General features: G+C 67.9%; 60 protein-coding genes (1 of these 60 running past the window's edge). 41 read left to right on the top strand and 19 right to left on the bottom strand.

What is annotated here, in order from left to right:
- The 15 genes from ACFV15_RS20940 to ACFV15_RS20870 all read left to right on the top strand — a co-directional run.
- Positions 1 to 498: the 3' portion of a CPBP family intramembrane glutamic endopeptidase gene (locus ACFV15_RS20940; RefSeq protein WP_378352156.1), read on the top strand. Its footprint begins 237 nt before the window's first position; only the last 498 of its 735 coding nucleotides appear in the window; the start codon falls outside the window, past its left edge; its stop codon occupies positions 496 to 498.
- A gap of 86 nt (positions 499 to 584) precedes the next feature.
- Positions 585 to 1,316, top strand: coding sequence for a CPBP family intramembrane glutamic endopeptidase (locus tag ACFV15_RS20935; protein WP_378352166.1), 732 nt, complete (start codon positions 585 to 587; stop codon positions 1,314 to 1,316).
- Between the two features lie 170 nt (positions 1,317 to 1,486).
- The gene (rpsP, locus tag ACFV15_RS20930) at positions 1,487 to 1,921 is read left to right on the top strand and encodes a 30S ribosomal protein S16 (RefSeq protein WP_378352155.1); all 435 of its coding nucleotides are present in this window, start codon (positions 1,487 to 1,489) and stop codon (positions 1,919 to 1,921) included.
- A complete protein-coding gene (locus tag ACFV15_RS20925; RefSeq protein ID WP_003103110.1) occupies positions 1,918 to 2,157 on the top strand; it encodes an RNA-binding protein in 240 nt (79 codons plus the stop codon). The genes rpsP and ACFV15_RS20925 overlap by 4 nt, the downstream gene beginning before the upstream one ends.
- 20 nt (positions 2,158 to 2,177) lie before the next feature.
- Positions 2,178 to 2,687, top strand: coding sequence for a ribosome maturation factor RimM (gene rimM / locus ACFV15_RS20920; RefSeq protein ID WP_378352154.1), 510 nt, complete (start codon positions 2,178 to 2,180; stop codon positions 2,685 to 2,687).
- Positions 2,688 to 3,434 carry a tRNA (guanosine(37)-N1)-methyltransferase TrmD gene (gene trmD / locus ACFV15_RS20915; RefSeq protein ID WP_378352153.1) on the top strand — a complete coding sequence of 249 codons (747 nt, stop codon included), beginning with the start codon at positions 2,688 to 2,690 and terminating at the stop codon, positions 3,432 to 3,434.
- Positions 3,435 to 3,588: 154 nt separating this feature from the next.
- Positions 3,589 to 3,957, top strand: a complete 369-nt coding sequence (rplS, locus tag ACFV15_RS20910) for a 50S ribosomal protein L19 (protein WP_091297399.1) — start codon at positions 3,589 to 3,591, stop codon at positions 3,955 to 3,957.
- 31 nt (positions 3,958 to 3,988) lie between these two features.
- Positions 3,989 to 4,912 carry a signal peptidase I gene (gene lepB, locus ACFV15_RS20905; RefSeq protein ID WP_378352152.1) on the top strand — a complete coding sequence of 308 codons (924 nt, stop codon included), beginning with the start codon at positions 3,989 to 3,991 and terminating at the stop codon, positions 4,910 to 4,912.
- 58 nt (positions 4,913 to 4,970) lie between these two features.
- On the top strand, positions 4,971 to 5,738 hold the full coding sequence (locus ACFV15_RS20900) for a ribonuclease HII (RefSeq protein WP_378352151.1): 768 nt from the start codon (positions 4,971 to 4,973) through the stop codon (positions 5,736 to 5,738).
- Positions 5,735 to 6,058, top strand: coding sequence for a DUF2469 domain-containing protein (locus ACFV15_RS20895; protein ID WP_091297407.1), 324 nt, complete (start codon positions 5,735 to 5,737; stop codon positions 6,056 to 6,058). Before ACFV15_RS20900 ends, ACFV15_RS20895 begins: the two co-directional genes overlap by 4 nt.
- 165 nt (positions 6,059 to 6,223) lie before the next feature.
- Positions 6,224 to 6,592: a YraN family protein gene (locus ACFV15_RS20890; protein WP_378352150.1), complete on the top strand. Its 369-nt coding sequence runs from the start codon at positions 6,224 to 6,226 to the stop codon at positions 6,590 to 6,592.
- Between the two features lies 1 nt (position 6,593).
- Complete coding sequence (locus ACFV15_RS20885; protein ID WP_378352149.1) at positions 6,594 to 8,105, top strand: YifB family Mg chelatase-like AAA ATPase; 1,512 nt, start codon at positions 6,594 to 6,596, stop codon at positions 8,103 to 8,105.
- The gene (dprA, locus tag ACFV15_RS20880) at positions 8,102 to 9,235 is read left to right on the top strand and encodes a DNA-processing protein DprA (protein WP_378352148.1); all 1,134 of its coding nucleotides are present in this window, start codon (positions 8,102 to 8,104) and stop codon (positions 9,233 to 9,235) included. Before ACFV15_RS20885 ends, dprA begins: the two co-directional genes overlap by 4 nt.
- 172 nt (positions 9,236 to 9,407) lie before the next feature.
- Positions 9,408 to 10,370 carry a tyrosine recombinase XerC gene (locus ACFV15_RS20875; RefSeq protein WP_378352147.1) on the top strand — a complete coding sequence of 321 codons (963 nt, stop codon included), beginning with the start codon at positions 9,408 to 9,410 and terminating at the stop codon, positions 10,368 to 10,370.
- Positions 10,342 to 11,355: a FliA/WhiG family RNA polymerase sigma factor gene (locus tag ACFV15_RS20870; protein ID WP_378352146.1), complete on the top strand. Its 1,014-nt coding sequence runs from the start codon at positions 10,342 to 10,344 to the stop codon at positions 11,353 to 11,355. The genes ACFV15_RS20875 and ACFV15_RS20870 overlap by 29 nt, the downstream gene beginning before the upstream one ends.
- A 122-nt stretch (positions 11,356 to 11,477) precedes the next feature.
- On the opposite strand, the gene ACFV15_RS20865 is transcribed toward ACFV15_RS20870, so the two are convergent.
- Positions 11,478 to 11,954, bottom strand: a complete 477-nt coding sequence (locus ACFV15_RS20865) for a M23 family metallopeptidase (RefSeq protein ID WP_378352145.1) — start codon at positions 11,952 to 11,954, stop codon at positions 11,478 to 11,480.
- 388 nt (positions 11,955 to 12,342) lie between these two features.
- Here ACFV15_RS20865 and rpsB point away from each other — a divergent pair, with 388 nt between their 5' ends.
- The 5 genes from rpsB (at position 12,343) to ACFV15_RS20840 (ending at position 16,444) form a co-directional block, all read left to right on the top strand.
- On the top strand, positions 12,343 to 13,203 hold the full coding sequence (gene rpsB, locus ACFV15_RS20860; RefSeq protein ID WP_378352144.1) for a 30S ribosomal protein S2: 861 nt from the start codon (positions 12,343 to 12,345) through the stop codon (positions 13,201 to 13,203).
- A gap of 96 nt (positions 13,204 to 13,299) precedes the next feature.
- Positions 13,300 to 14,115, top strand: coding sequence for a translation elongation factor Ts (gene tsf, locus ACFV15_RS20855; RefSeq protein ID WP_378352143.1), 816 nt, complete (start codon positions 13,300 to 13,302; stop codon positions 14,113 to 14,115).
- A 102-nt stretch (positions 14,116 to 14,217) separates the two neighbouring features.
- A complete protein-coding gene (pyrH, locus tag ACFV15_RS20850; RefSeq protein ID WP_378352142.1) occupies positions 14,218 to 14,949 on the top strand; it encodes a UMP kinase in 732 nt (243 codons plus the stop codon).
- Between the two features lie 56 nt (positions 14,950 to 15,005).
- Positions 15,006 to 15,563, top strand: a complete 558-nt coding sequence (gene frr / locus ACFV15_RS20845; RefSeq protein WP_378352141.1) for a ribosome recycling factor — start codon at positions 15,006 to 15,008, stop codon at positions 15,561 to 15,563.
- Positions 15,563 to 16,444, top strand: coding sequence for a phosphatidate cytidylyltransferase (locus tag ACFV15_RS20840; protein ID WP_378352140.1), 882 nt, complete (start codon positions 15,563 to 15,565; stop codon positions 16,442 to 16,444). The genes frr and ACFV15_RS20840 overlap by 1 nt, the downstream gene beginning before the upstream one ends.
- Here the strand turns inward: ACFV15_RS20840 and ACFV15_RS20835 are convergent.
- A complete protein-coding gene (locus ACFV15_RS20835; protein WP_378352139.1) occupies positions 16,441 to 17,286 on the bottom strand; it encodes a VOC family protein in 846 nt (281 codons plus the stop codon). The two genes, ACFV15_RS20840 and ACFV15_RS20835, sit on opposite strands and share 4 nt — an antisense overlap.
- Positions 17,287 to 17,409: 123 nt before the next feature.
- Here ACFV15_RS20835 and ACFV15_RS20830 point away from each other — a divergent pair, with 123 nt between their 5' ends.
- Entirely contained in the window at positions 17,410 to 18,231 is an 822-nt protein-coding gene (locus tag ACFV15_RS20830; RefSeq protein WP_378352138.1) for a class I SAM-dependent methyltransferase, read from the top strand.
- Here ACFV15_RS20830 and ACFV15_RS20825 read toward each other — a convergent pair.
- Positions 18,183 to 18,785: a PadR family transcriptional regulator gene (locus ACFV15_RS20825; RefSeq protein WP_378352137.1), complete on the bottom strand. Its 603-nt coding sequence runs from the start codon at positions 18,783 to 18,785 to the stop codon at positions 18,183 to 18,185. The two genes, ACFV15_RS20830 and ACFV15_RS20825, sit on opposite strands and share 49 nt — an antisense overlap.
- A 124-nt stretch (positions 18,786 to 18,909) precedes the next feature.
- Here ACFV15_RS20825 and ACFV15_RS20820 point away from each other — a divergent pair, with 124 nt between their 5' ends.
- The gene (locus ACFV15_RS20820) at positions 18,910 to 19,938 is read left to right on the top strand and encodes a helix-turn-helix domain-containing protein (RefSeq protein WP_378352136.1); all 1,029 of its coding nucleotides are present in this window, start codon (positions 18,910 to 18,912) and stop codon (positions 19,936 to 19,938) included.
- Here the strand turns inward: ACFV15_RS20820 and ACFV15_RS20815 are convergent.
- The 4 genes from ACFV15_RS20815 to ACFV15_RS20800 all read right to left on the bottom strand — a co-directional run bounded on the left by ACFV15_RS20815 (position 19,901) and on the right by ACFV15_RS20800 (position 25,622).
- Positions 19,901 to 23,830: a S8 family serine peptidase gene (locus ACFV15_RS20815; protein WP_378352135.1), complete on the bottom strand. Its 3,930-nt coding sequence runs from the start codon at positions 23,828 to 23,830 to the stop codon at positions 19,901 to 19,903. The genes ACFV15_RS20820 and ACFV15_RS20815 overlap by 38 nt on opposite strands.
- A 166-nt stretch (positions 23,831 to 23,996) precedes the next feature.
- Positions 23,997 to 24,632, bottom strand: a complete 636-nt coding sequence (locus ACFV15_RS20810) for a lamin tail domain-containing protein (RefSeq protein ID WP_378352134.1) — start codon at positions 24,630 to 24,632, stop codon at positions 23,997 to 23,999.
- A gap of 124 nt (positions 24,633 to 24,756) precedes the next feature.
- A complete protein-coding gene (locus tag ACFV15_RS20805; protein WP_378352133.1) occupies positions 24,757 to 25,035 on the bottom strand; it encodes a helix-turn-helix transcriptional regulator in 279 nt (92 codons plus the stop codon).
- 89 nt (positions 25,036 to 25,124) lie between these two features.
- Complete coding sequence (locus ACFV15_RS20800) at positions 25,125 to 25,622, bottom strand: lamin tail domain-containing protein (RefSeq protein WP_378352132.1); 498 nt, start codon at positions 25,620 to 25,622, stop codon at positions 25,125 to 25,127.
- Positions 25,623 to 25,932: 310 nt separating this feature from the next.
- Here ACFV15_RS20800 and ACFV15_RS20795 point away from each other — a divergent pair, with 310 nt between their 5' ends.
- From ACFV15_RS20795 to ACFV15_RS20765, 7 genes are all read left to right on the top strand, one after another.
- On the top strand, positions 25,933 to 26,523 hold the full coding sequence (locus tag ACFV15_RS20795; RefSeq protein WP_378352131.1) for a response regulator: 591 nt from the start codon (positions 25,933 to 25,935) through the stop codon (positions 26,521 to 26,523).
- A 400-nt stretch (positions 26,524 to 26,923) separates the two neighbouring features.
- The gene (locus ACFV15_RS20790) at positions 26,924 to 27,571 is read left to right on the top strand and encodes a response regulator (RefSeq protein WP_378352130.1); all 648 of its coding nucleotides are present in this window, start codon (positions 26,924 to 26,926) and stop codon (positions 27,569 to 27,571) included.
- A 74-nt stretch (positions 27,572 to 27,645) separates the two neighbouring features.
- Positions 27,646 to 28,755: a 23S rRNA (adenine(2503)-C(2))-methyltransferase RlmN gene (rlmN, locus tag ACFV15_RS20785; protein WP_378352129.1), complete on the top strand. Its 1,110-nt coding sequence runs from the start codon at positions 27,646 to 27,648 to the stop codon at positions 28,753 to 28,755.
- Between the two features lie 252 nt (positions 28,756 to 29,007).
- The gene (locus ACFV15_RS20780; protein WP_378352128.1) at positions 29,008 to 29,496 is read left to right on the top strand and encodes a hypothetical protein; all 489 of its coding nucleotides are present in this window, start codon (positions 29,008 to 29,010) and stop codon (positions 29,494 to 29,496) included.
- Between the two features lie 302 nt (positions 29,497 to 29,798).
- On the top strand, positions 29,799 to 30,602 hold the full coding sequence (locus tag ACFV15_RS20775) for a hypothetical protein (protein ID WP_378352127.1): 804 nt from the start codon (positions 29,799 to 29,801) through the stop codon (positions 30,600 to 30,602).
- A 242-nt stretch (positions 30,603 to 30,844) separates the two neighbouring features.
- Positions 30,845 to 31,972: an FAD-dependent oxidoreductase gene (locus ACFV15_RS20770; RefSeq protein ID WP_378352126.1), complete on the top strand. Its 1,128-nt coding sequence runs from the start codon at positions 30,845 to 30,847 to the stop codon at positions 31,970 to 31,972.
- A gap of 26 nt (positions 31,973 to 31,998) precedes the next feature.
- The gene (locus ACFV15_RS20765) at positions 31,999 to 32,460 is read left to right on the top strand and encodes a hypothetical protein (RefSeq protein ID WP_378352125.1); all 462 of its coding nucleotides are present in this window, start codon (positions 31,999 to 32,001) and stop codon (positions 32,458 to 32,460) included.
- Here ACFV15_RS20765 and ACFV15_RS20760 read toward each other — a convergent pair.
- On the bottom strand, positions 32,457 to 33,539 hold the full coding sequence (locus ACFV15_RS20760; protein ID WP_378352124.1) for an aldo/keto reductase: 1,083 nt from the start codon (positions 33,537 to 33,539) through the stop codon (positions 32,457 to 32,459). The two genes, ACFV15_RS20765 and ACFV15_RS20760, sit on opposite strands and share 4 nt — an antisense overlap.
- Before the next feature lie 127 nt (positions 33,540 to 33,666).
- On the opposite strand from ACFV15_RS20760, the gene ACFV15_RS20755 reads away from it, so the two are divergent.
- Positions 33,667 to 34,527 carry an AraC family transcriptional regulator N-terminal domain-containing protein gene (locus tag ACFV15_RS20755; protein WP_378352165.1) on the top strand — a complete coding sequence of 287 codons (861 nt, stop codon included), beginning with the start codon at positions 33,667 to 33,669 and terminating at the stop codon, positions 34,525 to 34,527.
- On the opposite strand, the gene ACFV15_RS20750 is transcribed toward ACFV15_RS20755, so the two are convergent.
- Entirely contained in the window at positions 34,520 to 35,716 is a 1,197-nt protein-coding gene (locus ACFV15_RS20750; protein ID WP_378352123.1) for a branched-chain amino acid ABC transporter substrate-binding protein, read from the bottom strand. The two genes, ACFV15_RS20755 and ACFV15_RS20750, sit on opposite strands and share 8 nt — an antisense overlap.
- A gap of 761 nt (positions 35,717 to 36,477) precedes the next feature.
- Between ACFV15_RS20750 and ACFV15_RS20745 the strand changes: the two genes are divergently transcribed.
- Complete coding sequence (locus tag ACFV15_RS20745; protein WP_378352122.1) at positions 36,478 to 36,870, top strand: hypothetical protein; 393 nt, start codon at positions 36,478 to 36,480, stop codon at positions 36,868 to 36,870.
- On the top strand, positions 36,870 to 37,916 hold the full coding sequence (locus ACFV15_RS20740) for a hypothetical protein (RefSeq protein WP_378352121.1): 1,047 nt from the start codon (positions 36,870 to 36,872) through the stop codon (positions 37,914 to 37,916). The genes ACFV15_RS20745 and ACFV15_RS20740 overlap by 1 nt, the downstream gene beginning before the upstream one ends.
- On the opposite strand, the gene ACFV15_RS20735 is transcribed toward ACFV15_RS20740, so the two are convergent.
- Positions 37,846 to 38,565, bottom strand: coding sequence for a hypothetical protein (locus tag ACFV15_RS20735; RefSeq protein WP_378352120.1), 720 nt, complete (start codon positions 38,563 to 38,565; stop codon positions 37,846 to 37,848). The two genes, ACFV15_RS20740 and ACFV15_RS20735, sit on opposite strands and share 71 nt — an antisense overlap.
- Before the next feature lie 56 nt (positions 38,566 to 38,621).
- Here ACFV15_RS20735 and ACFV15_RS20730 point away from each other — a divergent pair, with 56 nt between their 5' ends.
- Positions 38,622 to 38,852 carry a hypothetical protein gene (locus ACFV15_RS20730; RefSeq protein ID WP_378352119.1) on the top strand — a complete coding sequence of 77 codons (231 nt, stop codon included), beginning with the start codon at positions 38,622 to 38,624 and terminating at the stop codon, positions 38,850 to 38,852.
- Here ACFV15_RS20730 and ACFV15_RS20725 read toward each other — a convergent pair.
- The 3 genes from ACFV15_RS20725 to ACFV15_RS20715 all read right to left on the bottom strand — a co-directional run bounded on the left by ACFV15_RS20725 (position 38,849) and on the right by ACFV15_RS20715 (position 41,308).
- On the bottom strand, positions 38,849 to 39,688 hold the full coding sequence (locus tag ACFV15_RS20725) for an ion transporter (RefSeq protein ID WP_378352118.1): 840 nt from the start codon (positions 39,686 to 39,688) through the stop codon (positions 38,849 to 38,851). The genes ACFV15_RS20730 and ACFV15_RS20725 overlap by 4 nt on opposite strands.
- A 59-nt stretch (positions 39,689 to 39,747) precedes the next feature.
- Positions 39,748 to 40,668 (bottom strand): class A beta-lactamase, encoded by a 921-nt coding sequence (bla, locus tag ACFV15_RS20720; RefSeq protein ID WP_378352117.1) that lies wholly within the window; start codon positions 40,666 to 40,668, stop codon positions 39,748 to 39,750.
- A 241-nt stretch (positions 40,669 to 40,909) separates the two neighbouring features.
- Positions 40,910 to 41,308: a VOC family protein gene (locus tag ACFV15_RS20715; RefSeq protein WP_378352116.1), complete on the bottom strand. Its 399-nt coding sequence runs from the start codon at positions 41,306 to 41,308 to the stop codon at positions 40,910 to 40,912.
- Positions 41,309 to 41,385: 77 nt separating this feature from the next.
- On the opposite strand from ACFV15_RS20715, the gene ACFV15_RS20710 reads away from it, so the two are divergent.
- Both ACFV15_RS20710 and ACFV15_RS20705 read left to right on the top strand, forming a co-directional pair.
- Positions 41,386 to 42,408, top strand: coding sequence for an alpha/beta fold hydrolase (locus tag ACFV15_RS20710; RefSeq protein ID WP_378352115.1), 1,023 nt, complete (start codon positions 41,386 to 41,388; stop codon positions 42,406 to 42,408).
- 41 nt (positions 42,409 to 42,449) lie between these two features.
- Positions 42,450 to 42,962: an O-acetyl-ADP-ribose deacetylase gene (locus ACFV15_RS20705; RefSeq protein WP_378352114.1), complete on the top strand. Its 513-nt coding sequence runs from the start codon at positions 42,450 to 42,452 to the stop codon at positions 42,960 to 42,962.
- Here the strand turns inward: ACFV15_RS20705 and ACFV15_RS20700 are convergent.
- Together ACFV15_RS20700 and ACFV15_RS20695 are read right to left on the bottom strand one after the other, a co-directional pair.
- On the bottom strand, positions 42,959 to 44,215 hold the full coding sequence (locus tag ACFV15_RS20700; RefSeq protein ID WP_378352113.1) for a trypsin-like peptidase domain-containing protein: 1,257 nt from the start codon (positions 44,213 to 44,215) through the stop codon (positions 42,959 to 42,961). The two genes, ACFV15_RS20705 and ACFV15_RS20700, sit on opposite strands and share 4 nt — an antisense overlap.
- Before the next feature lie 97 nt (positions 44,216 to 44,312).
- The gene (locus ACFV15_RS20695; protein ID WP_378352112.1) at positions 44,313 to 45,215 is read right to left on the bottom strand and encodes a LysR family transcriptional regulator ArgP; all 903 of its coding nucleotides are present in this window, start codon (positions 45,213 to 45,215) and stop codon (positions 44,313 to 44,315) included.
- Between the two features lie 66 nt (positions 45,216 to 45,281).
- Between ACFV15_RS20695 and ACFV15_RS20690 the strand changes: the two genes are divergently transcribed.
- Both ACFV15_RS20690 and ACFV15_RS20685 read left to right on the top strand, forming a co-directional pair.
- Positions 45,282 to 45,896 carry a LysE/ArgO family amino acid transporter gene (locus tag ACFV15_RS20690; protein ID WP_378352111.1) on the top strand — a complete coding sequence of 205 codons (615 nt, stop codon included), beginning with the start codon at positions 45,282 to 45,284 and terminating at the stop codon, positions 45,894 to 45,896.
- Between the two features lie 24 nt (positions 45,897 to 45,920).
- Positions 45,921 to 46,706 (top strand): alpha/beta hydrolase, encoded by a 786-nt coding sequence (locus ACFV15_RS20685; RefSeq protein ID WP_378352110.1) that lies wholly within the window; start codon positions 45,921 to 45,923, stop codon positions 46,704 to 46,706.
- On the opposite strand, the gene ACFV15_RS20680 is transcribed toward ACFV15_RS20685, so the two are convergent.
- From ACFV15_RS20680 to ACFV15_RS20670, 3 genes are all read right to left on the bottom strand, one after another.
- Positions 46,662 to 47,477 (bottom strand): hypothetical protein, encoded by an 816-nt coding sequence (locus ACFV15_RS20680; protein ID WP_378352109.1) that lies wholly within the window; start codon positions 47,475 to 47,477, stop codon positions 46,662 to 46,664. The genes ACFV15_RS20685 and ACFV15_RS20680 overlap by 45 nt on opposite strands.
- The gene (locus tag ACFV15_RS20675; RefSeq protein WP_378352108.1) at positions 47,465 to 47,809 is read right to left on the bottom strand and encodes a hypothetical protein; all 345 of its coding nucleotides are present in this window, start codon (positions 47,807 to 47,809) and stop codon (positions 47,465 to 47,467) included. Before ACFV15_RS20675 ends, ACFV15_RS20680 begins: the two co-directional genes overlap by 13 nt.
- A gap of 75 nt (positions 47,810 to 47,884) precedes the next feature.
- A complete protein-coding gene (locus tag ACFV15_RS20670) occupies positions 47,885 to 48,541 on the bottom strand; it encodes a peptidylprolyl isomerase (protein WP_378352107.1) in 657 nt (218 codons plus the stop codon).
- A gap of 132 nt (positions 48,542 to 48,673) precedes the next feature.
- Between ACFV15_RS20670 and ACFV15_RS20665 the strand changes: the two genes are divergently transcribed.
- Entirely contained in the window at positions 48,674 to 50,383 is a 1,710-nt protein-coding gene (locus tag ACFV15_RS20665; protein ID WP_378352106.1) for an MFS transporter, read from the top strand.
- A 60-nt stretch (positions 50,384 to 50,443) separates the two neighbouring features.
- On the opposite strand, the gene ACFV15_RS20660 is transcribed toward ACFV15_RS20665, so the two are convergent.
- Positions 50,444 to 50,704: a DUF2631 domain-containing protein gene (locus ACFV15_RS20660; protein WP_378352105.1), complete on the bottom strand. Its 261-nt coding sequence runs from the start codon at positions 50,702 to 50,704 to the stop codon at positions 50,444 to 50,446.
- A 94-nt stretch (positions 50,705 to 50,798) separates the two neighbouring features.
- On the opposite strand from ACFV15_RS20660, the gene dxr reads away from it, so the two are divergent.
- Genes dxr through ispG form a run of 3 tightly spaced genes read left to right on the top strand, consistent with a single transcriptional unit; the run spans position 50,799 to position 54,411 of the window.
- Positions 50,799 to 52,004 carry a 1-deoxy-D-xylulose-5-phosphate reductoisomerase gene (dxr, locus tag ACFV15_RS20655; protein ID WP_378352104.1) on the top strand — a complete coding sequence of 402 codons (1,206 nt, stop codon included), beginning with the start codon at positions 50,799 to 50,801 and terminating at the stop codon, positions 52,002 to 52,004.
- Between the two features lie 3 nt (positions 52,005 to 52,007).
- On the top strand, positions 52,008 to 53,255 hold the full coding sequence (locus tag ACFV15_RS20650; RefSeq protein WP_378352103.1) for a M50 family metallopeptidase: 1,248 nt from the start codon (positions 52,008 to 52,010) through the stop codon (positions 53,253 to 53,255).
- A 4-nt stretch (positions 53,256 to 53,259) separates the two neighbouring features.
- Entirely contained in the window at positions 53,260 to 54,411 is a 1,152-nt protein-coding gene (ispG, locus tag ACFV15_RS20645; protein WP_370943370.1) for a flavodoxin-dependent (E)-4-hydroxy-3-methylbut-2-enyl-diphosphate synthase, read from the top strand.
- Positions 54,412 to 54,513: the final 102 nt, after the last annotated feature.

Below are 54,513 nucleotides of genomic sequence, written 5' to 3'. Positions count from 1 at the left end.
AAGCTCTGGGGACTCGGCCTGCGTGTCGAGTTCGGGACGATGAGCCTGCGCGACATCAAGGTCGGCTTGGCCTGCGGCGGTTTCGCGTTGCTGGCCGGGTACCTGTCCAACCTGGTGCTGATCGCGGTCTACGGCACCGAGCGTGCTTCGGAGAATCCGCTTACCGACTTCTCAAGCGAGCTGGGCGGCTCAAGGCTTTGGCTGGTGCTGGCCGCGCTGATCGTCGTGCTGGCCGCGCCGCTCACCGAAGAGCTGCTGGTGCGCGGCGCGCTCTGGTCGGCGCTCGACCGCTACAAGATCCCGCAATGGGTGACACTGGTGCTGACCGCGATCGTCTTCGCGCATCTGCACGGCGAGCCGACGCGCACGATCGCCCTGTTCGCGCAGGGCATCATGATCGGACTCGCCCGCTACTTCACCGGCAACGTCAGCGCGAGCGTCGTCGCGCATGCCGCCAACAACCTCCCACCGGCGCTGTTGCTGCTCGGTGGTAACTGACCGGGCACGCACAGCGGCGCTAGGCTCACTTCAACCCACACCACGGAGGATCGGCTGTGACAGCTCAAGAGCCGGCTCCGCTGGTCATGGACGAGGAGCCGCCGAGACCGCCTCGCTGGGGATTCGGTGCCTTCCTGCTCGTCGAAGCCGTACTGCTGGCGTCGGCCGCCTTCGTCGGCGTGCTGCTCGGTGACAGGCCGTCCGGCCAGCCGATCCCGGTGCGCGACGTGCTCATCGGCACGGCGGCCCCGACCATGACGGCCGCGGCGGTGGCGCTGCTGGTCACCAGGCTCAGGGGCAACGGCCCGGTCGCCGACCTGCGCCTGGCCTGGCGCTGGGCCGACGTGCGCACCGGGCTGAAGTTCGGGGTGCTCGGCCTGGTACTGACGTCGATCGGCGCCTACGTGTGGACCCAGCTCGTCGGCGACCGGAACGCGACCTCCGCCATCAGCGCGCTGGTCGGGGACCAGAAGATGTCCGTTTCGGCCGCGGTCGCGATGTTCCTCTACCTCTGGCTGCTCGGCCCGATCTGCGAGGAGATCATCTACCGCGGCCTGCTCTGGGGCGCGGTCGAACGCCTGCACTGGAGCAACGAGCGCGTCGGCAGGACGGCCGCGTTCGTGCTCTCGACGGCGGTGTTCGCGGCCAGCCATCTCGAACCGCTGCGCACCACACTGCTGATCGTGATCTCCATCCCGATCGGCCTCGCCAGGCTGGTCACCGGGCGCCTGCTCGGCAGCGTCGTCGCGCACCAGATGAACAACTTCCTGCCGGCGCTCGCGATCTTGCTGACCTCGCTCGGCATGGCCACCATCTAGCCTGGTGCGCAGGTCGCTGAGGCCATCTGGCAGAATGTTCCCTTGCTTGCCTCGGCCGGACCCTCTCACCGCGCCGGAGCTCCTGACCTCAGGGTGCCCAGATCCGTATCCCCACACGGACCGCCGGGCGTCCCACCTTGCAGCGAGAGAACTGAGGAGTACCCACACCCGTGGCCGTCAAGATCAAGCTTCAGCGCCTTGGCAAGATCCGTGCGCCGTACTACCGGATCATCGTCGCCGACGCGCGTACCCGTCGTGATGGCAAGGCCATCGAGACGATCGGCAAGTACCACCCGAAGGAGGAGCCCTCCTTCATCGAGGTCGACACCGAGCGGGCGCAGCACTGGCTGAAGGTCGGCGCGCAGCCCACCGAGCCGGTCCAGCGCATCCTCGAGATCACCGGTGACTGGCAGAAGTTCAAGGGCCTCCCGGGCACCGAGGGCACGCTGAAGGTCGCGGAGCCGAAGCCGTCCAAGCAGGACCTCTTCAACGCCGCGCTCGCCGCCGCCGGTGACACCGCTTCGAACGAGGCCACCACGCCGAAGGCGAAGAAGGCCCCGAAGAAGACCGAAGACAAGGCTGAGGGCGAGAAGGCCGAAGCGTGAGCTTCCTCGCCGACTCCCTCGAACACCTTGTTCGCGGCATCGTCGACAACCCGGACGAGGTGAGGGTGGAGCTGTTGACCACCCGCCGCGGCCGGACCCTCGAGGTGCACGTGCACCCCGACGACCTCGGCAAGGTGATCGGTCGCGGCGGTCGTACCGCGACCGCTCTGCGCACGGTCATGGGCGGCATCGGTGGCCGGGGCGTCCGCGTGGACGTCGTCGACACCGACCGCTGATCAGAACAGGGCAGAACACAGTGCAGGTCGTAGTGGGCAGGGTCGCGAAGGCGCACGGCATCAACGGTGAACTCGCCGTCGACGTGCACACCGACTCTCCCGATCAGCGCTTCGCCGTCGGCAAGACCATGACGTCGAAGCTGCGTGACGGCTCACACCGTGAACTCACCGTGGCAGCCGCCCGCTCACACAGCGGGCGGCTGCTCGTGCGTTTCACGGAGGTCGTGACCAGGGACGTGGCGGAGACCCTCCGGGGCGCGCTGCTGCTCGGGGACACGGCGGACCTCGCGCCGACCGGGGACCCGGACGAGTTCTACGACCACGAACTCGAAGGGCTCCGCGCCGAACTGCTCGACGGCACCGTCGTCGGCAAGGTGATCGAGGTCCTGCATTCGGCTGCGGGCGAGCTGCTCTCGCTCGATCGCGACGGCGAGACGGTGCTCGTGCCGTTCGTGCGCGCGATCGTGCCGACCGTCGACATCGCCGGCGGCCGGGTAGTGCTCGACCCGCCTGAAGGATTGCTGGACTAAGTGCGTATCGACGTCGTCACGATCTTCCCCGAGTACCTCGACCCGCTGCGGGCCGCGCTGCTCGGCAGGGCGATCGAACGCGGGCTCATCGAGATCGGCGTGCGCGATCTGCGTGATTGGACGCAGGACGTGCACCGCGCCGTCGACGACGCGCCCTATGGCGGTGGCCCGGGCATGGTCATGAAGCCGCAGATCTGGGGCCCCGCGCTCGACGAGGTCTGCGGTGAGAAGACCAGGCTCGTCGTGCCGACGCCTGCCGGCCGCCCGTTCACCCAGGCCATGGCGCACGAGTTCGCCGCGGAAGAGCACCTGGTGTTCGCCTGCGGCCGCTACGAGGGCATCGACCAGCGGGTGATCGACGACGCCGCGCGCCGGATGCCGGTCGACGAGGTGTCGATCGGCGACTACGTGCTGGTCGGCGGCGAGGCAGCGGTGCTGGTGATGGTCGAGGCCATCGTCCGGCTGCTGCCCGGCGTGCTCGGCAACAAGCTCTCGGCCGAGCAGGACTCGTTCTCGGACGGCTTGCTCGAAGGCCCCAGCTACACCCGGCCCGAGGTGTGGCGTGAGCTGGCCGTTCCGGACGTCCTGCGTTCGGGAAACCACGCGCTGGTGAACCGCTGGCGCCGTGATCGGTCACTGGAACGGACCGTCGAGCGCCGCCCCGAGCTCATCGGCCAGTTGCCCGAGGGTAGTCTCGACAAACACGATCTCCAGCTTCTCGAGCGTCTTCGCGAGGCATCGGAGTAGGCCCCATGCAGGGGTCGGGTAGCTATCTGTAATACTTGACCGGTTGGCGTGAGCAGGCCTTCCGCCGACCACAGCCCCCGGGTTCGAGCGCAGTTCAATCCGCGCGCGCCCGGAAGTACGCAAGCCACACTGAAATGACGAGGACGGACCACCGATGAACACCCTGGACGCACTGGACGCGCACTCGCTGCGTTCCGACATCCCGGACTTTCGCCCCGGCGACACGCTGAAGGTTCACGTCCGCGTCATCGAGGGCAACCGTGAGCGGAACCAGATCTTCCAGGGCGTCGTGATCCGCCGCCAGAACGGTGGCATCCGCGAGACCTTCACCGTGCGTAAGGTCTCGTTCGGTGTCGGCGTGGAGCGCACCTTCCCGGTGCACTCGCCGAACATCGCCCAGATCGAGGTGCACAAGCGCGGCGACGTGCGTCGCGCCAAGCTGTACTACCTCCGCGACCTGCGCGGCAAGGCGGCCAAGATCAAGGAACGCCGCGAAAACCGCGAGACGACCTCCGCTTCCTAAGCCTTTACGCGGAGAACGGTAGCCTGGCGACGTGGTCGAACCCGTGCCCCAGAACGCCGCTGAAGACGATGCAGAGCGTCCGGAAGAGGAGCCTTCCTCTTCCGGACGCCGCTCTTCTCACCGGCGTGGCAAAACCAGCAAGAAGCGCTCGTTCTGGAAAGAGCTGCCGATCCTGATCGTCGTCGCACTCGTGCTGACGATCCTGATCCAGCAGTTCCTCGCCAAGGTCTTCATGATCCCCTCGGGGTCGATGGAGTCCACGTTGCACGGGTGCACCGGCTGCTTCGGCGACCGGGTGCTGGTGGACCGGGTGGTGTACGACTTCACCGACCCGAGCCCCGGCGATGTGATCGTCTTCAAGGGCCCGGAATCGTGGAACCACGCGGAGATCACCTCCGAGGAGTCCAGCAACATCATCGTCAAGGGCCTGCGCGGGCTCGGTTCGCTGATCGGTTTCGCGCCCCCGGACGAGCGTGACTTCGTCAAGCGCGTGATCGCCGTCGGCGGCCAGACCGTCCAGTGCTGCGATGCCCGCAACCGGGTGATCGTGGACGGCAAAGCACTCGACGAGCCGTACATCCACTGGGAAAGCCCGGAGAAGCAGACGCAGGATCCCTTCGAGCCCGTCAAGGTTCCCGAAGGCAGGCTCTGGGTGATGGGCGACAACCGCAACGCCTCCGGTGACTCGCGTTACCAGGGTGGCGGCGGTCCGAACGCGACCATCCCGCTCGACAACGTGATCGGCAAGGCCCGGATCATCGTGCTCCCGCCGTCCCGCTGGGGTGGCGTGACCGACCACAACCCGCAGGAATCCGCGCAGCCCGCGGCCCTGTCCGCGCCGGCGTGGCAGCAGGGCATCCCGCTGGGTGTCGGCACCGCGGCCGCGTTCCCGGTGGTGTTCTTCGGCCGCCGACTGTCCGCCGGCCTGCGAAAGTCGGTCAAGCGAAAGCGTTAGAGCGTTGACACTGTGTGTTTCCCGGGAGCCGTCAGCCCCTCTGCGACCGCCGCGCGCGGTGGTCAGGGGCGACGGCTTCTGGGGTCTTCAGGCCGCACTCGACCGGCGTGACCTCGGCCCCGTCGCCGGTGTCGACGAGGCAGGCCGTGGCGCCTGCGCCGGGCCGCTCGTGGTCGCCGCCTGCGTGCTCCGTGCCGGTGACGCCGCGCGGCTCCCGGAACTCACCGATTCCAAGCTGCTCACCGCGCTCGCGCGCGACCGGGTCTACGACCGGGTGCTGGCCAGGGCCTTGGACTACTCGATCGTCGTCATCGGCGCCGATGAGGTCGACGCGCTGGGCATCCACGTGACGAACATCGAGGGCATGCGCCGCGCGGTCCAAGGCCTCCGCCAGACGCCCGGGTACGTCCTCACCGACGGTTTCCGTGTGCCTGGTCTGCCGGCGCCGAGTGTCCCGGTGACCAAGGGCGACCGGGCGGTGGCCTGCATCGCGGCCGCGTCGGTGCTCGCGAAGGTGACCAGGGACCGGATCATGGCCGGGCTGCACGAAGAGCACCCGGATTACGGCTTCGACGTGCACAAGGGCTACAGCACCGCCGAGCACACGGCCGCGCTCGCGAAGCACGGCCCGAGCAAGGTGCACCGGTGGTCGTACACCAACGTGGCCACGGTGGCGGCCGCTTTGGGTCATACTCCTCCGCATCAGGTGATGCTGACCGTTGCGGCATTGGAGTCGATGGGTGCGGCGGTGAGTGCCACCGATACCTCGGTAGGCAAGAATGAACGCTTCGCCGTTGAATCCCGAGGAGGGGCGCAGACTTCATGAGCGCAGAGGATCTCGAGAAGTACGAGACCGAGATGGAGCTGTCGCTGTACCGCGAGTACCGCGACATCGTCAGCCAGTTCTCGTACGTGGTGGAGACCGAAAGGCGCTTCTACCTGGCCAATGCCGTGGACGTGCAGGTGCGCGACGGCGGCGGCGAGGTCTATTTCGAGGTGCGGATGTCGGACGCCTGGGTATGGGACATGTATCGCCCCGCCCGGTTCGTGAAGCATGTCCGGGTCATCACGTTCAAGGACGTGAACGTCGAGGAGCTCGATAAGCCTGACCTGCGGCTTCCTGAGGACGGGCCGTTCTCGGGCTGACCTAGCACAGACCTCTGACACTTTTCGGCTCGCCGCGGCCCCCGGCGGCCGAGTTATCCACATCGCCCCACTTATCCACAGGTCCGGGAACTGGATCTGGTGTGACGGCTTGTCACCCTGGCAGCGTTGATCGCGTACCCACCGTGATGGCCGAAGGGGATGACGATGACGAACACACTGACGCGGCGCCAGCAACTGGGCAGGTTCGGCGAAGACCTGGCCGCGAGGCATCTGGAGAACTCCGGATTCATCGTGCTCGAACGGAACTGGCGCAGCCGGTCCGGCGAGCTGGACATCGTGGCGACCGATCGCACGATGCTGCTGGTCTGTGAGGTCAAGACCAGAGCGGGCGCGGGTACCGGGCCGCCAGAGGCGGCGGTGACCGACGAGAAGGCGTACCGCATCAGGCGGCTCGCCTACGAGTGGCTCGCCGAGCACCGGATGGACTGGACACCGATCCGGTTCGACGTGATCGCCGTGTTCGCGCCGCCTGGGGAGCAGCCGCGCCTCAAGCACATCGCGGGGGCGTTTTGAGATGCCCATCGCGAAGGCGTGGTCCGTCGCCCTGCTCGGTATCGAGGGCCGGATCGTCGAAATCGAAGCCGATATCGGTGGCGGGCTGCCGGGCATCAAGCTCGTCGGCCTGCCGGACGCCGGGTTGCGTGAGGCCAAGGACCGGGTCCGCTCGGCCGTCCGCAACTCCAAGCAATCGTGGCCGGATGGCAAGGTCACGCTCGGGTTGTCGCCCGCGAACCTGCCGAAGGTCGGGTCCGGCTACGACCTCGGGATAGCCGCCGCGGTGCTCGCCGCGTCCGGCGTGGTCCCGTCGACGAGGCTGGTCCGCAGCGTCCTGCTCGGCGAGCTGGCGCTGGACGGCCGGGTCCGGCCGGTACGCGGCGTGCTGCCGGGACTGCTGGCGGCGCGTGCCGCCGGGATGAGACGCGCGGTGGTTCCCGTGGAGTCGCTGATCGAGGCCGCGCTCGTGGACGGGCTCGAAATCCGGGGCGCGGCGCGGTTGCGTGATCTCGTGGCGTGGCTCAGGAACGAGGCCGACCTGGTGGAGCCTCCGCCGCCTGCTCCGCCCGAGCCTGCCGAGGTCCCTGATCTGGCGGACGTGATCGGCCAGCCCGAAGCACGCTGGGCGCTCGAGGTCGCGGCCGCGGGCGGTCACCACCTGCTGATGACCGGGCCGCCGGGCGTCGGCAAGACCATGCTGGCCAAACGCCTGCCAGGATTGCTGCCGCCGCTGACGCACGAGGAATCGCTGGAAGTCACGGCGGTGCATTCGATCGACGGCTCGCTGGCCACCGGATCGCCTTTGGTGACGGTGCCGCCGTTCGTCGCGCCGCATCACTCGATCTCGGTCGCCGCCCTCATCGGCGGCGGTAGCGGATTGGCGGTGCCGGGCGCCATCAGCAAGGCGCATCGCGGAATCCTGCTCTTGGACGAAGTCTGCGAATTCCCGTCCGATCGGCTCGAATCATTGCGCACCATTCTGGAAGACGGCGAGGTGCGTATCGGCCGGATTCGCGGTGTGGTCCGGTATCCGGCACGGTTTCAATTGGTACTGGCGACCAACCCTTGTCCTTGCGCGCCACCGAAAGAATCGGACTGTTCGTGTTCGGCGACGGCCAGGCGCAGGTATCTGGGCCGGTTGTCGGGGCCACTGCTCGATCGGGTCGATCTCCGCACCAAGCTGCGGCCGATGACGGCGATGAGCGCCCATGACGTGGGTGATACGGAGTCGACGGCCGTGGTCCGGACCAGGGTCATCGAGGCGCGGCAGCGGGCCGCGGCGCGCTGGGCCGAGCATGGCTGGCAGTCCAATGCCGAGGTTCCTGGACCGGCGCTCCGGCGTGAATTCTCCTTGCCTGCCAAAGCGACGGCGTTGCTCGACCGTGGTCTGGACCGGGGTCTGCTCACCGCCCGAGGCGCGGATCGCTGCCTGCGGATCGCGTGGACGCTCGCCGACCTGGCGGGTGCGGCGCGGCCCGACGAGGACGAGGTGGCCGCCGCGCTGGACTTCCGCGAGAGGCAGGCGGCATGAGCGTCTTGGAAGATCAGCGGCTGGCCAGGGCGTACTTGGTGCGTGTCGCGGAGCCGCCGGCCACCGGACTCGTCTCGTTCGTCGGTGAACTCGGTCCGGTCGACGCGGCCGATCGGGTCCGCGCCAGGGACTGCCCTGAGCGGGTCTGGCAGGAGACCTCGGCTCGCGCGGGCTATGACCTGGCCGAGCAGGATCTGACCGAGGCCGAACGGCTCGGTGCCAGGCTCGTGATCCCGGAGGACGATGAGTGGCCGTCGTGGCCACTGCACTCGCTGACGCTGGCGCAAGGCAACGGCGTCCGTGAGGCGGTGCCGCCACTCGCGTTGTGGGTGCGCGGCGAGCGCCCGCTCGACGAGGCCGCGGACAACGCGGTCGCCATCGTCGGCGCGCGGGCGGCCACCGGATACGGCGAACACGTCGCATCGGAACTCGGCTACGGGCTGGCCTCGGCCGGCTTTCCGATCTTCTCGGGTGCCGCGTACGGCATCGACGGTGCCGCGCACCGAGGCGCGCTGGCGTCGGAGGGGTTCACCGTGGCCGTGCTGGGCTGCGCCTTGGACGCGGGCTATCCGGCAGGCCATGAGGGCTTGCTGAACCGCATCGCCGAAAGCGGCGCGGTCGTCAGCGAGTACCCCATGGGCACTTCGCCCGCGAAGCACCGGTTCCTCGTCCGCAACCGTCTCATCGCGGCCTTGACCGAGGGCACCATCGTTGTCGAAGCCGGCCAGCGCAGCGGTGCCCGGAACACCGCTGCCACGGCGGGCGCACTGGGCAAGGTGGTGATGGCGGTGCCGGGACCGGTCACGTCGGCCATGTCGGTCGGCTGCCATGACCTGATCCGGGAAGCCCACGCCACCTTGGTCACGTCGGTCCAAGACGTGGCGGGCACCGTCGGCAAGCTCACCGCCGACCGTCAGCCGAGGGCGAGCCCCCGGCGCCGGACGGACAGGCTGGGCCCCGAAGCCCTGCGTGTCCATGAGGCGCTGGCCCCGCGCCGGGCCAAATCCGTCCAGCATGTCGCGGCCGAATCGGGCGTGCCCGTGTCCCGCGTCCGCGCATTGCTGCCCGCGCTCGAAATCGATGGCTTCGCCGAGCATTCCGAAGCAGGCTGGAGGCGGCTTGATTCCTGAGTGAGCCTTGCTGCCAGGCATTTCCGGGTTTTCGACGGCGCTGGCGAAGAAGCGTGGGCTCGGAAGCGAGTCGCTCGCCGCCGGGTAAGCGGTCGGAGAGCGATCGATTTCGCCGCGGTGGCCTGGGCGCGCCCCCTTGACCGCACGCGGCCGATCGCGCAGCGTCAACGTCATGCCCACTTCGAGTACGCAGCGCGTCGATCTTCGGCGGGTCCGCGCGGAGTTGCCCGAGGCGGCCGGCGATCTCGTCGGCGAGTACGAACGGCACCTCCGGCTGGAACGCGGGCTGTCCGAGCACACCGTGCGCGCCTACATCGGGGATGTCGTGTCGCTGCTGGGTTTCGTGTACCGCGACGAGTCGGCCGACCTCAGCGCGCTCGATGTCGGCGTGCTGCGTGCTTGGCTGGCCGGGCAGCGGTCCGGCGGCGCGAGCCGGACCACGCTCGCGCGGCGGGCGGCCGCGGTGCGCACGTTCACCACGTGGGCCCAGCGCCGCGGTGCGCTGGCGGCCGACCCCGGCGCCCGGCTGGTCGCGCCGAGGGCGCACCGGAAGCTGCCGGGGGTGCTCCGGCCCGAGCAGGCCGAGGAGCTGATGCGTGCGTCCGCGTCAGGGGCCGCTGAGCGGGATCCGGTCGCGCTGCGTGACCACGCCGTCCTCGAGCTGCTCTACGCGACGGGCGTGCGGGTTTCGGAGCTGTGCGGGCTCGATGTCGAGGACGTCGACTTCGCGCGGCGGATGATCCGCGTGCTCGGCAAGGGTGACAAGGAGCGGATGGTGCCGTTCGGGGCACCCGCTGACGCCGCGGTCCGGGAATGGCTCGACGCGGGACGCGCCGGGCTCGCCGCGCCGGGCAGCACTGCTCTGTTCGTGGGAATCCGTGGCAGGCGGATGGATCAGCGTTCGGTGCGCCGCCTGGTCCACGAGGCCGTGGGATCGGTGCCTGGTGCTGCGGATATGGGGCCACATGGGCTACGCCATTCGGCGGCAACGCACTTGCTGGAGGGCGGAGCCGACCTTCGCAGCGTTCAGGAACTGCTTGGTCACGCTACGCTTGCCTCGACGCAGCTCTACACTCACGTGACCGTCGAGCGGCTGAAGGCGATCCATGACCGAGCACACCCCCGGGCCCGCTGATGCCGGGGACCGTCCGGCTGGTCACGGGGGCCGAGAACAGGCAGAGGCACGCGAGAACTCGTACGAGCCCGGAGAAAGAACTGAGCCAGATGCCAGTGAGAGCGGTCCGGTGACCGCCGACCCGCAGCTGAGCGAAACCGTCGAACACGGCCAGCCGTGTTCGGACGGTGATGGCGTGGTACCCGGCCAACCCGGCCAAGCGCGCGAGAAGACCGCGGGCTATGACGTCGACTCCGGCATCCAGGCGCTGTGGAAGCAGTTCTCCGACGCCCCGGAACAGGTGCTGCGGGACAGGCTCGTCCTGCACTACGCGCCGCTGGTCAAGTACGTCGCAGGCCGGGTCGGCACCGGCCTGCCCACCCACGTCGACGTCGGTGACCTGGTCCAATCGGGCATCTTCGGCCTGGTCGACGCGATCGAGAAGTTCGAGCCGGCCCGCGGCCTGCGCTTCGAGACCTACGCGATGCAGCGCATCCGCGGCGCCATCCTCGACGACCTGCGTTCCCAGGACTGGGTACCCCGCGTCGTGCGCAGCCGGGCCCGCGAGGCCGAGCGCGCGCTCGAACGCCTCGGCGCCCGCCTCCACCGCACCCCGACCGACGCCGAGCTCGCCGCGGAGCTCGAAATCACCGTCGACGAGCTCCGCGACCTCTACGGCCAGCTCCAGCTCACCAGCGTCGTCGCGCTCGAAGACCTGGTCGCGGCTGGCAAGGAAAGCGGCTCGCTCGTCGACACCCTCCCCGACGACGACGCCGTCGACCCGGTCGCCGTCCTCGTCGACCAGGACAACCGCCGCCAGCTCGCCGACGCCATCTCCCAGCTCACCGAGCGTGACCGCATCGTCGTCAGCCTCTACTACTTCGAAAGCCTCACCCTCGCCGAAATCGGCAAGGTCCTCGGTGTCACCGAATCACGGGTGAGCCAGCTCCACACCCGTGCGGTCATGCGCCTCCGCGCCAAGCTCGTCGAGCAAACCGGCGTCTGACGCCACCCGCCGACTCCCCAGGCACGCGTGTCGTCCATCCAGGTACGCGTGTCGTCCGTTTGTGAATGTGTGGCGGCCAGCTGTGCACGCGCCGGATCCTCCGGCCAGCCGCGGCGGCGGGGCTACGGGGATCCGGGGTCCCAAGGCTTGAGGCGGAGCCGGGTTCTCGGGGCGGGGACCAGCGTCAGCGGATCCAGGTACTCCTCGCCTCGGCGGACGCCCCAGTGCAGGCAAGCGCCGGCCGGGCAGCCGGGGTGACCGGCGACCACCGTCCCGATCACCTGGCCGCCGTAGACCTGGTCGCCCTCGGCTACGACAGGGAGCACCGGCTCGTACGTCGTGCGCAGCCCGCCGTCGTGGTCGACCGAAACCACCCCGCGCCCGGCCAGCGAACCCGAGAACACGACCACACCCGGACCGGCCGCCAGTACTTCCTGGCCGGGTGAAGCCGCGAGGTCGACGCCACGGTGACCCGCGCTGTAGGCGTCGGCGGGCGCCTCGAAAGGCCTGGTCACCGTCGGGACGGGGGAGAGCGGCCAGTCGAAGCGTGGCTGGAAGAGCGCCGCGAACGCCGCCAGCGCGAGCAGGAATCGGTCCATCTCCCCAGGCTCGCCGCCACCCGCGCGCCGTGGGGGTGACCAGGCGTAATCTGTGGATGGACAGACCGGATGTGGACAACTCACCGCTGCTTGCGCTGCCGGTGGGAACAGTGTCCGCATGACGGAGTAGACTGTTTCCCGCAGTCCATGTGAGTGGACTGACTTCGCGTGCTCGTGCACATTCTGGACGCTTTTGTCTCATCTCCTTGAGATGAGCGGCGGCCGGAAGATACGAGGCCCGGCGGTTCCGGTGGTGCTCTGACCAGCGGATTCGGGTTCTCGCTCAAGCACCAGGGCTGTCGGCCACCCGGCCGGCGGCGGCAAACCGAACCAGCTTGCCGGAGCGGACGCCCGGCGGGCTCTACACAGAAGAGGTGCGATTCCGGCTATGGCCGTCGTCACCATGAAGCAGCTGCTCGACAGCGGCGTGCACTTCGGGCACCAGACCCGTCGGTGGAACCCGAAGATGAAGCGCTACATCTTCACCGAGCGCAATGGCATCTACATCATCGACCTGCAGCAGACGCTGACGTACATCGACCGCGCGTACGAGTTCATCAAGGAAACCGTCGCGCACGGTGGCACGATCATGTTCGTCGGCACCAAGAAGCAGGCCCAGGAGGCCATCGCGGCCGAGGCTTCCCGCGTGGGCATGCCCTACGTGAACCAGCGCTGGCTCGGCGGCATGCTGACCAACTTCCAGACGGTGCACAAGCGTCTTCTCCGCCTGAAGGAGCTCGAGTCGCAGGAGCAGACCGGCGGCTTCGTCGGCCTCACCAAGCGCGAGATCCTCACGCTCACCCGTGAGAAGGACAAGCTCGAGAAGACCCTCGGCGGTATCCGCGACATGGCCAAGGTGCCTTCGATCGTGTGGATCGTCGACACGAAGAAGGAGCACATCGCCGTAGGCGAGGCTCGCAAGCTGAACATCCCGGTCGTCGCGATCCTCGACACCAACTGTGACCCGGACGAGGTCGACTACCCGATTCCGGGTAACGACGACGCGATCCGCTCGGCCGCCCTGCTGACCAAGGTCGTGGCCGAGGCCGCCGCCGCCGGTCTGCTGCAGCGCTCCAGCCGCAACGGTTCCGCCGACGCGGGCACCGACAAGCCGGAGCCGGGCGTCGCCTCCGACGAGCCGCTGGCCGAGTGGGAGAAGGAGCTGCTCGCCGGTTCCGACACCACCGAGGCCGCTGCCGCCGAGGCGCCTGCCGAGGTCCCGGCCGAGAACGCCACCGCCTCTTCCTGATGCGCTGCTCCCGCGCGGTCCGAGTTCGCTCGGGCCGCGCGGGCTCTCATTCCTCCCCCGAACCACACGCCCTGAAAAAGGACGGGATTTAGCACCATGGCGAACTACACCGCCGCAGATGTGAAGCGCCTGCGCGACCTGACCGGCGCCGGCATGATGAACTGCAAGAAGGCGCTGGAGGAGAACGACGGCGACTTCGACAAGGCCGTCGAGTTCCTGCGCATCAAGGGCGCCAAGGACGTCGGCAAGCGCGCCGAGCGCTCCACCTCCGAGGGTCTCGTCGCCGGCCAGGACGGCGTCCTGATCGAGCTCGACTCCGAGACCGACTTCGTCGCGAAGAACGCCGACTTCCAGGAGCTGGCCGCGAAGATCGTCGAGGTCGCGAAGACCGTCAAGACCGACGACGTCGAGAAGCTGAAGGCCGCCGACCTCGACGGCAAGTCCGTCAACGAGGTCGTCCAGGAGATGGCCGCGCGCATCGGCGAGAAGCTCGAGCTGCGCCGCGTCGTGTCCTTCGAGGGCACCACCGCCACCTACCTGCACCGCCGTGGCGCCGACCTGCCCCCGGCCGTCGGTGTGCTGGTCGAGTTCACCGGTGACGACGTCGAGGCCGCCCGCGGCGCCGCGATGCAGGTCGCCGCGCTCAAGGCGAAGTACCTGACCCGCGAAGAGGTCCCGGCCGAGACGGTCGAGAACGAGCGTCGTGTCGCCGAGGCGACCGCCCGCGAGGAGGGCAAGCCCGAGCAGGCGCTGCCCAAGATCATCGAGGGTAAGGTCAACGCGTACTACAAGGACAACGTGCTGCTCGAGCAGCCGTCGGTCAAGGACAACAAGAAGACCGTGAAGGCGCTGCTGGACGAGGCGGGTGTGACCATCACCCGGTTCGCGCGCTTCGAGGTCGGCCAGGCCTGAACCGGCTAGTTCTCACAACTGTGCCCCGTCTCCGCCCGTGCCGGGGACGGGGCACAGTCGGGTCCAGACGAAATACAGCGCCTCGAGGGAGCGAAACCGAAGATGAGTGACCGGGTCAACGGCGGCTATCGGCGAGTACTGCTGAAGCTCGGCGGTGAGATGTTCGGCGGTGGTTCCATCGGGGTCGATCCCGACGTCGTGCACTCGGTCGCCAGGCAGATCGCCGAGGTCGCGCGGACCGGGGTGCAGATCGCCGTCGTCATCGGCGGCGGCAACTACTTCCGCGGCGCCGAGCTCTCCGAGCGTGGCATGGACCGCGACCGCGCCGACTACATGGCGATGCTGGGCACCGTGATGAACTGCCTCGCGCTGCAGGACTTCCTCGAGAAGGAGGGCCTGCCCACCCGCGTGCAGAGCGCCATCACCATGGGCCAGGTCGCCGAGGCCTACATCCCGCGTCGCGCCGAGCGGCACCTGGAGAAGGGCCGCGTGGTCATCTTCGCCGCCGGTGTCGGCATGCCGTACTTCTCCACCGACACCGCCGCCGCGCAGCGTGCGCTCGAGATCGGCTGTGAGGCCGTGCTGATGGCCAAGGCCGTCGACGGCGTGTTCACCGCCGACCCGAAGAGCGACCCCAACGCGGAGATGTTCCACGAGATCACGCACCGCGAGGTGCTGGAGCGGGACCTCAAGGTCGCGGACGCCACCGCGTTCACCCTCTGCATGGACAACAACATGCCGATCATCGTGTTCAACCTCCTTACCGAGGGGAACATCGCCCGCGCGGTGAGTGGTGAAAGAATCGGCACTCTGGTCAGTACCCCAGGAGACTGAGGGACCGGCCGGTACCAGCAGAGCGTCACACCATTGGATCTACAACGGGAGTTACCGTGATCGACGAGACCCTCCTCGACGCCGAGGAGAAGATGGAAAAAGCGGTGAACGTCGCGAAGGAGGACCTCGCTTCGGTGCGCACCGGCCGGGCGAATCCGTCGATGTTCTCGCGGATCGTCGTCGAGGCCTACGGTGCGATGACCCCGCTGAACCAGCTGGCGAGCGTCAACGTGCCCGAGGCACGCATGGTGATCATCAAGCCATATGACGCCTCCCAGCTCAACGCCATCGAGAAGGCGCTGCGCGAGTCCGACCTCGGCGTGAACCCGAGCAACGACGGCAGCATCATCCGCATCGTCATCCCGCAGCTCACCGAAGAGCGCCGCAAGGAGATGGTGAAGCTCGCCAAGGGCAAGGGTGAGGACGCGCGGGTTTCCATCCGCAGCGTCCGCCGCAAGGCGAAGGAAGCGCTCGACAAGATCCAGAAGGACGGCGAAGCGGGCGAGGACGACGTCGCGCGCGCCGAGAAGGAACTGCAGAACCTCACCGACACCTACGCACACCAGGTCGACGAGCTGGTCAAGCACAAGGAAGCCGAGTTGCTCGAGGTTTGATGGCACAGGTGAGCGAGGAACGCGAGGAAACGGTCGTGGCGCCCGAACCGGCGCGCGGCGCCAAGAAGCCGTCGCGAGCAGGTCGTAACCTGCCCGCGGCCATCGGCGTCGGTTTGCTGTTGGGTGCCGCGATCATCGCGTCGCTGTTCACCGTGAAGTACCTGTTCATCGCGATCATCGCCGCCGCGATCGCGGTCGGCACGGTCGAGCTGGCAGGCGCGCTCAAGCGTGCCGCCGGTATCCAGGTCGCGATGGTCCCGGTGCTCGCCGGTGGCCAGGCGATGATCTGGCTGGCCTGGCCGTTCGGGCTGCGCGGCGCGTTGATCGCGTTCGTGCTGACCGTGCTGGCGTGCCTCGTCTGGCGGCTGCCTGGCGGTGCCGAGGGCTATCTGCGTGACGTCACGGCGACCATCTTCGCGGCGGGCTACCTGCCGCTGTTCGGTGCGTTCGCCGCGATGCTCGTGCCGCCCGCCGACGGCCCCGGCCGGGTGCTGGTGTTCATGATCGGTGTCGTCGCTTCGGACACCGGCGGGTACGCCGCCGGTGTCCTGCGCGGCAAACACCCGATGGCGCCGAGCATCAGCCCGAAGAAGACCTGGGAAGGCTTCGCGGGCTCGGTGATCGCGGGCACCGTCGCCGGCGCCCTCACACTGACGCTGCTCGTCGACGGCCATGTCTGGCAGGGCGTGCTCTACGGCATCGCGATCGTGCTCGTCGCGACGCTCGGAGACCTCGTCGAGTCGCTTATCAAGCGCGACCTCGGCATCAAGGACATGGGCAACCTCTTGCCGGGCCATGGCGGCATCATGGACCGGCTCGACTCGCTGCTGCCTTCCGCTGTCGTGTCCTGGCTGCTTCTGAGCGCTTTCGTGCCGGTCTAGTCGTCGTAAGGGTCGTCGACTTCCGCGCGGCCCACATTGTCGGCGATGTACTCGTGGTCGATGATCGCGAAGACCGCGCCGTCGGGATCGGCCAGTATCGCCACTCGCCCGAACGGGGTGTCGTACGGCTCGATGACGACGGTCCCGCCGTGCATCAGCGCCTGCCCGGCGACGGCGTCGGTGCCCTTCGCGGCATCGACCTTGATGTAGACCATCCAATGCGGCGGTGTGGTCGGCAGGTACTCGCGTCCCATCACGTACCGGTACAGCACCGGTTCGTGCTCGATGCACCATTCGGCGTAGTCGACGGTCTCCGCGTCGCCGATCTGATGGCTCTGGTAGTTGAAGAGCCTGCAGTAGAAGTGATCAGCCGCCTCACCGTCATGCACGTTGAGATCGGCGCCGCTGAACGTGTTCGCGACGCCGGTGCCGAACTCCCAGCTCTCGTCGGGCTCCCAGAACACCACGGGCGCGCCGCTGGCGTCGATCGCGTGCAGGATGCTGCCGCGGTGCGGGATGGCGATCGGCCCGAGCGTGACCTTCCCGCCGAGTTCGGTCACCCATTCGGCCGCGCTTGCCGTGTGCTGCACGGACAAATGCACGGTCCAGCCGGGTGCCTGGTTTCTCGCGCCGGTGTACAGGCCGCCGACCGCCACGCCGTTCAGCGAGGCGATCGAGTACCGCCTCGTCGGGGTCGCCGGGTCGCGGTTCGTCGCGTACTGCCAGCCGAAAAGGTTGCTGTAGAAGTGCTGAGCCCGTGCTTCGTCGGTGGTGGTGAGCTCGATCCAGCAGGGGATGCCGGACGGCAGGACGCGTGGCACGGACGGAGAACTGAGCGACATGCTGATCTCCCTCGCAGATCCCAAAGCACGATTCTACGGGCTGACCTCGCGTTCTCCTGACCGAAATATGATGATCGCAACCCAAGCGGAACTACCTGGCCGCCTGGTTACGTTGGAGCTTCCGTGCGCTGGTTCACCCGTCCCGCTCCGTCTTCGCGCCTCTCGCGCAAGGCGGATGTCTTGCCGAGCCCGAATATCTGGTACTACCCGAAGGCGTACGAGATCGAGAACCGCGCGCAGGACGTGGACGGTGAGATCTGGCAGGTGCTGGCGGAATCCGCCGGCTGGCGGGGCAAGGACGTGCTCGACGTCGGCTGCGGCGACGGCTTCCATCTGCCGCGATTCGCCGAACAGGCCAAGTCGGTGCTGGGGGTCGAGCCACACCAGCCGCTCGTCGAGCGCGCCTTGCTGCGGGTCGAGGATCTCGCCTCGGTGACCGTGCTCCGCGGGTGCGCCCAGGCGCTGCCGGTGGCCGACGCGAGCGTCGACGTCGTGCACGCGCGGACGGCGTACTTCTTCGGCCCCGGTTGCGAACCGGGGCTGCTGGAGGCGGAGCGGGTGCTGCGGCCGGGCGGCGTGTTCGCCATCGTCGACCTGGATGTCAGCCGCGGCCCCTACGGCGACTGGATGCGGGCGGACCTGCCCGACTACGACCCGGTGGCCGTCGAGCGGTTCTTCGAAGGCGCCGGTTTCGGCTGCCGCCGGGTGGAAACCCGCTGGCGCTTCGACGACGCCGAGGACATGAAGGCCGTGCTCAAGATCGAGTTCAGCGCGGCCGTCGCCGAACGTGCGATCGCGGAGGTGTTACGGGCCAACGATTCCCGTGGCCCGGTGACGCTGCCGGTGAGCTATCGCGTGCATGTGCGGCGCAAGCCCACCGGCCTCGTCATCCCGCTTCACTCGGCTTCGGATTCGTCGTCGTCCGACGCGCCGAGGATCCCGTAGAGCGCGCGCCTGGCTTCGTTCATCACCTCGATGGCCTTCGCCTTCTGAGCCGGTGAACCAGCCTGCGCGACCTGGACGGCCGCGGCCATCAAGGTCATGCCCGCCTTGCGCAGGTTGACCTCGACCGGGTCGACCTCGTGGGCGATGTGCTCCCACGGCGGTACCGCGTCCTGCTGCTCGGCGGCCGAGCGGCCCTCTTCGGTGAGCTCGAACAGGCGCTTGCCGCTGTCTTCGCGGCTGGTCACCAGTCCTTCGTCGGCCATCAGCTGCAGCGTCGGGTAGATGGAGCCGGGACTCGGCTTCCAGAATCCGCCACTGCGCTCGCTGATCTCGCCGATGATCTCGTAGCCGTGCCTCGGCTGCTCGGCCAGCAGGGCGAGGATCGCCGCGCGGACGTCACCGCGCCTGCCTCGCCTGCCGGGCCCGCCACGGCCACGGCCGTGCCCACGGGGGCCAGGGCCCCAGCCTGCGGGAAATTCCCCGAAGCCGCCGCGACCGAACGGGCCGAAGGCCTCGCGAACGTGCGGCGGCGGGAAGTGTCGTCGTCCTCTCATGATCTGTCTCCTTCTCGATGTCTAACGAACTGTTCCGACACGTTCACGATATATCGTTAACAGTCGCTCGGCAACCTCTGTGACGCGGGACACTGGTGACCCGCCGACACTGCGAGGTGCGCACATGCTCGACGTCATCGGATTGAGCCCACTCGACCTGCGGGTTTACGGCGCGCTGGTCGACAGCCGCTCGATGACGACGGCCGAGCTAGCCGACGAACTCGGCTTGAGCAGGCAACGGCTCAGCCAGGTGCTACGCGGGCTTGCCGCGAAACACCTGGTCATGCGCGCGCCCGGCAGGCCGGTGCGGTTCACGGCCGTCGCCCCCGATGTCGGGCTCGGCGCGCTGGTGCTGCTCAAGGAGCAGGAACTGGAGAACGCCCGACTGGTGGCGAACCGGTTCCAGGACCGCCATCGGCATGCTGTCGGCAGGCAGGCTTCCGACCTGATCGAGGTGGTGCGCGGCAGCGAGGCCATCGCGCGCAGGGCCGACCAGATCATGCGCTCCGCCAGGCACGAGGTGCGTTTCGTCGACAAGCCCCCGTACGCGAAGGCGCCCGCCTCGCTGCATCCGGCGGAGCGGGATCTGCTCGGTGCCGGCGTCCGGTTCCGCGGTGTCTACGACCGCGGCGCGCTGGAGTTGCATGACCTCTACGCCGACCTGGAGGCGGGCCTGCGGCTCGGCGAGGAAGCACGGGTGATCGCGGAAGCCCCGTTGAAGATGATCGTCGCCGACCATCACTTGGCGCTGGTTCCCTTGCATTCCAACGCGCCGACGGTCGAGATCGCGCTGGTGGTCCACCCGTCGACACTGCTCGACGCGCTCGGCGCGCTGTTCCAGAATCTCTGGCGGCACAGCCTGCCGCTCTGCCTGCCGGGAAGTCCGCACACCACGCACAACGCGCTGTCCACAGAGGACAGCAGGCTGCTCGCGCTGCTGACCACCGGGATGCCGGACCGCAGCATCGCCAAGCAGCTGGGGCTGAGCTATCGGACCTTTCAGCGCAGGCTGCGCGAGCTGATGGACTTCCTCGGCGCGCAGACCCGCTTCCAAGCGGGCCTGCAGGCCGCGGCCAGGGGCTGGGTCACCGTCCCGGTGCCCCAGCCCCCACCGGCTAGCCGAGAGCGTATGCCCGCTGGACCGTCTGCGTGACGGTATTGCCCGCGCTGTCGCGCGCTTCCGTCCGCAGCCAGATGTACCCGCCCGCCACCGCTGATCGCGGATGGTTGACGGTGACCGTCCAGCGGCCGTCACCGATCGGCATGGCGACCGCCTGTGCCCAGGTGCCGCCGTTGTCCGCCGAGGCCGACACCTTCAGCTGGGTCACCGGACCGCCGCCGCGCGCGCCCGTGTGCGAAGCCGCCGCCGTCTCGAAGGTGAACGGCTTGCCTGCCGGCGCGCGGTTGTTCAGGTCGAGCGGGAGCCGGTGCTCGAGCTGGATCAGCGGCTGGAAGGAGCACACGGTCCCCGATCGGTAGCAGTTGTAACCCGGCGGCGGCGCCGAAGCAGACCTCGCCGAGGTGAACATCCACGTCGTGTCCGTGCGCGGCGCACGCTGGAACAGCACCGTGCTCGGCGTACCGACCTGTGCCGACGCCGGCATGATCTCGGTCATCTCCAGCCGGTACGTGGCGCTCGACGGTGAGAGCCGGAACTCGGGCAGCAACGCGTAGGGATCGTCGCCGTTGGCACGCGGAAGCTCGGTGACGCCTTGGAAGAGCCGGACATTCGTGGTCGTGAAGTACTTGCCCGACTCGTACGGGCTGGTGAAGTGCCCCCCGCCGTCGGCCCACTGCGCCGCGGGGATGAACAGGTCCGGATCGGGCCCGCCCCGGCACAGCCCGCACAGCATCTTCCAGCCGTTCGCCGTGGCCGGGTACCGTGCCGGGTGGTCGGACGCGAGCTCGACCGCGGTGCTGTGCATGTCGGCGCGGAACCAGTGCTCGTCCGGCCGGGTCCGCTCACCTGCGCGGTAGAGGTTCTGCGCGTACATCGACAACGCGGCGCGCTTGCCTTTGCTGTCGGTGCCGGACAGCGTCACGACGCGTTTCCACGCCGTCCGGTCGTCGCCGGGTCCGGTGTACTCCATGTACTCCGCCGGCGTCGGCAGCTTCGTGCCCTGCACGAGCTGGGTCGCCCACAAGCCGGTCGGGAACGCGTAGGTGAGCTTCTGCGCGGTCAGTCCCGGCACGTCCGCGTGATAGCTGGTCTTGGTCGCCACCAATGTGGCCGGGTCGACCGTGCGGACATGCTCGCGTGGAACCCCGTTGGGATCCAGGTAACTGAGGTTGTACATGGTGTCCGGCGCCGCGCGCACGAGCACACGCAGGTCGGTGTTTCCCTTGGCGCGCACCAGCTCACCGTGATCCCAGCCGAGTGACAGCGTCGGCAGCACGGTGCTGGTCAGGCCGAAGATCGGTAGCGCGCCCGCCACGCCGGCGTAGGGGAGCACCGCGGCGGCGCCGGCGGCCTTGGCCGCTTTGACGGCGTTCGCCGCGCCCAGCGAGACCGCGTCGGGGTCCTGGGCGGGCACCCGGACGAGCACCGCCTTGCCCTTGACGTCCAGCCCGGCGAGTTCGGCCGCGGTTCCGCCACCGCCGAAGACGACTGGCACGGAACGGTCACCCGCCCAGCTCGCCGCCAGCGAAGCCGGGTCGTACAGCGGCGCGAGCGGCGTGCCGCCCACGGACAGCTCGGCCACCGGCTGCGCGAGCATCGCACTGTCCTGCAAGGAAATCGCTCCTGTCGTGGTCGCGGCGGACGGGGTCACCCACACGTCCCAATCGGTCACGCCCGCGGTGAGTCCCGCCTCGCCGATGAAGCCGGGCTTGTCGTTGCCTGCCGGGATCACGCGGCGCAGCATGACCGTGCGGTCGCGCTGGTCGGTGCGGGTCGGGGTGACGATGCGGACGGGCACGGTCTTCGTGGCGTCGAGCGTGATCTCGGTAGGGCCGGTGACGGCCAGTTCGGAGGCGCTCAGTGCGGAGAAACGGCGCTTGGCCAGTGTTTGCTCCAAGGTCCAGCCGATGGCCGAATAGTTGCCGGCGGGCACGGAGACCCGCCCGACTCCGTCGACGAGGTCGAGTTGCTGGCTGAGCTGGTCGAGGAACGGATCATTGTGGTTGCCGGACCCCGCGGCGTCGTCCACCAGCTGGGCGACCGCCAGCTCCGGTGGCTTGCCGGACGAGTCGAGCATGCGCACGGTCACCGGGAACAGCGCGGGTGCGTTGTAGGTGCTCAACGGGGTGCGCAGGACCGCGCCGTCAGTGCTGTTCGCGACGACGGTGCCGCCGTAGACACCCGGTGTTCCCGCGTCGGGTGACACGGTCATCGTGACGTCCGAAGTGGACTTGGGCGGGATCGAGACCGTGGTCTCCGTGAGCTTCACTCCGTCGGCGGGCGGCGGGTTTCCGTCCCATGACTGGACTTTCACGCTCAGGTTCAGCTTGAGCGGCTGGTCGGAGTGGTTGGTGTAGGACAACGTGCGCGGTACGGCCGGAGTGCCGCCAGGCAGCCGTTCGTTCCGGCCGAAACTGGCCGTCGCCGGGCCGGTGGCGCCCTGGGTGACCGCACGCGAGAGGTCGGTCAGCCCGGCGCCCTCCTCGAACCAGCGCAACCCCACGTCCTTCGCGGAGTTCACGAGCGCGTTCTTGAGCATGGGGCCGGACCAATCCGGGTGCTGCTGGAGCAGGATCGCCGCCGCGCCCGCGACGTGTGGTGTCGCCATCGAGGTGCCCGACGCGCTCGTGTAGAGGTCGTCGACGGGTGTGCCCATCGAGGTACCCGACGCACGGGCGGCCACGATGTCCACTCCCGGCGCGGAGATCTCCGGCTTGACGAGTGCGTCACGCAGGCGCGGACCACGGCTGCTGAACCAGGCGAGCTTGTTCGCGTCGTCGACCGCCCCCACGGTCAGCGCGGAGACCGCCGCGCCCGGCGTGGTGACCGTCCGGTCGCCGGGGCCGGAGTTGCCCGCTGCCACGACGAACAGGGTGCCGGTCTGCTCGGTCAGCTTGTCGAGCTGCTGCGAAAGCGGATCCGCGCCGTCGCTCACACCTGCGCCGAGGCTCAGGTTGACGACCTTCGCGCCTTTGCCGACGGCCCAGTCGATCCCCGCCATCACCTGGCTGGTGTCGCCCTCGCCCGAGCCGTCGAACACCTTGGCCACCATCAGCTTCGCGCCGGGAGCGACTCCCTTCTGCCGTCCGCCGGACGCGGCGCCGGTGCCTGCCGTGATGGACGCGACGTGAGTGCCGTGGCCGTGCCTGTCCACGGTGTCACCCTCTTGGCTGAAGTCCGCGGCGTCGACGATTTTCCCTTTGAGATCGGGATGATCGGCGTCGATCCCGGTGTCGACGATCGCCACGGTCGTGCCGCTGCCGTCCAGGCCGCGGCTCCACGCGGCGGGCGCGCCGATCTGGGCCGTGCTCTTGTCCAGCGCCACCCGGACCTTGCGGTCGAGTGTGAGCCGGGAGAGGTCCTTGGTCTTGGCGATCGAGCGCCAGAACTCGGGGGCGCCGCCCTTCTTGACCAGCAGGCCGACTCCGCCGACCGTGGGCAGCGTGACATGCCGCTCGGTCTGCGGGAGCAGATCTGCCTTGCCGCTCAACGCTTTCGTGGATTGCCTGGTCCCGTCACGGTAGGACGCGATCACCGGAATGCTGCCGGTCTTCACATCGTCACGGCCGTCCGCGGTGAGCGTGGTCAGGTTGAACAGGTCGCGGTCGAGCACTCCGCTCGTGACGAGCGGCAGCGCGTCCGACGGATAGACGAAGAAGCCGCTTGGCGTCGTGAGCGTTTGAAAGGAGGGGAGTGGCCGGTCAGGCCGTTCCGCCGCTTCGACCTGCGCGCTGCGGTGGCCGTCGGCGTCCTGCTCGTAGGTCACGACATCGCCGGTCACCAAGGTGATCCGGTGGGGCTGGGCGTATTCCGGCTTGGCCGGCGCGGCGGCGTGGGCGGTGGACGGGACCAGCACAGGGGTCAGCAGCAGTGCCGCGGCCAGTGTCGTGATTCGGTGGCGAGCGCGTAGAGGGCGGAAGAACATTCGGGTTCACACTCCTCGGGCATCGAACACGAAGATCGGTGCCACGAGGATGAGGTACCTGTTCGCCGATGACCACGTCATCGGCGGGCGGATTCTCGCCGATGGCGACATAGCGCCAAAGAGGCCCCGGCCCGCCGAAGCGGACCGGGGCGGTCGGGGAAGGGGATCAGTTCAGCGCGCCGGGAGTACGCGCGTGCAGTGCGAAGTCGACCCGGTTGTTGTCGGTGTCCGTGCTCAGGATGTCGCGTGCGTTCGCGGCTTCGATCTGCTCGGTCACCGCGGTCTCCGGAAGCGCGGGCTGGCCTTCACGGGCGGCCGGGACCGTGGTGGAGAAGGCGACGCCGTCGAGCTTCGCGCCGGTCTGGTTGAAGATCGCGACGCCACCGTTGCTCGGGAGGCCTTCGACGCCCTGGAGGAACATCGGCAGCACGTTCGCCTCGTCGCTGATGGTGCCGGAGAAGTCCTGGCCGGTCAGCACCAGGAACTGGCCCGTGTTGCCCTTGGGCTGCAGCACGGTGCCCGCGGGCACCGAGATGACGCCGACCTGGCTGTTGGCCGAGTAGATGCGGATCTGGTAGCCGCTGAGGTTGACCGGCCGGTTGGCGACGTTCCGGATCTCGATGAACTCGTCCAGCTGGCCGTTCGGGCCGCGGGTGGAGACCTCGTTGACGACCACGGTGGACGAGACCATCGGCTGTGCCTCGGTCGAGGTGTCGTCGCCCTGTGCGTTCGCGACACCGGCGGTGGCGACTCCGATGGCCAGCATGGCGAAAGCGGCGGAACCACTCAGAAATCGGCGCATTGGTATTCCTTTCGGGGTTTTCGGGGGTGAGTACCGGCAAGGCGGGCTGGCTGTTTCCGAGTCCGCCCCGCCGGCTGATTCCATGGTGTCGCGGCGACTCCTCGCTAGAAAGGGGCCAATATCGTCAATTCTTCGCGGCCCTGCGGTGGTCGCGGGTGAGTGACGCGGCGGATTCGAGATCACACGGCGGCATTTCGAGCGCGCGACCGAGCCAATGACGCCAGTAGGGCCCGGGTATGCGTTTGCCGCGCTCCCATCGGGAGATGACTTCCCTGGTGATGCTGCTGTTGCCGGAAACGGACTGGAGTTTCTCGGCGAGATCGTGCTGGGAAAGACCCTGAAGACGTCTCCGCTGGGTGAGCAGTCCACTCATCGGCGACGGGTTTTCCGCGTTTCGCGGCACGACAATGCCCTTTCTCTCGAAAATTTATTTTCCGGACAGGAAGAATCGCTCCACGCGCGTGTCCGCGTGGAGCTGCTGGCAGAGGTGTCTTAGTGCTCCAGGTCGCAGCCGAAGTCGACGCGGTTGTCGTCGGTGTCGGTGCTGACCGCGTCGCGGGTGAGCGGCAATCCGCCACAGGGTCGCGCGGCGTCGCGCTCGCGGCAGGGCGAAGACGGCGCCCACGCGACCCGGTCGACCAGCGTCCGCTTGCGGTCCAGCAGTAGCTGGCCGTCACCGTCGATGGACTCGACGACGGTGTCCTGGCCTGCGAAGCCGGAGAAGTACTGACCGACGATGAGGTAGTGCCCGCCCGGTGGGATCGCGCTGCCTGCGGGCACCACGGCCAGGTCGGCGGGCATCGGGCCGCCGGTGCAGGACTTGATCGCCCAGCCGTCGAGCCTGACCGTGTCGCCGGAGGTGTTGTGCAGGTCGATGTAGCCCGCGGGCCCGCCGAGCACCTCGTGGATCTTCACCGGCTGCGCCGGGGTGGCCAATGGCAGGCCTGCCAGCGCGAGCGTCAGCGTCGCGCCTTGCCTGAACAAGTTCATGCTTCCATCACAGGTCAGAAACATGCTCTTGGTAAGGAACCGGAGGTCCCGAGTGTGCGGGGACCAATGGACCGGCGGTACCACCCTGGTACCGCCGGTACTCCCGTCCGGCGTCATCGAGTACCGGCGGGCACTTCCCGGCGGTGCGCACTCGGGTGCTGTCATCCTGGTGGCCGCAATTCTCGTACCTGTTTTCGCGATCAACTGCATTCGAATGGATCATCGTTGCCCGGCTGGTCGCCTACCTGGTTCACTCGTGGCCCTTAATCGCTTGGTCGGGAGTCGAATGGGCTACGTCACATTACTTGTCGTGGACGATCAGCCGCTTGTGCGCTATGCGTTACGCACATTGCTGGAATCACGTGCCGACGTTCAGTCGATTATCGAAGCGGGTTCCGAGCAGGAAGCGCTGCGCTCCTGTGCGAAAGACCTTCCTGACGTCGTGATAACGGAACTTTTCCTCGCGGGCGGCGCGGTCGGCGCCCGGATATGCCAGTACGTCAAGGCGAAGTCGGAAGAAGTCAAGGTCATGGTGTACACGTCCGCGTCGGCACCTTCCGCCGTCGCGGTCGCCATGAACGCCGGTGCCGACAGTTTCGTGCACAAGTCGATCGGTTGTGCGGAGCTGATCGAAGCGATCGAGCGAACGAAATCAGGGCAGCGGACTTGGATTCTCCGCGCCGCCTCCCTGCCGTTTCAGGCCAGGCCTGATTCGACGGCCGCTTTGACCCCGAGAGAAGAGGAGATACTCGAACTATTGCTCCATCGGTGGTCGAACGCGGAGATCGCCCAGGAGTTACGGCTGGCCAAGCAGACCGTGAAGAACTACGTCAGCCGGGTGCTCCAGAAGCTCGGGTTCGCCAGCCGCCGTGATCTGCTCCGCTCATTGGGATCCCGATGAATTCGTGGGTTCGTCGGTTCAGTCTATCCACTGTGGACAGCTGTCGGATGTTGCGCCGCACGGCCGTATCGGGTGTGCTATCGGCCCAACCTGCCTGCCGTCACCCGGCAGGAGGCCGAGGGGCGAGGAGAATGAGCCACCCGGGTCCTCTGGTCGGGGTTGAGCGTGAACGCACCGTGATCGCCTGCCCCGCGTCCGTGTCCCGGGTTCACCGGCCCGGCGCAGCCGGTGGTCCGGATCGCCAGCCGAGAGTCAGCCCGGCCGGTTCCCGTAGGCCTTGATCGGTCATTGTCGATCTCCAGCCGACTCGACAAGATGGTCGACTCTGACGGTTCCCCGGCGATGGCGCTCGGCGGATGCGGGGTGGAACGCCCTCGAGTGCGACAGGTGCGGAGGCACGGTGGAAAACATCAGCATGCTGGTGGTCGATGACGAGCCCGTCATCAGATACGCGCTGCGCAGCTTGTTCGGCGCGGCGGACGGCGTGCAGGAGGTGAACGAAGCCGGAACAGGCGCGGAAGCGATACTCGAGTGCGAGAAGAACAATCCCGACCTGGTGATCACAGAGCTCCGCCTGTCGGGGTCGGCGGATGGCGTGGAGATCTGCCAGTTCGCCAAGGAGCACCTCGACGGCGCCTCGGTGATGGTGTTCGCGGCCGACGCCTCGCCCGCGTCCGTCGCGGCGGCACTCAACGCGGGCGCCGACAGTTTCGTGCACAAGACCGCCAGCAACGCCGAGCTGGTCGACGCCGTCCGCCGCACACGCAGCGGCGAGCGCGCCTGGATACTCGGCGACGAGGAGGAGCGGACGCCCGGCGAGCGGGTCCCGGCCGCCGCGATGACGCTGACCCAACGCGAGGAGTCGGTACTCGCGCTGGTGCTGCGCCGCTGGTCCAACGCCGAGATCGCCGCCGAGATGTGTTTGGCCAGGCAGACCGTGAAGAACTACGTGAGCAGGGTCCTCCAGAAGCTGGGCTACGCCAGCCGCCGAGAGCTGTTCCGCTCACTCGACGTCAAGTCGAGCGACGAAGTGGTCAGCGCACAGTGATCAAATGGTCACATTGGGCGACCACTCGGGCGTGATGTGGCTCGCAAAGGCCGACATGGGACACTTGACCTGCTATGACTGCCCTCCCTCTCGTCTTCGACGCGCCCAAGCGCGGCCTCCCGCCGCGCCACCTTGCCGACCTCACCGCCGCCGAACGAGCCGAGGCCGTCGTCGCACTCGGCGAAAAGCCGTTCCGCGCGAAGCAGCTCTCGAACCACTACTTCTCCCGGCTCACCGTCGACCCGGAGGAGATGACCGACATCCCGGCCGCCTCCCGCCGGCGCCTGGTCGACGAGCTCATGCCGCCGCTGCTCACCGAGATCCGCGCACTCGCCTGCGACGACGGAGCCACCCGCAAGACGCTCTGGCGCGCGCACGACCGCACGCTGCTCGAGAGCGTCCTCATGCGCTACCCGGACCGCGCGACCCTCTGCATCTCCAGCCAGGCCGGCTGCGGCATGGCCTGCCCCTTCTGCGCCACCGGCCAGGGCGGCCTCGACCGCAACCTCTCCACGGCCGAGATCGTCGACCAGGTCCGCTCGGCCGCCGCGGTCATGCGCGACGGCTCGATGGCGGGCGGCCCCGGCCGCCTGTCGAACATCGTCTTCATGGGCATGGGCGAGCCGCTCGCCAACTACAAGCGCGTTGTCGCCGCTGTCCGCCGGATCACGGATCCGGCTCCTGAAGGTCTTGGGATTTCGCAGCGTTCGGTGACGGTGTCGACTGTGGGTTTGGCTCCGGCGATCCGGAAGCTGGCTGACGAGAAGATGCAAGTGCGGCTGGCGGTGTCGCTGCATACTCCGGACGATGAGCTGCGGGACACGTTGGTGCCGGTGAACAACCGGTGGTCGGTGGATGAGGTGCTGTCTGCGGCTCGGTACTACGCGGATGTTTCCGGTCGCCGGGTTTCCATTGAGTACGCGCTTATTCGGGACATCAACGATCAGCCGTGGCGTGCGGAGATGCTGGCGAAGGTGCTGCGTAAGCATCTCGGGCATTTGGTGCATGTGAATGTGATTCCGTTGAACCCGACTCCGGGTTCGAAGTGGGATGCGTCGCCGAAGCCTGTGGAGCGGGAGTTCGTGCGTCTGGTGAACGCCGGCGGTGTGGCCTGCACTGTCCGTGACACGCGTGGCCAGGAGATCGCGGCTGCTTGTGGTCAGTTGGCGGCTGAAGAAGGCTGATCGAGCTTGACACGATGCTGGGGTGAACGATCTGCGGGAGCACTCAGATCGGTGCTACCCCAGTAGCGAGAAGGTGCCGGAGACAGTCGCGCACGGGCCTCGATGTGCAAGCCGGGCATCATAAGCCCGGCTTCTATTCCGACTAAGGGGTTGTGAGTGACCGGCGATCAACTTTTGGTGGAAAGTATCGCCTCGGACTCTGTGTGACGGAGACTTCTTGTTTACGCACACCTCGGCCGCAGGGACAAGCTTATGATCTTCGACCTTGATCCACCTCGTGGTGTATCGCCTGTCCTTTTGGGAATGAGTGTCAATGAAGCTCGCAGCGCTATGGGGCACTGGGGCTTACCTGAGGATGTGGTGGGCGGGATCACGCCAGGGCTTCGGGTGCGAGACTCACGGCTTGAGTTCGACGTCTTCGCTCATTTTGAGGATGGATCGTCCGTTACGGCAATTGAAGTTTGGCGTCCGCTCGGAGAGTCTTCAGCTTCGGTTGTTTGGCAAGGAGTCGACATCTTTGGGAATTCTGCAGATGTCGTTCTGAGGAAGATTCGCGATCTTGGCAATGGGATTGACGAGTCGGACCCGCGGAGTCCCTGTTGTCCCGATGTTGCGATCGGATTTAACAGAACGGGCGGGCCTGAGTTTGCTGGACCGGCTCTTCCGGAATTCTTTGAGTCTGTACTAATTGCTGAGTCTGGCTACTATTCGGTTGAGGTTGACTTGGGGGAATTTAGCTGATTGCGGGCACTCGGCCCAAGGTTGCCCTGTTGACCCTGTTCGGCCAGTAGTGGCCTTCGCTGGACAGTGTCGCGGAAGCCTCTCGGACATTTTTGGCATACGAACGTCATCCCGATAAATCAGACCGCTGGTTCGAAATGGGATGAATCGCCAAAACCGGTCGGTGCGCGTGGGCAGGAGATCTCGGCCGAAGAGAACTGATCGACGCCGGGGTTGCCGCACCCCTTGAGTCGGTTATGCTGACGCGCCACCTGCTGGGGGTGCGTTAACAAAGCCGATTTGGATTTCTCTGGGGGATTTCTATGTCCACTCCGTCTTCGCCGATGCCCGAAAACTTCGGCGGTAACGCCGCGCCTGGCGCGAATGCGGATTCCGTCTGGCATGCGCCGGACCCGGCTCAGCAGGCACACGGCCACTTCGCTCCGGGCGTCGAGGGCAACCCCGCGCCGGGTATGCCTCGCTATCCGGGGCACGGCGGGCTGTCCTGCCGCTTCTGCGGTTCGGTCCCCGCTGAGATGGCGACCTTCCGCGGCCACCAGGGCCTGCTGTTCATCATGCGTTTCCTGAAGCTCGAGGGTCCGTTCTGCCGCACCTGCGGTGTCGCCACGCACCGCGCCATGACCGCCAAGAGCCTGTGGCAGGGCTGGTGGGGTCTCGCGTCCATGGTGATCAACCCGATCACCATGCTGATCAACCTCCCGCAGCGCGCGAAGATCAACAAGCTCGCCGAACCGATGCCTGGCGCTCCCGGGCAGCCGATGAACCCTGGCAAGCCGCTCTTCCTGCGTGTCGCCATCATCGGCCTGGTGGTCCCGGCGCTGGTGGTCTTCGCGATCGTCAACGCTGTCCGGCACGACGCGTCGTACGCCTCGGTCGGCGACTGCGTGCACAACGCGCACACGATGGTGTCGGGAGTCGAGGACTCCCACCCGGACGTCTCCGTGATCGAGTGCTCGGACCCGCGGGCCGACGCCAAGATCGTGGGCAAGGTGAAGGACAGCTCGGCAGGTGCGAGCGCCTGCCGGCAGTTCAGCGACGCTGACGGCTACTACGTGGAGGAACAGGGTCGCAGCAAGTTCACCCTCTGCCTGCACTTCCTGAAGTAGCGGCTAGTCGGGTTTCGCGAAGATCCTAGGAGTTCTGGACGGAATGAACGGGGCGTATGTGTCCTCAGCGTTGTGAACGTGGGGTTCATGCGTTCAACCGGCCTTCGCGGCATCCGAGGATTGCCAGGCTGACTCCGCGCTGGCAGGGCTTGACAGGCTCATGTCAGCGTCATGTGCGGCTGGTGCCAGCGGTTCTCGGCAGGCTCTGGAACAGAAATTCCGGAGACGGCTAAGGAGCCTCAATGCACACCCCAGTCACGATCATCGGCGCCGGGCTCGGCGGCCTCACCCTCGCCCGTGTCCTGCAGGTCCACGGGATCCCGGCCACCGTCTACGAGGCGGAGGCCGGCCCGATGGCGCGCACGCAGGGCGGGATGCTCGACATCCACGACTACAACGGGCAGCTCGCCGTCGAGGCGGCGCGTCTGGTCGACGAGTTCCGCGGGCTCATCCTCGAGGGACGGCAGGCGATGCGGATCGTCGATGAAAATGGCCACCTCGTGTTCGAGAAGGTCGACGACGGCACGGGCGGGCGGCCCGAGGTGCAGCGTGGTGAGCTGCGGCAGGTGTTGCTCGACTCGCTGCCGGACGGCACCGTGCGGTGGGGATGCAAGGTCACCGGTGCCCGTGCGCTGGGAGGCGGACGGCATGAGGTGACGTTCGCCGGCGGCGACACCGTCGTCACGAGCCTGCTCGTCGGCGCGGACGGGGCTTGGTCGCGGATCCGGCCGCTGCTCAGTGATGCCACACCCGAGTATCAGGGCGAAAGCTGCGTCGAGACCTACCTGTTCGATGCCGACACCCGGCATCCCGCCGTCGCGAAGATGGTCGGCGGCGGGACGCTGTCCGCGAATGGGCCCTCGACGGACCGGGGGATCAACGCGCATCGCGAGCGGGGTGACACCTTGCACGCGTACACGCTGCTCACCCGGCCGCTGGAGTGGTTCGACGCCGTCGATTTCGCCGATCCGGCCGTGGCCTCCGCGCGGATCGCCGCGGAATTCGAGGGCTGGGCGCCGGAACTCACCGCGCTGATCACCGCCAGCGACACCGCGCCGGTCCTGCGTCGTTTTTACGCGCTGCCGCTGGGGCACCGCTGGGATCGGCTGCCGGGAGCCACCCTGGTCGGCGACGCAGCCCATGTCACCGCTCCGAACGGGGAAGGCGCCAACCTCGCCATGCTGGACGGCGCGGAACTCGGCAAGGCGCTCGCCGCGCACCCCGGCGACGTCGAGTCCGCGCTCGCCGCCCACGAGCGGGACATGTTCTTCCGCAACGAAAATCCGATCGATGAGGAAGCCCTTTTCGAGAGCTTGTTCGGCGAAGAGGTTCCGCAGCGCGTTATCGATGCCTTCAGCCGAGGCGAGTAGCCGTCAGACATGGTTGGCTCGAAGCCGTGAACGCCGAACAGATCACCGCGGCCTTCGAAGACATCTTCGACCAGGCCCTCGTTTTTCATGGCTACACCGACTACATGCGTGACTACGACGTCATCGTCTACGCCAAGTCGGGCACCGAGTCCGAGCATCTGCGGTACCGCTTCAAGTACTGCGTCCGCGCGGAGGTGGCCTCGGCGGTGTCGTCGGACATCTGGCGCCGGTCGACCGACGAGCGGCTGGTCGACGGCTGGCAGGAGCTCGACCTGGACGGCTACGTCTGGGGCGTCCGCTGGCAGGTGCTGTACCCCGGCGCGAAGCTGGTGTCGAAGTCCGAGCGAGCCGAAGCGTGGTCGCGGCGGACCGGGCTGCCGTTCCACGAAGCGCTGATCGAAGCCAATGGGCACACCATCGCGCTGGTGTTCTCCGATCTGGTGGTCGAGCACATCGAGCCGGGGTATGCCCCTTTCACCGTGGACTAATAGCGGACGTCGCTTTGCAGCAGCGGGGGATAGACAGCGGACGATTCACCGTCCACTGTGGTCCCGGCGAACTGGAGCATGGCCCGCTGCGCGCCGTGCATCGGCGCCGGGTAGTTCAGCGCCGGGGCCGACACCTCGTCCAGCCTCCGCAGGTGGTCCGGCGTGAGCGTGATGTCGAGTGCGGCGAGGTTGGTGTCGAGGTGTTCGATGCGGCGGGCGCCGAGGATGGGGACCACGGTGCCTTGGCGGGCGCGGAGCCAAGCCAGCGACACGGCCGCCGAGGTGGTCTCGAGTTCGTCGGCGATGGCGGCGACGGCGTCGATGACCGTGAACTCGGCTTCGCTGGGGCCGCCGACATAGGCGGCGCGGGCGGAGTCGGAAACCTCGGCGCCGCGGCGGTATTTGCCGGACAGGAAGCCGTTCTTCAAGGGGCTCCAGGGGACCAGTGCCATGCCCTGATCGAGTGCGAGTGGCGCGAGTTCGCCCTCGACGGTGCGTGCCAGCAACGAATACTCGACCTGGAGCGCGATCAACGGCGTCCAGGACTTCAGTAGCGCGGTGGTCTGGGCCTGTGCGGTGAACCAGGCGGGCGTGTTGGAGAAACCGAGGTAACGGATCTTGCCTGTTCCTGCCAGGTCGTCGAGAGTGCGCAGGGTTTCCTCGATCGGGGTGTGCTTGTCCCAGTTGTGCAGCCAGTACAGGTCGAGGTAGTCGGTGCGCATGCGGCGCAGGGTCTCGTCGAGCTGGGCGATGATCGACGAGCGGCCCGCGCCGCCGCCGTTGGGGTCGCCTGGGAAGAGGTTGCCGAAGAACTTCGACGCCAGCACCACGCGCTCACGGCGTCCAGGATGGGCGGCGAACCAGTCGCCGAGGATCTTCTCTGAGTGGCCGTTGCTGTAGAAATTCGCTGTGTCGATGAAGTTTCCGCCGCGGTCGAGGTAGGTCGCGAGTATCTTCTCCGACTCTTCGACGCCGCAGCCCGCGCTGCCGGGGTCGCCGCCGAAAGTCATCGCGCCGAGTGCGAACGGGCTGACGCGCAGCCCGGAGCGGCCGAGGGTGACGTAGTGGTCGAGCGCCATGATGGTGACTCCTCCGTGGTCGATTCGGTCCTCCTATCGAAGCGCGAGTGGCCGCCGCACGGTAGACCGATCCGCGCCATCGATTGCACAATCCTCTCGACTTCGCGACTATTGGACTATGCGAGACCTGCTGGACGAGATCCGCGCGATCATCGCGGCCCACGCCGGGCCGGATCAGCTGACGCCGATCGACGGGCTGCTGGTGTCCAAGGTGGAGACGACGGCGCCGGACTATTCGCTGACCGAGCCGTTGCTGGTCGTCATGGCGCAGGGTGGCAAGCGCATGCTGCTCGGCGACGAGGTGTTCGAGTACCGCGCGGGGCAATGCCTGGTGGTGACGGCCGATCTGCCCGTCTCCGGCCATTTCCTCGATGCGACCCCGCGGACGCCGGCACTGGGCATGGGGCTGGTGCTGCGCCCTGCCGTCATCGCGCCGTTGCTGCTGGAGGCTCCGGCCCAGCCCCGTGGCGCGACCGGGCTGCCCGCGATGGGGACCGTCGACGCGGATGCCGATCTGCTCGACGCCGTCTGCCGGATGCTCCGGCTGCTCGATCGTCCCGCGGACGCAGGCGTGCTGGCCCCGCTGATCGAGCGCGAGATCCTCTGGCGGCTGCTCACCGGGCCGCACGGCGCGATGATCCGCCAGATCGGCATGGCCGAGAGCGGCCTGACCTACGTGCGCAGGGCGATCCGCTGGATTCGGGACAACTACGCCGAACCCATGCGGATCGAGGACCTCGCCCGGCTGGCCGGGATGAGCCCGTCCGCCTTCCACCGGCACTTCCGCGCGGTCACCGCGATGAGCCCGCTGCAGTTCCAGAAACGCATCCGGCTCCAGGAGGCGCGTTCACTGCTGATCGCCCGTGCCGGCGACGTCGCGGGCGTCGGGCATCTCGTCGGCTACGACAGCCCGTCACAGTTCAACCGGGAGTACCGCCGCCTCTTCGGTGCTCCGCCCGGCCAGGACGTATCGCGGCTTCTCAGCTGATCTGGCCGTAGTTGACGATCTTCCCGTTCTCGACCTTGTAGCCCCACACGGGAGTCTCGATCAGCTCGCCCTTTTCGGCCCATTTGAAGCGTTTGGTAAGCCCTTGTCCGGTGTACGTCTTGACGAAGTCGAGGAGCCCCTGGCGGTCAACGATGCCCTTGTCGATTCCCGCGATGAGGATCGTCATGGCGTCGTAAGCCTCGACCGCGTAGGTGCCGGGCTCCTGGCCTTCCAGCTTTTGATAAGCGGTCGTGAAGTCCTTGAAGTTGGTCTCCGGCACGCACGGGCAGGTGAAGAACGACCGCGCCGCCGCTTTGCCTGCCGCCTGGAGGTACTCCTCGTTCTTGATCCCGTCCGGCCCGACGAACTTGACCTGCAGGCCCGCCGCGTCGAGCTGGTTCGCGAGCGGCCCCGCCTCGGGGTAGTAGCCGGAGTAGAAGATCGTGTCGGGCTTCTCGGTCTCCATTTTGCTGACCACGGAACCGAATTCCGTCTGGCCCTGCTTGACCTTGGCGGTGCAGACCGCCTTGTCGCCGAGCGCGTCGATCACGGCCTTGCCCAGGTCGGTGCCGTACGGCGAGTCGTCGCTGACCACGCAGATCCGCTGGGACTCGAGCTTCACGGTCATCAGCTTCGCGGCGGCCGGTCCCTGCGCGGCGTCACTGGCCAACGCGCGGAAGAAGGTGTCCCAGCCGTTGTCCGCCAGCGACGGGTTGGTGGCCGACGGGGTGATCTGGACCAGTTTCGCCTGGTTGAACAGTCCGCCCGCGACTTTCGCCTCACCGGAGAACGAGGTGCCGACGACGCCGAGCACCGACGAGTCGGCGACGACCTGGTTCACGGCGGCCGCCGTCTTTTCCGGCTTGCCCTCGGTCTCGAACTGCTTCAGCGTGATCTGGCAGTCGGCGTTGGCCTGGTTGTGGAGTTTCACGGCCAGGTCGGCGCCGCGCACGATGTTCTGCCCGAGCGCGGCGTTGACGCCGTTGACGGTGCCGACGTAGCCCACCGAGACGTTCCGGCACTGGGCGCGCCCGTCGCCCTTCGGGTCGGCGGCCTCCGCGTACAGCTTCGGCGCGTTGAACAGCGAGGGGTCTTCCGAGGATCCGCTGCCGCCGGAAGAGCAACCGAGCGTGGCCAGTGGAATGACCGTGAGCACTGCAAGAAGGGCCGCGTGTCGTGCCTTTGCCACACTTTCTCCTAACTTCCCGCGGCCGCCAAGTCTCAGCCCGGCCTGAAATCGGGCGACCGACTTGGCGGCTGAACGTAGCCGCCTTGAGCCGCGATGGACAGAGGGTCATCCCGCCTTGTATCCACCTCGTGACGATGTCACCGCTTGAATTTGTACGGTTACCGCAATCGCCCGGTCAGGTGGTTGCGGTCGGTGAGTCTTGGGCGCTCTCCGTGATATCCGGCGATTTTCGCCGCTCGGACGCCAACGTTGTCACCGTTCGGTGCTCACATGATGCGTGCCTGCTTTGCGAGTGACCCACAAAGCGATGAGCTGGGACGATGATCGCGAAGAGTGCGACCCGAGCATCCCGGTCATTCGGCGCGGGTGACGTGATCCGGGTGAACCCGACGCCACGTCCCAAGCCGGACGTTCCACCGAAGCGGGTTTCGTTCGCCTGATCGACGCAGAGGCGTCGGCGGGCACGGTGCGTGACACGCGCTGGGCGTGCGAACGAATTCCGCGTCGCCGTTCGTGAATGTGAATCACGATGTGAAAATAAGCACAGGGCAGATTCACGTAACGCTGATCGGAAACGCGATGGAGGCGTCCGCTCGGGAGTCATTGGGAAAGAATCCGACCCGAATGGCAGTGCCGATGTGTGTGCGTGAATGGGCATCGTCCGGTCCTCCCCAGGCCGTTGCTAGGGGATCGCGGCCGCCCGCCGCGGCGTTACCGTCGTCGGCGGGCGATCGGTCATACTCGATGCCGGGGTGATGCGCATGCGGCCGGCTCGAGTGCTCCGTCGTCTACTCCCGTTCGCGGTGCTCGCGCTCCCCGGCGGTCATCACGGCGGGATCCTGCCTGGTGTCCAGGTCAATGGCTCACACCGGTGGGCGGCCGTTTGCGACGCATGCAACCGGGTCCAGAAAACCTTGGTGGCCCGCCAAGCCGGTGTGCGGTGCAGTCGATGCGAGAAGCCGTGCGGCCTGCCTCTGCCGCTGAGCCGTTGCAGGGCCGACGAATGCGGGAGGGTGCTCGTCTACGCGACGGTGGCCAAGAGCCGGATCCGGAGACGATGCGACCAGGGCACGCACCATCCGGCGCCGCGCTTCACGGGCACGCTGAACGCGAACGGCAGGACGTACGACTTCGCCCCAGACGGACGTGCCTGATGTGGTTCGCGACGCTGCTCACCTCGGGTGCCGCCTCGTTCGGCCGGATCCTGATCGCCGGTCTGCTGCCCAACTCGGTGACCATCGTCTTCGTCTGGCTGCTGATCAGGGCGCACAGCTTCTCCGGGGCCAGTGACTGGAACTTGCCGCTTCCCACGGACCTGAAGACGGACCTGGTCCAGGTTCTGTTCGCACTGCTGGTGATCACCTTGCTCACCGTGCTGGTGCAGCCGTTCCAGGTACGCATGATCCGTCTGCTCGAAGGGTATTGGGAGGGCTGGTGGCTGACCGCGCGGATCGCGCCGGTGCTGGTCGAGTACCAGACCCGTAAGCGGGAGACGCTCGCGGCGCGGATCAACGATCTAGGCGACCGGATCGGCGAACTCCGCGACTCGGCCGTGGAAACCTTGCAGGAACAGCGAAAACGACAGCGATACCAAGCGCGGATGGCCGCGGCGCGGCGCCGGGCCACGGTCAAGCTCGAGCAATATCCCCGGCCGACGGAACAAGATCCGCAAACACCGTTGCTGCCGACCGCGCTCGGCAACGCGCTCCGGACCGGGGAGACTTCGGCAGGCGAGCGCTATGGCTTGAACACCTTGGCTTCCTGGCCGCGGCTGTACCCGTTGCTGTCCGAGAAGCTCGCCACGCTGCAAGCCTCGGCCCGTGATTCGCTCGACGCCGCGGCCAACTTCTGCGTCAGCTTCTTCGTGGTCGCCCTCATCGCGGTCGTCGCACTCGCGGACGAGCCGAAGGCGTACTGGATCCCGGCGCTGGCGTTCAGTCTCTGCTGCCTGTCCTACCTCGGTTCGGTCGCGGCCGCGGTCACCTTCACGACCTATCTGCGGGTCGCCTACGACCTGCACCGTTTCGACCTGGTCAAAGCACTGCACCACAAGCTGCCGGACACGCCTGCCGAAGAATACGAGCTGTTCGCCAGTCTGTCGGAATTCTTCCGCGCCGAATCGGCCGACGTCATTGCGGACGGGCTGGTATTGGACCTGTTGGCGGATCGGCTTTACGACCATTCCGCCGAGCCGGATTAGTCCTCGACACAGTCACGATTCCGCAGAATCCGAGCACGCGAAGCCGGATTTCGGTTTCGCCGGTGCCGATCAGGCCGCGGATCGGGGTGAGCGGCGCGCCCGCCGAGTGCAGGTCCACCCGCCAACCGTCCGGAATCGTCAGGTGGACGTGCCCGAACACGGCGGTCACCCGCACGGCGCTGGGCGGCGTGTCCAGCAGTGACAAGTCGGCTTTGAGTTCTCCTAGGATCGCGCGCGGCTGAAGGACATCGGAAGACCGAGCGACCACCCGGCCGGTCGTCAGGATCCTGGTCCACGACGCCGCCAAGCCGGAACCCGCGGACAGCAGGAGCAGCATGCCCGTCACCGCGATGACGGCCGGGATCACGATGTCCAGCAGGGTTCGCGCCGCGACGCCGTCGCGCAGTGCCAGCCCCAGTACGGCCGCGAAGGCGAGCACGCTCGGGGCGAGCAGGGATTCGAGGCGCAGGGTCGACCGCAGCAGGTTGACCGCCGCCAGCGCCAGCAACGCCCACGGCCACCAGGTGCCGAGCACCTCCCCGGCGAGCCGGAGCCGCGCCGTGGTGTCGCCGAGCAGGTAGCCGCCCGCGACGGCCAGCGGAAGGCCGATCCAGATCTTGGCCTTCAGGCTGCCCGGATCACCTCGCACGCCAGCAGGATAGACGGAGCGTCTCCGGTCGCTACGCTTGAAGGCGTGAGACAGGCATGACGGACGAAGAGATCCTCGTCGGGTTCGCGCTGACCCGGCTGGACAATCCCGGGCTCGAGATGGAGGAGGTCGCCGCGTTGTTCCTGCGGCGGGCGGGCCAGGAACTCGTGACCGAGTTCGCGTCCCGCAACCTCGCCACTCGCGACGAGCTGCGCGGGGCGTTGTTCCCCGCCGCCGTCGAGCATGTGCTCCGGGTGGTGCTGACGTTGCGGGGACCGGCCGACTAGCGGCGGTGCTGCTCGTCGAACTCGTTCGCCGCCAGCCGTTCGGTGCGTGCGCGCAGCTGATGCTGGATGTCCACCGCGCCCTCCTCGTTGAGGCCGAGTTCGACCGCGCGCCGGATCTGCTCGCGGTTCTCGCGGACGACCGACGAGAAGAAGTCGTCGATGCGCGGGTCGAGCAGCACCTCGAGCACGACGCGGAACGACGTGTCGACGACGGAGTGCACGATCTCGCCGTGGAACGGGATGCGCTTGAGCTTGCCGAGCTGGGGGTCCTGGGTGACCTTCTCGGCGATGATGGCCTGCAGCTCGGTTTTGTGCTCATTGAGCGATTTGGCCAGGTTTTCCGGATAGTTCCCGGTTTCGAGCACCTTGACCACCTCGTCGAGCACGGCGATGGTGACCGGCTTCTTGATCGCGCGCACGATCGGCTCGGACATCTTGTCCACCAGCCGGTAGGTGAACTGCTCGCCGACCACCCGGTCCGCCGCCCGGCCGACGCGGACCAGCAGCAGGAGCGTGGCGAGAAAGTGATGCGCCGCCAGCGTGGGATGGGTGAACGGGATCATCGCGAACAGCTCGTACCAGTTGCGGACGAGAAACCGTTTCGACCAGCCGTGCTTGCGCCAGCGCCACAGGATTTCGAGCAGGAACACCGCGCAGATGCCGCTGTCGACGTAGAAGATCCACATCCCCGCGTCGCGTGACGGCGGGCTGAGCAGCACGAAGCCGAGCAGGCCGACCGAAACCACGGACAGCAGGAACATCACCCAGTCGTCGGCGCGCACATTTCCGGGGAGCAGCCCGCTGTTGAGCTCCGGTTCGGCTCGGGTCGTGGCCATGCGGGAGTCTCCAGACGTGTGCTGCGTGCTTGCCACCCGCGACCTTATCGGCGGATGGCTCACTGGGCCGGGACGAGCGCTTTCGCGACGATCGTGGCGGCCTTGGCGACGGTCTCCGCGCCTGCCGTGGACTTCGGGTCGGCCGGCGCGGTGAAGACGGTGATCACCAGCGGCGCGCGCCCTGGCGGCCAGACGACCGCGATGTCGTTGATCTCGCCTTCGAAGCCGGAGCCGGTCTTGTCGCCGACCACCCAGCCGGACGGCACGCCGGCGCGGATCTGCTTGCCGCCGGTGGTGTTCGCCTTCAGCCACCCGGTGAGCAGATCGCGACCGGCCGGGTCGAGCGCGTCGCCGAGCACCAGTGCGCGCAGGTCGGCGGCCAGCTGGGCGGGCGTCGACGTGTCGCGCTCGTCGCCGCCGGTGTTCAGATCCGGTTCGATCCGGTCCATGCGGGTGACCTGGTCGCCCAGCGTGCGGACGAACGCCGTCGCGGCCTGCGGGCCGCCGAGTTCGGCGAACAGCAGGTTGTCCGCGGTGTTGTCGCTGACGGTGACAGCGGCTTCGCACAGCGCGGAGACGGTCATGCCGTCGGCGATGTGCTGCGACGTGACCGGCGCGTGCTTCTGCAGTTGCGACCTGTCGTAGTGGATCACCTTGTCCAGCAAGCCGGGCCGCTCGGTGCGCAGCCGCAGTATCGCGGCCGCGACCAGCGCTTTGTGCGTGGAGCACATGAGGAACCGCTCGTCGGCGCGATGCCCGATCGCGGTGCCGCTGCCGGTGTCGAGCGCGTAGACGCCGAGGCGTCCCTTCCACTCGGCTTCCAGTGCGGCCAGCGCCTTTTCGGCCGCGGCCACGTCGGGGGACGGTGGCTTGGGTGGCCGCGGTGCGGGTTGCCGGCCAGGGTCCGAGGCGCAACCGGCGAGCACGGTGCCCAGTCCCGCCAGTATCAGCAGACGACGGGACAGCTGCGGGCCGGTCATGAAATCTCCTCCTGATGGCGAACCGTGTCTACAACCAACAGGACGCGCGGGCCCGCCGCACGTTGGCTCGCGAGTCGATCTTGGCCGCGGCCTCGCCCTCCCAGAGCGGTTGCCCACACAAACGCCACTTATGCAACGTTGAGCGTTGCATAAGCCCCGTGCGGTGAGGGTGCCCCCGAGTGTTTGCAACGCACTCAATGGCCCCTCGCTTCGGCCAGGCTGGGCGGGAACATGCGGACTGCTAGGTCACGAAAATGCAGAATGGGTGGCCTGCCGGATCGGCGTAAACGCGGAGCGGCTCGACGGGGTCGTCGCTGCGATCGCGTAGCAGCCGGGCGCCGAGCGCCATGGCGCGCTCGTGCTGGGTGTCGAGGTCCGCCTTCGTGGGCACGGTCATGTCCAGATGCAGCTGCTGGGGAACGGTGTCGTCCGGCCATGTCGCTTCGGGCAGCGCGTCGACCTGCTGAAACGCCAGTTGCGGGCCGCCGTGCGGGTTGCGCAGCACGAGCCAGTCGAGCGCGGCGGGCGGCTCGTCGCCTGGCCGGTAGTGCAGCCCGAGCAGTCGCCGGTAGAACTCCGCGAGCTCGCGCGGGTCGGTGCAGTCCAGGACCGTCTGGCGCAGTTCGGGAAAAACCTCCATGGCGTCACCTTGACACGTGAAGATTCGCCATGCAAGAGTCGTAACCGTTCAGAACGGTTACGAATAAGGAGACGGAAATGCTCAGCAGGCGCATGTTCGGCAGGATCGTCGGCGCGGGTGCGGTCGCTTCGGTGGCAGGCCTCCCGTCCGTGGCGGCAGCGGCGGCGGCGCCGGTGACGAGCGACGCGAGGCCGTCACGGGGACTCGGGCCGATCCGGCAGATCAAGACGGACGTGCTCGACATGGGCTATCACGAGGTCGGCCCCGCGACCGGCGAGGTCGTGCTGCTCGGCCACGGCTGGCCGTACAGCCCGCAGGCCTACGCCGAGGTCGCGCCCGAGCTGGCGCGCCGCGGCTACCGCGTGCTGGTCCCGTATCTACGCGGGCACGGGACCACGCGGTTCCTCTCCGCCAGTACCTTCCGGTCCGGGCAGCAGGCGGCGCTGGGTTCGGACATGATCGCGTTCCTCGACGCGCTCGGCGTCAAGCAGGCGATCTTCGGCGGCTACGACTGGGGTGGCCGCGCGCTCAACGTCGCCGCCGCGCTCTGGCCGGAGCGCTGCCTCGGGCTCGTCTCGGTGAACAACTACCTCGTCCAGAACCTCGCGCTCGCGCAGATGCCGGACCCGGCCGCGACCGAAGCCGCGCACTGGTACTACTTCTACTTCCTCACCGAGCGCGGCCGCGCCGGGCTGACCGCCAACACCCGCGACCTCGCCCGCGTCGTCTGGACCAAGAACTCTCCACTGTGGAGGTTCACCGACGCCGATTTCAACGCCGCGGCCGCGCTTTTCGACAACCCGGACTACGTCGACATCGTCCTGCACGTCTACCGCCACCGCCTGCTCACCGAGCCGGGCGACCCCCGCTATGACGCGCTCGAGGCGCAGCTGGCCAAGCAGCCGAAGATCCTGATGCCCGCCGTCACCCTCGACGGGATCGCCGACGGCAGCGTCCCGGCGACCGACGGCACCGCGACCGCCAAGTTCTTCGCCGGGCCGCGCGTGCACCACCAGGTCCCCGGTGCCGGCCACAACCTGCCGCAGGAGCGCCCGCGGGCGTTCGTGAACGCGGTGCTTGAGGTCGCCTCGCTCCGCTAATGGCGTGGACAGACGGGCAGGCCCGGCTGAACAATGCGGGCATGGCACAGCTCGAATTCGTTCTCGGCGACATCACCGAGCAGGACGTCGACGTCGTGGTCAACGCCGCGAACTCGTCGCTGCTCGGTGGTGGCGGGGTCGACGGCGCCATCCACCGCAAGGGCGGCCCCGAGATCCTCGCCGCGTGCCGTGACCTGCGCGCCGGTCACTACGGCCGCGGGCTCAAGACCGGCCAAGCGGTCGCGACCACCGCGGGGAGGTTGCCCGCGAAATGGGTCGTGCACACGGTCGGCCCGGTGTGGTCGTCCACAGAGGACCGTTCGGGCCTGCTCGCCGACTGCCACCGCAACTCCCTGCGCGTGGCGAGCGAACTGGGCGCGCGGACCGTCGCGTTCCCCGCGATCTCGACCGGGATCTACCGCTGGCCGGTCGAGTCGGCCGCGGCGATCGCGCTGACCACCGTGGCCGACTTCCTCCAGGCGACGCCGGCCATCACGACCGTGCGTTTCGTGCTCTTCGATCAGCGGACCTATGACGTCTTCGCCACTCCTTAAAGGTGCTGTTGCTGGGGCGCCAGCGGCGTGCCGCAGTTTCCGCAGAAGCTCGCGCCGGGCACGCCCGGCACTCCGCAGGACTGGCAGGCCGGGCCGTAACCGTTCGGTGCCGTGTACGGCGTCGTGAACTGCTGCGGTGGTGCCGGACGCTTCCGGCGCAGCAGCAGGATCACGACGGCGATGGCCGCCAGGAGGAGCACCGCCGCGGCGATGATCCAGACGTAGACCGGGATCCCGCTCGACTCGGGTGCGGGCGGGCTGACCGGCGCGCTCTGGCCGACGGCCGGATTGGCGTTCTGGGCGGCCTTCTCCGGCAGCAGGGCCACACTGCGCCCGGTCAACCAGGCCTTCAGATCCGAGGTGTCGGTGACGAAGTTGAAGTTCTGCTGCTCGCCGTTGAGCTTGTAGGAGTTGACGCCGAGCGCGTTGCCCTGCGCGTCGACCGTCGGGCCGCCGGACATGCCCTCGCTGATGTCGGCGTTGATCTCCGTGACCGCGACGCCGGTGTCGGTGATCTGCTGGCTGCTGACGGTCCCGGTCTTGAAACTGGCCCTGACGTTGCCCGGCGCGACGGAATCGCCGACCGAGGCGGGGAAGCCGATCGAGGTCACGGCCGATCCGGTCTTCGGATCGGCCGCCGCGACGGGCATCGCGGGTGTCGCGCCCGGCGTCTCGACCTTGAGCAGGGCCGTGTCGCCGTCACGGAACGGCTTGATGTCCTGTACCTGCGCGACGAGCGGGTCGGTGATGACCGCGCCGGTGACGCCCTTGGGCTGGCCGACATAGACCGTGCGGATCGCGGGCGAGCCCTGGGTGGCGCCCTCGACCTTCCAGTTGGCGTTGGCGTCGCTCCACAGCCCACTGGCCGTGGCGCTGGAGATCTGCCCCTCCTTGACCTGCTGGTTGAGGAACGCGCGCAGGATGTTCTCGCGGCCGAGATCCGGCTGGACACAGTGCCCGGCGGTCACCAGATGCCCGGTCGTGCTCACGAAGAAGCCACTGCAGCTCGCGACCGCGACCACGGTCTTCTGCGTCCAGACGTAGCCGTTGTCGGTGTGGTAGTTGACGAAGCCTTCCCACTTGATCGCGAGCTGGACGGTGCTCGCCTCGGCGGTGGCGTTGACCTGTTCCTGGCCCGGATTCGGTTGTGCGGCGGCATAAGCCGGGGTGACCAGCAGCGCGGTCAGTGCGAAAAGCGCTGACAGCACGAGCTTCCGGAAGTCTGTTGTGGACAGCAGAGACGGTCTCGCCATCGTCATTTCCTCTCTGCGCGGGCCTCCTGTGATCTGGGAAGTCGCTTGACTCGGCTGTAGTCGTTACGGAGCCGAGGATGACGATTGGGCGAGATTTTCAGTCGAGTGCTTCGCGTGCCTGGACCGCCACCGCCTCGGCGACGGCGGCCAGCGCGGGGGAGTCGAGCTTCCACTGCTGCCAGAACAGCGGGATGGTGATCGGCCGCTCCGGCGCGAGTTCGACGAGCGCGCCTTCGAGCAGCAACGGATCCGCTTGCGCACGCGGCACCATGCCCCAGCCCATGCCCATGGCGATCGCCTCGACGAACGGTTCGGACGCGGGCACGTAATGCCTGCGCTCGCTCGCCGCTCCGCGCGTGAGCGCGCGCGTGAAGCGGTCCTGCAGATCGTCGCGGCGGTCGAAGATGACCACCGGCGCCTCGGCGAGCAGCCGCCGCAGCGGGGTCGACGGCCAGCCTGGCAGGTAGCGGGCGGCGAAGCCAGGGCTGGCCACCGGGAGGTACTTGACATGACCGAGCCTGCGCACCGAGCAGCCGGTGACCGGGTCCGGCGACGAGGTGACCGCCGCCAGCACCGCGCCCTCCTTGAGCAGCGTCGTGGTGTGATCCTGGTCCTCGCGGTGCAGCTCGAAGGAGATCCGCAACTCGTCGGGGACACGGGCGAGCGCGGCGAGGAACCACGTCGAGAGCGAGTCGGCGTTGACCGCGATCGGCAGGCGGACCGGCTCGCCGCTGCCGGTCAGTCCGAGTTCGGCGCCCGCGTCGCGCTCCAGCCTGGCGAGCTGACGGGCGAACCGGACGACGACCTGCCCGGATTCGGTCAGCCGCACCGGTTTCGTGCGCATGAGCAGCACCCGGCCGGTGCGTTGCTCGAGGGCTTTCACCCGCTGGCTGATCGCGGACGGGGTGACGTGCAACGCGGCCGCGGCGGCGTCGAAGGTGCCCTCGTCCACGACGGCGAGCAGGGTGCGTACCTGGTCCAGCGGTAGGTCTGACATCACGAGCGCTAATGATACGTAAGAATGTTTAGCTGTACTGTTGACAGGCTGGTTCTTGGTGTCACTCGTATGGGAGAACTTCTGCTCGCGCTGGCCGCCGGGTTCGGCACCGGGCTTTCGCTGATCGTCGCCATCGGCGCACAGAACGCTTTCGTGCTGCGGCAAGGGCTCCGGCGCGACGCCGTCCCCGCGATCGTCGCGATCTGCGCGGTGTCCGACGCCGTGCTGATCGCGCTCGGCATCGCCGGGGTCGGCGCCGTCGTCGGGACCTCGCCGGTCGCGCTGATGATCGTCGGCCTGGTCGGCGGCGGTTTCCTGCTCTGCTATGGCTTTCTGGCCGCACGCCGCGCAGTGCGGCCGTCCGCGCTGCGGACGGACGGATCGGCGACGGGGTCGTTGCGCCGCGCGGTGCTCAGCTGCCTCGCGATGACCTGGCTCAACCCGCACGTGTACCTCGACACGGTGCTCCTGCTGGGCGCCGTCGCCGCCGGGCGCGGCGACCTGCGCTGGGTCTTCGGGCTCGGCGCCATGCTGGCCAGCCTGTGCTGGTTCGTCGCGCTCGGCTTCGGCGCCCGGCTGCTGAGCGGATTCTTCAGCCGCGCGTCGTCGTGGCGGGTGCTCGACGGCCTCGTCGCCGCGACCATGGTCACGCTCGGCGTGCTGCTCGTGGCCGGTGTCGGCTGAGCGGCAGGATGGGACCATGGTCGTATGACGTGGGGCAGGGTGATCAAGGTGCTGTCCGTCGTGGTCGTGCTGGTCGTCGTGCTGCTCGCCGCCGTCTGGGTTTTCCAGCGGGGGCTCATCTATCTGCCCGACGACGCGGCCGTCCCGCCAGCGGCCCAGGTGCTGCCGGGCGGGCAGGACGTCACGTTGCGCACGTACGACGGTCTCGAACTCGGCGCCTGGCTGGTGCCGGGTGGCGGGCACGCGGTCCTGATCGCCGGTGGCAACGGCGGCAACCGCCTGTACCGGGCGCCGCTCGCGGCCAGGCTCGCCGCGCGGGGAATGACCGTGCTGCTCGTGGATTACCGGGGGTATGGCGGAAATCCGGGCAGTCCGTCGGAAAGCGACTTCCAGCGCGACATCAGGGTCGCCTATCAATTTCTCCGCGACCGTAAGCCGGACCGGATCACCTTCTACGGTGAGAGTCTCGGCTCCGCGGTGGTCACCGAACTCGCCACCGAACATCCGCCCGACGCGCTCGTCCTGCGCTCGCCGTTCGTCGACCTCGCCGCGGTGGGGCAGCTGCACTACCCGTTCCTCCCGGCGCGTCTGCTATTGCGGGATCGGTTCCCTGTCAAGGAAAACCTCGCGCGGGTGCGGGTGCCGACCACGATCGTCTACGGCAGTGCGGACACCGTGGTCCCGGCAGGGCAGAGCCGGGACGTGGCGACCGCCAACGGTGCGAAGCTGCTCGAAATCGCGGGCGCCGATCACAATGATCGGGTGCTACTCGACGGGGACGAGCTGATCGACGCGATCGTGCACACGTGAGGGCGCGAATCGCTTGAACCCGGCGCGCACCGTGGGCGAACCGGCCGCCGTGTGCAGTGCGCCGACGCGCACTGCGCGAATGGTCGCGACCGGGCAGTCATCGGGCCGGAGCAGGAAGGCGCAGCCGTGGCAGAGGGCTTCGAGCATGTGCTCGTCGATGCCGACCGGGCCACAGCGGACCAGGATCTGGATGGCGTGCGCGGTGTCCTCGCCGGTGCCCCAGGAACCGTCCGCGCGCTGGGTTTCCAGCAGGTGCTTCACGGTGCGGCGCAGATTGCCTGTCACCCGGAGGATCGGGTGGCAGCGGCGTGAGATCCGCGCCAGCGCGATGGCACAGGCGGCCGTCACCTCTCGGGAGTTTTCCCAGACACCGTCCGGATCCTGGCGTTCGAGCAGCGACTCGGCGAGCTGGACGACGGCCGCGCGCCGGCGTTCCGTCTCGCCGGAAGTGTGCAATGCCAACGCTTCCAGCACTCGGGCGTCCATGATGACCGCCGTGCTCGTCCGCGCCGGTAGGAGCGGGCTCGCCGACGGCCAGGTGCCGAACCGAGCCAGTACGCTCAACGCGAGCGCGATCTGGCCGGGTTCCCCGGAATCCAGTGAGGGCCGCAGTTTCGCGAGCAGCCTGCCCGGCCTGCGCAACGGGACACCCGCGCCGGTCAGTGTCGCGAGCACCTGCGTCCGTTCGAACGCCACCGGCGCGTCGACGGCCGCGAGCAGGTCGCGCACCGCGACGGGCGCCCGGCCGGTCCAGCGGGTCAGCCCGTCCATGCCAGGCCCTCCACAATGGACTGATGGGCGGCCATGCCCATGCTGGTGCGGCAGGCGTGGATGATCTGCCTGCTGGCCGCCGTGTCCGGGGTGCGGCGGCAGCGCGGGCAGGTCAGCGCGATCGACCGCGTGAACTCGTCCACCGCCACCCCGACCGCGCAGCCGCAGGCGTGACACCAGCGGTGCCCGGTCACCGCGATGACATGCGACGGGGACGCGATGCACTGGTGCGCCCAGCGCCGGTGCAACCGGCACGTGACGCGCTCGTGGGGTGAGAGTTCCTGGAGCTCTTCCGCGTCGTCTTCTACGGTGAGCAGTTCGTCGAGCCGCACCGTGACCACCTCCACTCCAAGACACGTCCGACACTGTGTCCTGGCTCACGCAGTGGCCCGGTTCGCTCGAACGGGCTAACCGAACGTCACGCGCTCGATCTTCACCGGCTTCGCGGGCAGGCCGTCCTGCGGCCCGGTCACCGGGATGATGCCGGCGGCGACGATGCGGTCCAGCACGTCCATGCCGCGCACGACCTTGCCCATCACCGAGTAGTTCGCCGGGATGTTGGCGAAGGAGTGCACGATGAAGAACTCGCTGCCGTTGGTGCCGGGGCCCTGGTTGCCCATCGCGATCGTGCCGCGCGGGTAGGTCTCCTGGCCGCTGACCTCGTCGGCGAACTTGTAGCCGGGGCCGCCCTCTTCCTGGCGGTAGAGGTCACCGCACTGCAGCACGCCGAGCCTGCTGGAGTTGGTCAGCCGGAAGCATTCGGTGTGGTTGTAGAAGCGCTGCAGCACCAGGCTGAGCATGTTGTGCACCGCGCACGGCGCCGCTCCCGCGCGGTTGAGCTCGATGGTCACCGGGCCGTAGTTCGTCCGGAAGGTGATGTCGGCCGTGCCACTGGTCAGCGCGAACGGCAGTGGCCGCAGCACGGGACGGGCGGCCGGGTTCTCCGGCGTCGGCGTGAACTCGCAGCGCACGACCAGTGGTTTCGACGGCGCCGCCGTGGCGGGCGTGGCGGCCAGCGCGGTGGCGGACAGTGCGAGGACGGTGGCGAGTACCCAGCGCTTCATGGGACGCGACGATAGCGGATCAAGTCAAGCTAAAGAGTCCACAAAGGACTCCACAACGCTGTGACTGGTCTCTCGCCTGGAAAATCCCGGCTTGATTGCCAGATGCAAGCATATTGCTTAGCATTGCTAACCATGACGGATCTCGGTCCCCGGTACAAGTGGATAGCCCTGTCGAACACCACGCTGGGCATGCTGATCGCGACGATCAACTCCTCGATCGTGCTCATCGCGCTGCCGGACATCTTCAAGGGCATCGGCATCAACCCGCTGGAGCCGTCGAACACCGGCTACCTGCTGTGGATGATCATGGGCTTCCTGGTGGTGACCGCCGTGCTGGTCGTCAGCTTCGGCAGGCTCGGCGACATGTACGGCCGCGCGCGGATGTACAACATGGGCTTCGCGGTGTTCACCGTTTCGTCGGTGCTGCTGGCGATCACCTGGTTCGACGGTGACGCGGCCGCGCTGTGGCTGATCGGCTGGCGCATCGTGCAGGGCGTCGGCGGCGCGTTCCTGATGGCCAACTCCTCGGCGATCCTCACCGACGCGTTCCCGGCCAACCAGCGCGGGCTCGCGCTGGGCATCAACGGTGTCGCGGCCATCGCCGGCTCGTTCCTCGGCCTGGTCGTCGGCGGGGTGCTCGCGCCGATCAACTGGAACCTGATCTTCCTCGTGTCGGTCCCGTTCGGCGTCGTCGGCACGATCTGGGCGTACCTGAAACTGCACGACACCGGTATCCGCAAGCACGCCAGGATGGACTGGTGGGGCAACATCACCTTCGCCGTCGGCCTGCTCTCGGTGCTGGTCGGCATCACCTACGGCATCCAGCCCTACGGCACCGCGCCGACCGGCTGGGGCAGCCCGTTCGTCCTGTCCTGCCTGATCGGCGGCTTCGCGGTGCTGGTCGCGTTCGTGGTGATCGAGATGCGCGTCGACAACCCGCTGTTCAACCTCTCGCTCTTCCGGATCAAGGCGTTCACCTGGGGCAACGTGGCGAACCTCTGCGCTTCGCTCGGCCGTGGCGGACTGCAGTTCATCCTGATCATCTGGCTGCAGGGCATCTGGCTCCCGCAGCACGGCTACACCTTCGAGCAGACGCCGCTGTGGGCAGGCATCTACATGCTCCCGATGACAATCGGCTTCCTGATTTCCGCGCCTGCCAGCGGCATGCTGTCCGACCGCGTCGGCGGCCGCCTGCTCTCGTCGGGCGGGCTGGCGATCACGGCGGTGACGTTCGCGCTCCTGATCGTCCTGCCGGTCGACTTCGACTACTGGGCCTTCGCGGCGATCCTGCTGCTCAACGGCGTCGGCATGGGCATGTTCTCCTCCCCGAACCGCGCCGAGGTGATGAACTCGCTGCCCGCCGACGCCCGCGGCTCCGGCGCCGGGATGATGACGACCTTCCAGAACTCGGCCATGGTGCTGTCGATCGGTTTCTTCTTCAGCCTGATCATCGCGGGCCTGTCCCGCGACCTGCCCGCGACGATGAGCCAGGGCCTCATGGCGCACGGCGTGCCGGCCGGCTCGGCCGAGCAGCTGGCGCACCTGCCGGCGGTGGCCGTGCTGTTCGCGGCTTTCCTCGGCTATAACCCGATTCAGCAGTTGCTGGGACCGCAGCTGACGCAGCTTCCGCCGGACCAGGCGAGTTTCCTCACCGGGCGCGGGTTCTTCCCGAACCTGATCTCAGGGCCGTTCTCGGCGGGTTTGACGGTCGCTTTCGTGTTCGCGATCGGGGTGTGCGTACTGGGTGCGATCGCTTCGCTGCTCACCGGAAAACCCGAAGCCCCCGTGGAGTCTCCCGAGACGGTGGGCGAGGAACTGGCCGGGGTCGCCGGCGAGCTTTAGGCACGGACAGCACCGGGGGCGCCGCGAACATCGCGGCGCCCCCGGTGTCGTGTCTGGGTGTTACTTACGCCACGCGGTGCGCTGCTTGCGGATGTCCAGCACCAGCATGAACGCGAGGAACAGGCTCAGGCCGACCAGCCACAGGTCCTCGGTCGCGCCCTGGTGGTTGCCGTGCAGCATGATCAGCAGGATCACCGCGCTGGCCCAGCCGGCGATGCGGGTGGCCAGCGGGAACGACCCGTGCCAGCCCCATTCGGCCGACGGCTCGTCACGCGGGTCCACCTGGTTCGAAGCCCGCTTCTCGACCGCCTTGCTCGCCACGATCTCTCCTTGCCCGCGCTGTGCTTGCTGACGCGGCGAATCTTTCCACACCTCGCGACGCGCCGTCGAAGGCCCCGCGAGACAATCGGTCACGATGACTACTTCGCGCAGTGTGCTCGTGCTCGGTTCGACCGGTTCGATCGGTACCCAGGCGCTCGACGTGGCCGCCCGCAACCCTGGCCTGTTCCGGATCGCGGGCATCGCCGCCGGCGGCTCCGACCCGGCCGCGCTGGCCGCGCAGGCGCTCGCGCACCAGGTCGAGGCCGTCGCGGTGATCAAGGCGACCGCGGCGGAGGACCTGCAGCTCGCGCTGTACGCCGAGGCCCAGCGCCGTGGGTACGCGCAGGGCGACTTCCGCATCCCGCGCATCCTCGCCGGTCCCAGTGCCGTGCTGGAGCTCATCGACTCCGTCCCGGTGGACGTCGTGCTCAACGGCATGCCCGGCTCCCAGGGCCTGGAGCCGACGTTGCGCGCGCTCGCCACCGGCTCGATGCTGGCGCTCGCGAACAAGGAATCCCTGGTCGCGGGTGGCCCGCTGGTGCTGTCGCGTGCCAAGCCCGGCCAGCTCGTGCCGGTCGACTCCGAGCACTCGGCGATGGCGCAGGCGTTGCGCGGCGGCCGGGCCGAAGAGGTCGACCGGCTGGTGCTGACCGCTTCCGGCGGCCCGTTCCACGGCCGCACCCGCGCCGAGCTCGCCGACGTGACGCTGGAGAGCGCGCTCAAGCATCCGACCTGGTCCATGGGGCCGGTCGTGACGATCAACTCCGCCACGCTGATGAACAAGGGCCTGGAGCTGATCGAGGCGACGCTGCTGTTCGGCATCGAGGCGGAGCGCATCGACGTGGTCGTGCACCCGCAGTCGGTCATTCACTCGATGGTGACCTTCGTCGACGGCTCGACGCTGGCGCAGGCCAGCCCGCCGGACATGCGCCTGCCGATCGCGCTGGCGATGAACTGGCCGGACCGGGTGCCGGCCGCCGCACCCGCCTGCACCTGGGACAGGGCGACCGCGTGGACGTTCGAGCCGCTGGACAACGTGGCGTTCCCCGCCGTCGACCTGGCCAGGCACGTGGTCAGCGCCGGTGGCTGCCTGCCTGCGGTCTACAACGCGGCGAACGAGGTGATGGTCGACGCCTTCCTCGCGCAGAACACCAGCTTCACGTCGATAGTGGACACTGTTTCCCAGGTGGTGGCAGCCGCCGATGAATGGCGTCGCGAACCGCGCGACGTGGACGATGTACTCGCGGCGGAGCAGTGGGCACGCGCCCGCGCTGCCGAAGCGATGTCTGGGAGGAAGTAGCGCGTGGTCATCGTCTTGGGTGCGATCCTTTTCGCGCTGGGTATCTGCGTCTCGGTCGCACTGCACGAAGCGGGCCACATGCTGACGGCCAAGGCCTTCGGCATGAAGGTGCGCCGCTACTTCATCGGCTTCGGGCCGACGGTGTTCTCGTTCCGCCGCGGTGAGACCGAGTACGGCCTCAAGTGGATCCCGCTCGGCGGGTTCTGCGACATCGCGGGCATGACCGCGCTCGACGAGGTCACCCCCGAAGAGTCCAAGCGCGCGATGTGGCGGTTCCCGACCTGGAAGCGCACCGTGGTGCTCTCGGCGGGGTCGGCCGCGCACTTCATCCTCGGCTTCCTCGTGCTCTACATCATGGGCGTGACCATGGGCCTGCCGGACATCGAGGCGGCCGAGAAGGCGCCGGACGCGACCATCTCCAGCATCTCCAAGTGCGTCCGCTCGGCGACCACCAAGGCCGAGGTCGAGGCGCAGGCGAAGGAAGTGGTCTGCCAGCCGGGCGACGTGGCTCCCGCCGCCGCGGGCGGCATGCTGCCCGGCGACCGGATCGACTCCATCAACGGCAAGCCGACCAAGACCTGGGAAGAGGCGGTCAAGGCCATCCAGGTGGCCTCGGGTCCCACCGCGTTCGTGGTCCAGCGGAACGGCCAGCCGGTCAACCTGACGATCACCGTGCCCAAGATCTCCCGGCTGCAGGCCGACGGCTCCGTCAAGGAGTTCGGCATGATCGGCGCCTCGCGGTCGAACGCGGCACCGCCGCCGCTGAAGTACGGCCCGCTCGACGGCATCGGCGGCGCGATCCACCACACCGGTGTGATGTTCGACCAGACCTTCCAGCGGCTGATCGAGTTCCCCTCGCGCATCCCGGCCGTGTGGAACGCCATCTTCGGCGGCGAGCGCGACCCGAACACCCCGGTCAGCGTGGTCGGCGCGAGCATCATCGGCGGCGAGGCCGTCGACCGAGGACTGTGGGAGATCTTCGTCTACCTGCTGGCGACGCTGAACTTCTTCATCGGCGTGTTCAACCTGCTGCCGCTGCTGCCGCTCGACGGCGGGCACATCGCGGTGACCTGGTACGAGCGCGTGCGTGATCTGCTCCGCAAAGCCCGGGGGAAGGTGGCGGGCGGACCGGTCGACTACACGAAGCTTTCCTCGATCACGATGGTGCTCGTCTTCTTGGGAGCAGCAGTCACGCTACTCACCGTAACGGCTGACATCGTGAACCCCATCCACCTTCCGAAGGTACCCTGACAGGGTGACTGTCGCTTTGGGAATGCCGGCCCTGCCTCCGCCCGTTCTGTCCGATCGACGCAAGACCCGCCAGCTGCAGGTCGGGTCCGTCGGAGTGGGCAGCGAGCACCCGATTTCGGTGCAGTCGATGACCACCACGCTGACCTCGGACGTGAACGCGACGTTGCAGCAGATCGCGGAGCTGACGGCTGCTGGATGTGACATAGTGCGCGTCGCGTGTCCGTCGGCGGACGACGCGGAGGCACTGTCGGCGATCGCGAAGAAGTCGCAGATCCCGGTGATCGCGGACATTCATTTCCAGCCGAAGTACGTGTTCGCCGCGATCGAGGCGGGGTGCGCGGCGGTGCGGGTGAACCCTGGCAACATCCGCAAGTTCGACGATCAGGTCAAGGAGATCGCGCGGGCCGCGAAGGATCACGGCACCCCGATCCGGATCGGCGTGAACGCGGGGTCGCTGGACAAGCGTTTGCTGGAGAAGTACGGCAAGGCGACGCCGGAGGCGTTGGCGGAGTCGGCCATGTGGGAGGCGTCGCTGTTCGCCGAGCACGATTTCCATGACATCAAGATTTCGGTGAAGCACAACGACCCGGTCGTGATGGTGCGTGCCTACGAGCTGCTGGCCGAGCAGTGCGATTACCCGCTGCACCTGGGTGTGACCGAGGCGGGCCCGGCGTTCCAGGGGACGATCAAGTCGGCGGTGGCGTTCGGTGCGTTGCTGCGCCAGGGCATCGGGGACACGATCCGGGTGTCGCTGTCGGCGCCGCCGGTGGAAGAGGTCAAGGTCGGGATCCAGATCCTGCAGTCGCTGAACCTCAAGCAGCGCAAGCTGGAGATCGTGTCGTGCCCGTCGTGCGGGCGCGCGCAGGTGGATGTGTACACGCTGGCCGAGCAGGTCACCGCGGGGCTCGAGGGCATGGAGATCCCGCTGCGGGTCGCGGTCATGGGCTGTGTGGTGAACGGTCCTGGTGAGGCTCGTGAGGCGGACCTGGGTGTCGCCTCGGGCAACGGCAAGGGGCAGATCTTCGTCAAGGGCGAGGTCATCAAGACCGTGCCCGAGCACGCGATCGTCGAGACCCTGATCGAAGAGGCCATGCGCATCGCCGAAGAAGCGGGCGAGTCCATCGGCGAAGGCGAACCGACCGTCACCGTCGGCTGAAGCCGGGCTCGTGAGTGGTACGGCCGGTTCTAACCGGCCGTACCCCTCACGAACCACGGAATGCGTGGTGAGGGTGTTAATTTAGGTCGGCCCGGTTTAGCT

The organism is Amycolatopsis sp. NPDC059657, from assembly GCF_042734395.1.
Lineage (GTDB): Bacteria > Actinomycetota > Actinomycetes > Mycobacteriales > Pseudonocardiaceae > Amycolatopsis.
The sequence above is the reverse complement of the archived record's forward strand: the minus strand, read 5'-3'. Positions and strand labels throughout refer to the sequence as shown.

Excerpts from the sequence above, each read along its gene's own strand:
- ACFV15_RS20935 (WP_378352166.1), top strand. The coding sequence starts at position 585 with ATGGACGAGGAGCCGCCGAGACCGCCTCGCTGGGGATTCGGTGCCTTC.
- rplS (WP_091297399.1), top strand. The coding sequence starts at position 3,589 with ATGAACACCCTGGACGCACTGGACGCGCACTCGCTGCGTTCCGACATC.
- ACFV15_RS20895 (WP_091297407.1), top strand. The coding sequence starts at position 5,735 with ATGAGCGCAGAGGATCTCGAGAAGTACGAGACCGAGATGGAGCTGTCG.
- ACFV15_RS20890 (WP_378352150.1), top strand. The coding sequence starts at position 6,224 with ATGACGAACACACTGACGCGGCGCCAGCAACTGGGCAGGTTCGGCGAA.
- ACFV15_RS20885 (WP_378352149.1), top strand. The coding sequence starts at position 6,594 with ATGCCCATCGCGAAGGCGTGGTCCGTCGCCCTGCTCGGTATCGAGGGC.
- dprA (WP_378352148.1), top strand. The coding sequence starts at position 8,102 with ATGAGCGTCTTGGAAGATCAGCGGCTGGCCAGGGCGTACTTGGTGCGT.
- ACFV15_RS20875 (WP_378352147.1), top strand. The coding sequence starts at position 9,408 with ATGCCCACTTCGAGTACGCAGCGCGTCGATCTTCGGCGGGTCCGCGCG.
- ACFV15_RS20870 (WP_378352146.1), top strand. The coding sequence starts at position 10,342 with ATGACCGAGCACACCCCCGGGCCCGCTGATGCCGGGGACCGTCCGGCT.
- ACFV15_RS20865 (WP_378352145.1), bottom strand. The coding sequence starts at position 11,954 with ATGGACCGATTCCTGCTCGCGCTGGCGGCGTTCGCGGCGCTCTTCCAG.
- rpsB (WP_378352144.1), top strand. The coding sequence starts at position 12,343 with ATGGCCGTCGTCACCATGAAGCAGCTGCTCGACAGCGGCGTGCACTTC.
- tsf (WP_378352143.1), top strand. The coding sequence starts at position 13,300 with ATGGCGAACTACACCGCCGCAGATGTGAAGCGCCTGCGCGACCTGACC.
- pyrH (WP_378352142.1), top strand. The coding sequence starts at position 14,218 with ATGAGTGACCGGGTCAACGGCGGCTATCGGCGAGTACTGCTGAAGCTC.
- ACFV15_RS20840 (WP_378352140.1), top strand. The coding sequence starts at position 15,563 with ATGGCACAGGTGAGCGAGGAACGCGAGGAAACGGTCGTGGCGCCCGAA.
- ACFV15_RS20835 (WP_378352139.1), bottom strand. The coding sequence starts at position 17,286 with ATGTCGCTCAGTTCTCCGTCCGTGCCACGCGTCCTGCCGTCCGGCATC.
- ACFV15_RS20825 (WP_378352137.1), bottom strand. The coding sequence starts at position 18,785 with ATGAGAGGACGACGACACTTCCCGCCGCCGCACGTTCGCGAGGCCTTC.
- ACFV15_RS20820 (WP_378352136.1), top strand. The coding sequence starts at position 18,910 with ATGCTCGACGTCATCGGATTGAGCCCACTCGACCTGCGGGTTTACGGC.
- ACFV15_RS20815 (WP_378352135.1), bottom strand. The coding sequence starts at position 23,830 with ATGTTCTTCCGCCCTCTACGCGCTCGCCACCGAATCACGACACTGGCC.
- ACFV15_RS20810 (WP_378352134.1), bottom strand. The coding sequence starts at position 24,632 with ATGCGCCGATTTCTGAGTGGTTCCGCCGCTTTCGCCATGCTGGCCATC.
- ACFV15_RS20800 (WP_378352132.1), bottom strand. The coding sequence starts at position 25,622 with ATGAACTTGTTCAGGCAAGGCGCGACGCTGACGCTCGCGCTGGCAGGC.
- rlmN (WP_378352129.1), top strand. The coding sequence starts at position 27,646 with ATGACTGCCCTCCCTCTCGTCTTCGACGCGCCCAAGCGCGGCCTCCCG.
- ACFV15_RS20780 (WP_378352128.1), top strand. The coding sequence starts at position 29,008 with ATGATCTTCGACCTTGATCCACCTCGTGGTGTATCGCCTGTCCTTTTG.
- ACFV15_RS20775 (WP_378352127.1), top strand. The coding sequence starts at position 29,799 with ATGTCCACTCCGTCTTCGCCGATGCCCGAAAACTTCGGCGGTAACGCC.
- ACFV15_RS20770 (WP_378352126.1), top strand. The coding sequence starts at position 30,845 with ATGCACACCCCAGTCACGATCATCGGCGCCGGGCTCGGCGGCCTCACC.
- ACFV15_RS20760 (WP_378352124.1), bottom strand. The coding sequence starts at position 33,539 with ATGGCGCTCGACCACTACGTCACCCTCGGCCGCTCCGGGCTGCGCGTC.
- ACFV15_RS20745 (WP_378352122.1), top strand. The coding sequence starts at position 36,478 with ATGCGGCCGGCTCGAGTGCTCCGTCGTCTACTCCCGTTCGCGGTGCTC.
- ACFV15_RS20740 (WP_378352121.1), top strand. The coding sequence starts at position 36,870 with ATGTGGTTCGCGACGCTGCTCACCTCGGGTGCCGCCTCGTTCGGCCGG.
- ACFV15_RS20730 (WP_378352119.1), top strand. The coding sequence starts at position 38,622 with ATGACGGACGAAGAGATCCTCGTCGGGTTCGCGCTGACCCGGCTGGAC.
- ACFV15_RS20725 (WP_378352118.1), bottom strand. The coding sequence starts at position 39,688 with ATGGCCACGACCCGAGCCGAACCGGAGCTCAACAGCGGGCTGCTCCCC.
- bla (WP_378352117.1), bottom strand. The coding sequence starts at position 40,668 with ATGACCGGCCCGCAGCTGTCCCGTCGTCTGCTGATACTGGCGGGACTG.
- ACFV15_RS20715 (WP_378352116.1), bottom strand. The coding sequence starts at position 41,308 with ATGGAGGTTTTTCCCGAACTGCGCCAGACGGTCCTGGACTGCACCGAC.
- ACFV15_RS20710 (WP_378352115.1), top strand. The coding sequence starts at position 41,386 with ATGCTCAGCAGGCGCATGTTCGGCAGGATCGTCGGCGCGGGTGCGGTC.
- ACFV15_RS20705 (WP_378352114.1), top strand. The coding sequence starts at position 42,450 with ATGGCACAGCTCGAATTCGTTCTCGGCGACATCACCGAGCAGGACGTC.
- ACFV15_RS20700 (WP_378352113.1), bottom strand. The coding sequence starts at position 44,215 with ATGGCGAGACCGTCTCTGCTGTCCACAACAGACTTCCGGAAGCTCGTG.
- ACFV15_RS20690 (WP_378352111.1), top strand. The coding sequence starts at position 45,282 with ATGGGAGAACTTCTGCTCGCGCTGGCCGCCGGGTTCGGCACCGGGCTT.
- ACFV15_RS20685 (WP_378352110.1), top strand. The coding sequence starts at position 45,921 with ATGACGTGGGGCAGGGTGATCAAGGTGCTGTCCGTCGTGGTCGTGCTG.
- ACFV15_RS20680 (WP_378352109.1), bottom strand. The coding sequence starts at position 47,477 with ATGGACGGGCTGACCCGCTGGACCGGCCGGGCGCCCGTCGCGGTGCGC.
- ACFV15_RS20670 (WP_378352107.1), bottom strand. The coding sequence starts at position 48,541 with ATGAAGCGCTGGGTACTCGCCACCGTCCTCGCACTGTCCGCCACCGCG.
- ACFV15_RS20665 (WP_378352106.1), top strand. The coding sequence starts at position 48,674 with ATGACGGATCTCGGTCCCCGGTACAAGTGGATAGCCCTGTCGAACACC.
- dxr (WP_378352104.1), top strand. The coding sequence starts at position 50,799 with ATGACTACTTCGCGCAGTGTGCTCGTGCTCGGTTCGACCGGTTCGATC.